This is a genomic window from Streptosporangium sp. CA-115845 (assembly GCF_050943795.1).
Classification (GTDB): Bacteria; Actinomycetota; Actinomycetes; order Streptosporangiales; family Streptosporangiaceae; genus Streptosporangium.
Genome location: NZ_CP191988.1, coordinates 1 through 55,431, shown reverse-complemented (window position 1 = coordinate 55,431; position 55,431 = coordinate 1). Strand labels below are relative to the sequence as shown.

Sequence of the window (55,431 nt, the reverse complement as noted above, 5' to 3'; positions counted from 1 at the left end):
GGCAGCGCACGGCATGCGCGAAGTGCGCCTCGTCCCCCTCCACGAGGGCACGGCAGCGCAGCGCGATCGCGTCGGGTGACGGCTGACGGACGTGCCGCGCCCAGGCCAGGTATCGGGCGAGTGGCTCCTTCGCCCGCTCCGGCCGACCGGCACGAACGGCCGCCTCGACCTGGTCGGCGGCGGAGAGGACGGCGATGCCCGTCAGCGAGATGGCCTCCAACTGCCGGAGGGCGGCGTCCGGTCGGCCCAGGCCGAGTTCGAGCAGGCCGAGTGCCCAGCGTCCGATGGCCGCGGCAAGGGCCTGTCCTTGGCCGTCGGCCCTCGCGACGCCCTCCTCCGCGGTCGCTCGACACCTCTCCACATCCCCTTGGTGGGCGAGCACCCATCCGAGAGAGCACATGAGGTGACTGACCCGGTGCTCATGGCCCAGGTCCACCGCCAGTCGCAACCCCGCGTCCAGAGCCGCCCTGGCCTCGCCGTATCGGCAGAGCCACCCCTGTGCGAGGCCATGATCCTGGAACGCGAAGGCGAGCCAGCCGATCATTCCGCTCTTCTGGCACTCCGCCAAGATCTGTCCAGTGATCTCCTCGTAGTGGACGGCACGGCCCAGCGGAAGGCACAGAGAGGCGGTGAAGGTCAGCCCGGGTACCCCCAGTCCGGCGAGCGCGTGTCCGTCGACCGCCTCGCCCATGAGCCTGGTCCCCTCTTCGATGTCACCGCTCAGCAGGCGGGTCAGCCCGAGCGCCCCGCTGACCAGTGGCGAGCCGGTCTCGGGAAGCGCCCGGAGGCTCGCGGCCGCCTCCTCGGCCAGCCGTGCGTCACCGGCGAACCAGGCGCAACGGACGGTCTCCACCAGTAGCCAGGTGGCCCACGCCGAGGAGCGAGCCGCCACCCGAGGAACGCCGTCCAGGATGATCCGGCCCGCTGCGAGCGGTGTGCCCAGCTCGAATTCGCGATGGGCACGCACCTGGATCAGCGCGGTGATCACGTCAGGGTCGTCCACATCGGACGTGACGCTGTCGGCGAGCGCGGCGGCGCGGCCCATCAGCCCGGCGTCACTCGCCGCCAACGAGGCGGCGGCCAGCCGTCCGGATCGTCGTACCGGATCGGCGGTCAGCTCGGCGGCTCGCTCGTAGGCGGCCGCGCTCGCGGCGTAGCCGCTGCGGGTACGTGCCCGTTCCGCCGCTTCCCCCAGCTCCCGTGCGACTCCCTCGTCAGATCCGAGCACGGCGGCGGCCAGGTGCCACGCCCGCCGGTCGGCCGCATCCACGGCGGCCGAGCCGGTGAGGGCGTCGGCGAGGGCCCGATGTACGGCAAGGCGCCGGGTGACCGGCGCGCTCTGGTAGGCGGCCGCCCTGATCAGGGGATGACGGAAGCCGATGGTCGTCCCCCTTATCTCGATCAGGCGACTCCGCTCGGCTGACTCAAGGCCCTGCAGGGAGGCACCCGCGGCCGCCACCGTCTCAAGCTCGCCGGAGCCGTCCGCCGCCGCGATCAGCAACGCGGTCCGCGCCGGCTCGGGAAGCGCGGCTATCTGTTTTTGGAACGCCTCCCGAACTCGATCGGCGACGGGCATCGCACCCACCGGCGACAGTCGTCCCGCCCGCTGTTCCGCGGTGAGCGCGGCAGGCAGTTCGACAAGCGCCAGGGGGTTGCCGTCCGATTCCTCGATGAGGCGTTCTCGCACCTGCGGTGGCAGGTCGGCGGGGAGCAGGGCGGCGGCGGCCGCACTGTCCAACCCACCCAGCCGGAGCTCGGGCAGCCCCGCGGCATGGAAACCCGCACGGGCGGCGAAGATCATAACGACACCTTCGGCCTCAAGGCGGCGGGCGGCGAACACCAGCGCGTCGATGGACGCCCGGTCGAACCACTGCGCGTCGTCGATGAGGCAGAGCAGCGCGCCATCCCCTGCGAGTTCGGCGAGAAGACTCAGCGTGGCCAGCCCGACCAGGAAGCGGTTTTCCGGCGCGATGTCGCCCAGGCCCAGGGCCCCGTTGAGTGCGGCGGCCTGCGCATCGGGCAGTGCGTGGATCCGGTCGAGCCCGGTGCGAAGGAGCAGATGAAGCGCGGCGAAGGGCAACTCGGCCTCGGATTCGATGCCGACACCGCGCAGCACTCGCATGCCTTCCGCTCGCGTGGCGGCATGGCGCAGCAGCGCCGACTTACCGATCCCCGCCTGCCCCCGAATGACAAGGGTCCCGCTCTGGCCGGCCCTGGCCTCCGCCAGGAGCCGTTCGATGTCCGTTTGTTCGCTGGATCGCCCGTACAACACGGTCAGGAACCTACCGTCACGATGACTGATTCGGGGTGGCGCGGACCTGCGTAACTTCGTGATCACACGCACGTCAGCACCACGAAGGGATCTTCGAAATGGTCACCACCGCCAGCACCGTCAGGACCGCCGACGCCAAGCTGCTTCGCTTCGCCCTCAGGCTGGACGCGATGGGCACGGGCGCCAACGGAGCCGCCTACGTCCTCGTCGCGGCGATCTTCGGCGAGCTGTTCGGCCTCCCCGCCGCCTTCCTCTACCCGATCGGCGCGTTCCTGGTCGCTTTCGCGGCCGCCGTGTACTTCCTCGCCTCGCGGCCGACGGTGAGCAAGGCCGCCGTGGGCGTCGTAATGGCCGTCAACATCGCCTGGGTGGCCGCGAGCGCGGAACTGCTCATCGCCGGCTGGTTCCCGCTGACCGGCCTGGGCACCGCGCTGGTGATCGCACAGGCGGTGGTGGTCGCCGGCTTCACCGGCCTGCAGTTCGCCGGTCTTCGCAAGACCGCGTGAACCCGCCGCGATCCAACGGAAGCCGGCTGATCCTTGACAGGATCCGGGCGCGCAGCGGCTTGAGCACATTCGCAAAATCATTGGACAACGCGTATACCCATGGCGATCGTTGGGGGTATGCGACAGGAGGAGATCTGGGACGTCGACGCCGCCCGACGCTATGACACGCCGGGCACCGGCATGTTCGCGCCCGAGGTCCTGGGGCCGACCGTGGACCGCCTCGCCGAACTCACAGGCGACGGACAGGCGCTTGAGTTCGCCATCGGAACCGGCCGGGTGGCCGTCCCGCTCACCGAGCGAGGGGTGCCCGTCACCGGCATCGAGCTGTCACTTCCGATGATCGACCAGCTGCGCACGAAAGTGGACGAAGCGACGATCCCAGTAATCGTCGGCGACATGGCGACTGCCGTCGCCCCGGGGAGATACACGCTCGTCTACCTCGTCTACAACACGATTTCGAACCTGCTCACCCAACCCGAGCAGGTCGCGTGCTTCCGCAATGCCGCCCGCCACCTCATACCCGGCGGCCGCTTCGTGATCGAGCTCTGGGTGCCTGAGCTGCGCAAGCTCCCACCGGGTCAGCAGGCCACGGTATGGCATTCCGAGCCCGGCTACATCGGCTTGGACACCTACGACGTACTGCGCCAGCACGTCGTGTCGCACCACTTCACGTTCGATGAGAGCAGGCAGGCTCAGCTGTCCCGCAGCCCGCACCGCTACATCTGGCCGGCCGAGCTCGACCTGATGGCTCAGTTGGCCGGGTTCGAGCTGGAGAGCAGGCATGCGGACTGGGCCGGGGCCGACTTCACCGCCGAGTCGCGTTCCCACGTGTCCGTCTACCGCATCCCACCTGATCACTAGCCTCGTCCGAGTACGAAACGGAGAGAACATGAGTCAGCCCAAAGCCGAAGCGTTCGCTGGCTCTCTCCACCCCGAGCCGTTCGATCGCGGCTGTTCCGACTGCCCGGCTGCGCAAAAAATCTTGATGTGAACCTGTAGTAGAGGGCCCTGCCTGTTCGTCATCCATGACCACCGCCGATTTCGCGACAGGAGAAGCCCGATGAAGTACCTGATGCTGGTGTGCACCGACCCGGGCTACTCGCCCGGCCAGGACGACAGCGCCCCGGATGTGGAGCACTGGGTCAAGGAGATGGACGACAAGGGGATCCGGCTGATGGGCAACCGCACCCGGCCGGCGAGCGACGCGACCACGGTTCGCGTCCGCAACGGTGAGGTGCTGCTGACCGACGGCCCGTACGCGGAGGCCAAGGACCAGATAGCCGGCTTCGACATCCTCGACTGCGCCGACCTCGACGAGGCCGGCCGCAGGCAGGAGGCGACCGACGGCTACCGCGTGGCGCTCGACCTCGCACCCACCGACGCCGAGCGTCGTTTCCTGCGCGACCGGCTGCGGCTTCGCTGACGGCATGCTCGGCTCCCCGCATCGCCCGCCGGGGAATCGAGTCCGGTCAGAGGCCGGACCGCCACCGCCGGGTCGTCGAGCCTGGGAGTACGACCAGGCCACGGGAACCGGAGCGCCGTCCTCGTTCGTCACTACCCATGTCGACTACACCCATCAAAGGGAGCCTCATGCGCAGCGCGCTCTTCGGGAACCTGGACTCCCAGCAGGTTCCCGCCAACTTCGCCCTGCAGAACTCCAAGATGCTTCGCGTCCGGCTACCGCAGGAGGTGCTCGCCAGGCAGGGCTCGATGGTCGCCTTCCAGGGCCAGATGGAGTTCGACTACGAGGGATCGGGCGGGGTCGGGAAACTGTTCAAGAGGATGGTGACCGGCGAGGGCGCCCCGCTGATGCGCGTCAGGGGGCAGGGCCTGCTGTTCCTGGCCGACAACGCCGACGACATCCACCTGTTCTATCTGGAGAACGAAGCTCTCACCGTCAACGGCCGCAACCTGCTGGCCTTCGATCCCCAGCTCACCTGGGACATCCAGCGCGTGCAGGGCGCGGGGATCGCCGCGGGCGGCCTGTTCAACATGACGATCAAGGGCACCGGCTGGGTCGCGGTCACCGCGCACGGCACGCCGGTGCTCCTCGACACCTCCCAGATGCCGACCTTCGCCGACGGTCAGTCGGCGGTCTGCTGGAGTGCCGGCCTACACGTGGGCGTCAACCGAACCATGAAAGTCGGCGCGCTGATCGGCCGTGGCAGTGGCGAGGCCATGCAACTCGCCTTCCAGGGCCAGGGTTTCGTCCTCGTCCAGGCCAGCGAGGGCCCGCCGGTGGTGCAGGCACAGTAGGCCCGGCATTTCTTGATGTTCGGGAGCGACCTCTCCCACCGTGGGCCCCTGAGCGTCGTGGAGTGTTCGTTACTCCCGGTCAGGCCGTGGTGATGCAGAACAGGTGGCCTTTTTCGGCTCGATGGCCGCAGACAGATCCGTACGGAGCGCGTACGGCACAAAGACGCCCAGCACGACGACGGCGAGCCCCGTGGCCAGGACGAACACCACCCGTACCCCCCACAGCTCCGCCGCGATTCCGGCCAGCGCCGCGCTGGCGGGAATCACGCCCCAGCTGAGCACCCGAGACGCGGCGTAGATACGCCCCAGCAACTCCGGCGGCGACAGGTTCTGCCGGATCGTGGCCACCAGGATGCGCCAGATGCTCGACCCGGCCCCAGCGATCACTGCCCCTGCGACCACAGTCCACACCGGCCCGTCCAGCGCCACAGGCGCCACCAGCAGAACGGTTCCGGCGGCGTCGGCGATCAGCAGCCTGGTCACCCCGAACCGGCGCCGCAACGGCTCCACCACCGCCGCCGCGAGCAACCCGCCCACGGCCATCGCCGTCAGCACCAGGCCGTACTGGGCCGCGGTGAGATCAAGCGGGCCGGGGCTGACGGCGTACACGACGAGCAGGGCCGTCGCGACTGCCCAGGGGATGTTCATCACGGCGGTGAAGAGGGTCAGCGTTCGCACCACCGGCTGCCGCCACAGGTACCGGAAGCCGGCGACCACGCCGCCGCCCCCCGAGGTTCGGGCCTCGGCGGGCGCCCGGCGCAGGGCCATCATGGCGATGCCCGCGACGGCCAGCACGTAGAGGGCCGCGCTCGTACCGGTGGCCAGGGCGAGGGTGAGGCCTGCCAGCAGGCCCGCGAGCGGTGGGCCGGCGAGTTGGTTGGTGACGTTGATGGTCGCCTCGATGCGTGCGTTGGCTCTGTTGCGACCGGCGGGCTCGACGACCATGGGGATGGTCGAGGTCAGCGCGGTGTCGACCAGCGTCTCGGCCACGCCGAGCAGCACCGCCCCGGCGAGGAGCAGCGGCAGCGACAGGGTGCCGGTGAGGTGACTGATGGTGAGGCCGGACAGCACCAGCGCGCGGACCAGGTTGACGCCGCTCAGCAGCATCCGGCGGTCGACCCGGTCGACGATCCAGCCGGCGTGCAGGCCGAAGACCGGCCATGCCAGGGTGAGCGCCGCCGTCACGGCCGCCACTCCGCCGGGTGAGGCGCCGGCGGCGATGGCGAGCAGTGGCAGGACGAACAGCGCCATGCCGTCGCCGAGGTTCGCGGCACCGGTGCCGAACCACAGCGCGTTGAACGGCCGACCTAGCGACAGGGGGAGGAGGCGCATTCGTTTCTTACCTTTCAAATACGTTTGATCGGTCATAGCGTGGCCCGCGCTGCCTGACCTGTCAACGTGGTTTGATCGGTGAGATACTCGATGCCGTGACTGCCATCGAACTGGTTGGGAACGCGCTGTGCCTGGACTTCGCCAACACGGTCAACGCTCGTCCGGTGGCTCGGCGAGACTGGCTGGGTACCCCCGAGGAGGCTGTGACCTGGGCCGCGGCGACGGGGCATCCGATCGAGGAACCGGACGGGCTCGCAGCGACCCTGCCGGATGCCCGCGAGCTGCGTGAGGCGGTGTTCCGGGTGTTTCAGCCGCTTGCGCAGGGGGGCCTGGCGCCGCAGCCGGATCTTGATGTCGTCGTCGCGCTGCACGGTGACGGCATTGCCCATGGCCGGCTGGAGGAGGCCGGCGGGAACTTCCGGCTCTCGTGGGGTGGGCCGCGTACGGTGCGAATCCTGCTCTGGGAGGTCGCGGCTTCGGCGGTCGAACTGCTCACCCACGGGCCACTGGATCGGCTCGGTGAGTGTCCGTCGTGCTGCTGGTTGTTCCTGGACGTCAGCAAGAATCGTCGCCGCCGGTGGTGCAGCATGACCACCTGCGGCAGCCGCGACAAGTCTCGGCGCTACTACGCGGGGCGCTCCTCCTGAGGGCCTCGGTCGGACGGGGCTCGAAACGTCGTTCAGAAACCGTCTTCAGTTCACTCTGGTTGAAATGGCTGACGCCGGCCGCGGCTCTACCGGCGACGTGATCTGCGCGATCAGCGGGCTGTACCCGGCGGCGTGTCCGGCCCCGGCGAGGAGCAGCAGCGGTATGGATCCGACCGGGTGCCACTGATCACGGCAGCGGAGCACCAGCAGGGCCGCCCCGGCCGGGAAAACGACCAAGCGCCCGATCATGTCTTGAGCGACCGTGGTTCCGTTTCGTCACGCGCCCCGTTTCCACTCGATACGGGCTCACCAGGGGAGCTGGATCGCGTTCTTCACGTGGTCCAGCGGACTCTCCCCGGAGGAGGTCTCCGCTGAGTGGTCGCGGTTGCTCTCCACAAGCGCCTGGTTGAGTTCCACCCACGGTCGCATGCGCTCCTCATAGGCGGCGAACGCGGCCTCGTGACCCGACCGGGCCAGTTCGGCGGCCAGGACGTACGCGCCGACCAGTGCCAGGCTCGTACCCTGGCCCGACAGGGGTGAGGCGCAGTAGCCGGCGTCGCCGAGCAGCGTCACCCGACCGGCCGACCAGCGCTCCACCCGGACCTGGGCCATGGAGTCGAAATAGAAGTCGGGCGCGTCCCACATCGCCTTGAGCAGCCGGGGCACCTCCCAGCGCGCGTCCGTGTAACGCTCGGCGACCAGCCGCTTCTGCGCCTCGACATCACGGTGGTCGTACGTGACGGGCTCCTCGGCGTGGAAGCCGAGGTTGACGCGGAGTTCGGTGTTGTCGCGCACCGGGTAGATCGCGCCGCCCGTGTTCCCGTCGTTGAACCAGGTCTGCCAGTTCTCCAGGCCGAGGTAGTTCTCCATGGAGAAGATCGACAGGTACGTCCCGAGGTGGTGAACGAACTCCCGCTCGGGACCGAACGCCAGGCGGCGGACATTGGAGTGCAGGCCGTCCGCGCCGACCACGAGGTCGAAGGAGCGTGCGTCCGCCCGCTCGAAGGTGACCCGCACGCCACGCTCGTCCTGGGTGAGCGAGGTGATCGAGTCGCCGAACAGGTACTCGACGTCGTCCTTCGTTCTGTCGTGGATCAGGAGGCTCAGGTCCTCGCGGAGCAACTCGACGTCGTCGCTGTCGAGGCGGCCGCTGGACAGCGCCATCTCTGTGGAGCGCCACAGCTCGTTGCCGTCGCCGTCGAGCATGGACATGCCGTTCATGCGGGTACGGCAGCGCCGTACATCGGAGAGGATCCCCATGCGCTCGGCGACGGTGAGCGCGGTGCCGCGCACGTCGATCGCCTGGCCGCCGGGGCGGAGTGCGGGAGCGCTCTCGACCACGGTGACGGTGAAGCCGTGTCGGCTCAGGAAGTAGGCCAGGGCGGGACCGGCGACGCTCGCGCCGGAGATCAGTACAGAAGTCATGGTTCCTTGGTATCCCCGGCAGTGCCCAAACGCCCAACTGTGCTAGAACAGATGCAGTCCCGGCCGTCATATCTGTTCTAGGACAAACTATCGTGGAAGCTCCCTACCAGCGCATCGCCGCCGACCTCCGGCGTCGCATCCAGGCGGGTGAGCTCGCCCCCGGCGACAAGACGCCGTCCACCCGCGCGATCGCGCGCGACTTCGGAGTCGCCCTGGCCACGGCGGTGCGGGCGCTCGCCGTCCTCAAGGAGGAAGGACTGGTGGAGGGCAGGCCCCGGTCGGGAACGGTGGTGGCGGCCACTCTGAGCAGGCCGCGGCGACATCCCGATGCGGTGGAGTTGACACGGGAGCGGATCGTGCGCGAGGGGATCGCGATCGCCGACGCGGAAGGGCTCGGCACCGTGACCGTTCGCGCCGTGGCCGCGCGTCTCGGCGTCTCGGCCGCGGCGATCTACCGGCATGTGCGCGGCCGTGACGACCTGGTACGGACCATGGCGGACCTCGCTTACGGCGCGGAACGCTACCCGGACACGACGCTCGACCGGCGGGACCGGCTGGAGATGGTCACCCGCACGTTGTGGCGGATCTACCGGCGACATCCCTGGTTGCCCCACCTCACCCCGCTGGGGCGTCCGCTGCCACTGCCCGGCATCGTCAGGCACGGCGAGCAACTGTTGCTCGCGCTCGACGGGCTCGATCTCGATCCGGCGACCGTGATGACCATCGAGATCCTGCTCTACGCATACGCGCAGGGGCTCGCCGTGCATGTCGAGCGGGAAACTCAGGCGATGTCGGCCACGGGCTTGTCCAACGAGCAGTGGCTCGATACCCAGGGCGGCACGATGAACGCCGTGGTCGCCGCCGGACGGGCGCCGTTTCTCGCCAAGCTGATCGGTGAACTCGGCGCGGACGGTTACGACTTCGACCTCGACAGGCTCTTCGAGTTCGGGCTCCAGACGCTCCTCGACGGCCTCGGTATCGGAAAGATCTCGCGAGGCGGGAGGCTTCCGTCTCCGCTCTCCGGTTCCCCGGAGACGGCCTGATGACCACCGAAGACATCGGTGCGTTCCTCAAGGCAGGTAGATGACGCCGGCCACGATCACCTGCGCCCGTATGATCCGGTCAGCCGAAGCATGACGGACCCCGGCCAGGTGAGGTGGGCAACGTGCGGGTGAGGTTGCGAAAGCTGTATGCGGGCGAGCGAGAGTTCGTATGGACGGGCCGGATCCACCACGTGGCCGGTGAGCGTGACTGTCACAGGTGTATTCGCTTGCGGGTTTGGGGTGCCGGGAAGAACAGCCGTGTGCTCCAGGCGGATCTGTTGTCAAAGGCGGTCTTGCCGTGGGGCTGTGCGACTGATTGCGCCTATCCGACCCTCAAGGACGTGCGGAGGGTCATCGACTACGCCCTGACACATGGCTGGGATCCTGACCTCGTGGGCGGGGCCTTCTTCCTGAGCGAGAGCGAGCACGCTTCTGAGTTCGAACTGGCTGACTTTCTCCTCACCGATCGCCTTCGGGACGATGGGGCACCAGATCCAACCGTGCGAGTGCTCCGGGCCTTCGATGAACGCGGAACCGCCGGGGTCGGATCGTTGAAGCCCTCGTCCGATGGCCGGACCGCTCCGGCGCCATAGCCCTACCACCACGGGTCCGCGCTCGGGCGGCTACCTGGTGCTCCGACCTCTGAACAGTGCGGAGTGAGCACCCGGAGAAGAGGGCACCGACCGCACAGTCCGGGCCGCCCGGTAACACGGAACATTCGGAAAGACCCGTCTAGGACCAGACAGGCTCTCCGCGGTGCGTCGTCGTCGACAGCACCTGGCAGCCCATGCGGTGGACGGCATCGAACAGGGTGACGCGTGCCCGCCCTTCGTCCTCAGCCGGGAAGGCGACCCGGATCTGGTGACCGTAGGCCGTCTCGTAGGTCAGCGACCAGCCGAGGTCCGTGGCTGCGAAATGGTCTTGTCGACAGTCGTCTCCATCATCGGTCGCGCCCCGATCGGCCGTAGGCGCGAGCGCATCGCGGAGAATCCGCAACCGCTCAAGGTAGGGCAACTCGCCTTCGGACAGCTTGATGTAGACGTGTTCGCGCTCGCGAAACGGCTCGAACCACGGCGATGCCTCGACCGCGTCGGGCAATATCGTCGTGGTGATCCGTCCGCTCAACCAGCCGTGGAGGAACTCCACCGCGCCGACGTCATGTGCGTCGTAGCAGACGTTGCGCGAGTTCCAGACCACGACCCTCCAGCCGTCCGGCTCTCCGTCGGTCAGCCAGCAGAGCGAGTCACCGTTGTCGGTGCCGGCCCACTCCAGCAGCCCACCGGGTTCCGGATAGAACGGGTACGGGCATTCGTCGGGATATCTCTCACGGAAGGACCGCTCTCTGTCCAGCAGCCACTGTGCGTGCTGGACCAGCAGGCCGTGAGCGCCGAACGGAGTCAGCGGCGTGATGAAGTCAACGAACTGGCCGTACCCATATTGCTCGATGAGCGTCTTGAAGTCAGCGGGCAGCTCCAGCCCGAGGACGGCCTCGACCTCACTCCAGTCGCCGTGCGCATCGACCGGTTCCGCAGGCCGCGCCACAAGGCGGATCAATTCCTCCATCGCCGTCATGGCTCGTCAGTGTAGTGAGCCGACGATCAGGCTTCTCGCCCCTGCCGACCGAGGATCCACTTGCCGCGAGTTCGGACCGCGGCGGATACCTCGCCGGTGCTGCGTTCCTCACCGGAGGTCGAGTAACGGTCCGACGATCATGCCCGTAGGTCTTGCTCGGTCAACTGCTTGGCTAGGTGCCCGACAGAAAACCGGTGCAGTATCCCCAAGGCGGCGGGATACGATTTGGCGCTCGTACGGAGCCGCTGTACGTTCGCCCGGACGTAGGCGGCCCGGCCCATCGGAGTGAAAATCGTGACGCGGCGAGTTCGACAGGCGGTTCCGCTGGACGCTGCGCCCCTTGGCATGATCCAGGCCGCGTCATGGCAGGCGGCCTTCCACGGACTCATGCCCGGGGAGTACCTGGCGAACCTGGATACCGAGGCCTTCCAGAAAACGTGGGCGGACATCCTCGCCGAATCTCAGTGGCCCTCGTCAGGCGCGCTGGTGGCCGAGGAGACCGACAGGGTCGTGGGCTACTCACGCTTCTATCCCACCGATGACGCCGATGACGACCCGACGGCCGTAGGCATGATCGGATCGATCTACACGCTGCCCGAGGTCTGGGGCACGGGGGTCGGCAAGGCGCTGATGGCGGAAGTCGTCGACAATTTGGCCCGAGCCGGCTATGCCGAGGCCACCCTGTGGGTGCTCGAAGGCAATGACAGGGCCCAGGACTTTTATCGAGGGCAGGGCTGGAGTAAGGACGGTGGCATGGTCGAGGACCGAAGTGACGGGTTCCTCATCACCAAGGTCCGCTACCGTCGTCCGCTGTCAATCTGATCGACCTCGGACCTCTTTGACCGCACGAAGAAGCCATCGGGCCGCAACGGGCACGTGAGATCGAGAAGGCCGAACAACGATCAAGGCCCATTTGATCTCCTGCGCTGAGCGCGGCGAAGCGGGGCTGACCCTGGTAGTGAGCTCTGCCGCCGATGCGTTTGGCCTTGGTCACCTGCCTGACCTTTCGCGCCCGGCACTGCTCGGCCTGGCCGTCGCGACTGTGCCGCCGGGCGGGCGAGCCGACCGCAGGCGAACGGGGTCACGACCACACCCTCGTGGAAACGTCGACGGTTCGGCCGCCAGGGGCTGACCGTCGGGTGTCGCGGGTTGCGGGCGGGCGTACCAGGCGCGGGCGCGGTGTCAGTCGTCGATCGTCTGGTAGAGCATGGTCCAGAAGTCGCGGACAACCTGCGGCGCTCATGCTCCGGCTCCACTTCCCCGCCCTGTCCCCGGCGACCGGCAGGATCGCCGACCGCCAGGGTGCGGGAGTCGGTGTGGACTGCCTGGCCGGCTCGGTCTCGTCAGCCCGCGGCCTTCCCGCCGCAGAACACCTCCTTGAGGAGCTTGTCCAGCGCCTTCGGGAACACCTGCGCCGGGTCGATTGCGGCGTCCCCGGTGGTGATCGAGGCGGCCATGGTCTTCTTGCCGTCGGGCGTGCTGTAGATCAGCGCCCCGTAGCCATTGTTGCTGCCGTTGTGGTTGAAGACGGTGCCGACGCAGCCCGGGCCCAGGTCCTGCACATACAGCCCGAGGCCGTAGCCGCCGAAGAGGCCGCTGCTCTTGGGGTGCGGCTTGCGCATCTCGGCCAGCAGCGGGGCCGGCAGGAGCTTGCCGCCCTGCAGCGCGGAGAAGAACGTCTGGAGATCCTCGGTGGTCGAGATCATCTCACCGGCGGCGGAGATCCAGGAGGGGTTCTGGCGGGTGACGTCGATCGTCTTCCACTGGCCGGCGTCCTCATACCGGTAGTAGGCGTGGGCGTGTGGCCTGGGCATCTCCGGCGAGGTGCCCGGCACCACGGTGCGCCGCATCTTGAGCGGCCCCAGGATCCGCCGCTTCATCTCCGTGGCGTAGGAGTGGCCGGTGACCTTCTCGATCAGCAGCTTGGCCAGCACGTAGTTGGTGTTGGCGTAGCTCCAGTTCGTCCCCGGCGCGAACTTCGCCGGCTTGGACAACGCCAGCCGTACCAACTCCTCGTCCTGGTAGGTGTGGAACCGCTTGTCCACCCACTCCTGGCCCGCCCAGGGGATCCCCGGCACGATCGTCCCGTCGTCGTAGTACTCGCCGGTGAAGTTGAACAACCCGCTGGTGTGCTGCAGCAGCATCCGCACCGTGATCCGCCGGTCCAGCTTGAACGTGGGCAGGTAGTCGGCCACCGGGGCGTCCAGCCCGATCTCTCCGTCGGCCACCAGTTGCAGCACCAGGGTCGCGGTGAAGGTCTTGGTAGTGCTGCCGATCCGGAAGTGACCGTTGGTCGGCGGTTTGGCGCTCTGGCCCAGCTTGCGCACCCCGGCGCTGCCGACCCACTCGCCCCGCTGATCGTTCACGCGCATCTGCACCCCGGCGTAACCGGCGTCGACGAACTCCTGGATGGCCTCCTGCAGCTCCGGGCGGTCCTGCCCGGCAGCGGCCTTCGGCACGGCCACACCTGCGGTGGCCACCGCAGGTGTGGCCGTGCCGGCCAGCAGCGTGGCCGCCAGCGCCGTGACCGCCATTCGCCGGGAGGCCCGCGGCATCCAGGCCCTGGTGTTCTCGGTGATGTGGGGGGATTCACCCATGGCCGCTCCTCATTTCGCGATAGTACGTATTTGGCTCAGCTCGAAAGCTACGTTGCATTCGAAATTCAGTCAATCAACAGAAACGTATTTTCCAAGGTATATGACGTTAAATTGATGCAATGACGCTGGCCTCGAATGCAATTCCGAGTTGCAATGAGTGGTGGCGAAGGCAATACTGGCGGCATGCCAGGAGGACGATTGACCCAGCAGGAGCGCGAGCGCATCGCGGCCGGACTCGCCGACGGGCTCTCCTACGCCGAGATCGCCAGGCGGCTCGACCGGCCGACCTCGACGATCACCCGGGAGATCGGACGCAACGGCGGACCCGGCGGCTACCGGCCCCAGCAGGCGCACCAGGCGACGATCCAGCGGGCTCGGCGCGGCACGCCGGCACCCCCGCGCGCGGGCGGACCGCCGGGCGGCACGATGGAAGAGGAGCTCGTTGAGGTGGCGGTCAGGACGGGGCTGCCGAGGATGAGCGCGCGCGTGCACTTCGACCTGTTGCTGTCCGAGGACGGCAGGCGCACCGCGGCCGAGCTGACCCACAGGCTGAAGATCAGCCCGGCCTCCGTCTCCGTCGCCGTGAACTTCCTGGTCGAGCAGGGGTTCGTCCGGCGCGAGCGCGATCCACAGCGGCGTCGCGACATCTACGTGGTCGACGACGACGCCTGGTACCACTCGATCGTGACCGGCAGGCGGCAGACGCTCGATACGGTGCGGGCCACGATGGCGGCGGCCGAGACCTACGGGCTCGACAGCCCCGTGGGGCAACGGCTGGCCAAAACAGCGGCGTTCCTGGAACGGGTCAGCCTGGACATGATCGAGTCGGCCGACCGCTGGCGCGCCCTCCTGACGTGATGAGTCTCAGCCGAACCACCTGAGGAGCCGACTGACCGGTTCCTGCCGATCGTCACCGCCCGACGCCGCTTCCCATACCCCACAAGCCCGGCGGTCGCGCGGGATCGGCCCCCAGGCCGCACGCGCAGCGCGATAACGGCTGGTTGCCATGCGACACCACGCGGAGATCATCAGCAACCCACCGGACTCCGTCCAAGAACAAGATGGTGATTGTGGCTTTTGGGCTTACCTTGGCTGAACCACTGGGCGTGTCGACGAGACCCGGGGAGCATGTTTCTCCTCCTGGTCGGAGGGGACGCTGCGACCCGGCCTCGGCGTCGCCGCGGCCGGGACGTCCACACCTCGCTCACCGGTGAGCGGAACTGGCCGCCTCAGCGGTCGAGAAGTGGTGGAACGGGGCTCTGGCACGGAGAGTTGCCCGCCTGAGCAGCCACTGCTCGACCGCCGCGCTCATCTTCCCGCCCACCTCCAGCGCCGCCGCCTTGGCGGCGACCGGGTTGGTGCCCGAGGCAATCACTGTGCGGACGGGCTTCTTGACGGCCACATCCAGGGGCGTTGTCACCCGGATAGTCACTCGGCGAGGCGGTGGCGGCAGCCTGGAGACGCGTCCGAGGTCGGAAACGTGCGGGATCTCAGCTGTCTAGCGTTGCTTGAGGCGGAGTGCTGCTTTGCGGACCTCGACCTGGAGGGACTGCTCGCGCTCCAGCCACTCCGGGTTCTCCGCTTTCAGCGCATCGATCTCAGCGGTGGTGAGCGGTCCGGTGATCCCGCCTCTGATCAGGCCGGCAATGGAGACCCTGAGCTTCGCGGCGATGACCTGCTTGGTGTGCGGGCCGTTGCGGCGCAGGTCAGCGAGCCAGGCGGGTGGCGTCGCCTGCAACTCGTTCAGCTCGTCCCTGGAGACGACACTCGCCTGGAACTCGGCGGGAGTGGCCGAGAGGGGGACACCCAGCTTCTTGGCCGCGGTCGCGGGCTTCATTGTCTGGATGGTCTTCGGTTTGGGCGAGGTCATGGCGTCAAGAGTAGTCAGCCGGAACAGGTTCCCTTGACATCGGTACCCTGAGGAAGTGACTGATGGAGAGACCGGCAGGACGTTTCGACTGGCGTACGTGCCCGGGGTGACACCCGCGAAATGGGTCAACATCTGGACCGAGAGAATGCCCGGCGTGCCGATCACCTTGGTCGCGGTTCCCGCCGCCGAGGTGGTGGGACTCCTGCGGAATGGCGGCGCCGACGCCGGATTCGTCAGGCTGCCGGTCGACCGGGACGGGCTCAGCGTGATTCCTCTCTACGTGGAGACCACGGTGGTCGTGGTGCCCAAGGACCACGTGGTGGCCGCCGCCGACGAGGTGGCCATCGCCGACCTTAACGACGACGAGGTGTTCCACCCTCTGGACGACACCATCGAGTGGACGGTCCGGCCCGGGCTGCCCGCGTTCACCCGCCCTGCCACAACGGCGGACGCGGTCGAGCTGGTAGCGGCCGGCGCCGGGATTCTCCTGGTTCCGCTGTCGCTGGCACGCCTCCACCACCGCGGGGATCTCACTTACCGGCCGGTGCCGGACGCGCCGCAGTCTCAGGTTGCGCTGACCTGGCCCACGGACGCGACCACTGACCTGGTGGAAGATTTCATCGGCATCGTCCGCGGCCGGACGGTGAACAGCTCGCGGGGCCGTACCCCCGCCTCCGCTGCGGAGAAACCGGCACAGCGGCAGGCACAAAAACCCGCACAGAACGGCTCCGGTCGCCGGGCCGTGCCGGTCGGCCGCAAAAAGAAAGGCCACCGGCCTCGGTGACCTGCGGACGGATGCGCCGATCATCGTTGATAACGACATGAATTGCGCGTTCCCCTCTCAGCAGAAGGCTCCCTGGACCGAGTTCGGCGGCTCGGCCACGATGAGGGCATGACGGAGAACGGACCAGCGCGGCCGCCGACCGCGGGTGGAGGAGCAGGTTTACCCCCGAACTGGGCGGCGATGAGCGCTCTGGCAGGTGCGGTAGCCGCCGTGGTCGCGCTGGTCGCCTACCTGATACCGCCGACCCCGCCTCCGCAGCCCCCGTCCGACGCGGTAGTCACCACCCCTGCTCCGCGGCCGTCGTCACCGGATCCGGTCACCACCCGGCCCGCACCGCCGGCCCCACGCCCGTCGCCCGAGTCCAGCGAGCCCCAGCCGCCGGCGCCAAGCCCCACGCGAGTGGTCCCGGTTGTCTCCCCGCCGGTGTCAGCGGTCCGGCCCGGGGGCTGCGACGAGACGGAGACGGCGCTGACCGCATACCGCCGGAACGCCGGGACCACCCGCAGCGGCCAGGCAGCCGCGGCTCGCCAGACCTACCTCGACCTGATGGGCGCGGTCCTCGACGCGCAAGGAGCGGTGGGGGCGACGATCAGTCGACTGGCCGCCGAATTCCAGGAACTGAACTTCCGGCTGACCGGCATGACCGGCGGCGATCCCAACCAGGTGATCACGGACATCAACACGGACCTCGCCGAGCTCAGGAGGCTGTGCGGATCCGGCTGACCCGACGACACGTCACAGCCGGACTGGCGCGCGGCGGCCGCGGAGCAGCCGGGGGCCAGTGGTCCGCGCTTGAGCGCCGTTCCCGCGTGTTCATCGCCTCCGTCGGCGCACACCCGACATCGCGGCCCTGGCCGCGGCAGGCGGCGCACTTCCAGGTTTCCCGTGACTCCCCGTTGTTCCCCCTTGCTTACCGCCCCATCGGGCACGCAACGGGCACGGCCGGCACGCTCACTGCCAGAGCATCGGCCTAATCAGCTCGTCCAGAGAATGATCTTTCCGAGAAGGATCGCGCCGAACCAAAAAGCAAACATCATGGTTACTGCCGTACGTGCCTGCTTACGCTCCTGATCAGTCCGACCTGGCCGCCGTGCTCTTGCGATCAGCGTGATGGCCACCGCTACAAGAGCAAAGGTCATCGAGATCTCGACAGAGGTCATGACGTGAAGGTACTACGGCCAAAATCCCCTCTCCAGCCCGATCTGAGGTTGTCCCGTGACTCGTGGCGGTCCCCGCCTCGCGGCCTACCTACTGGTAGGCGACCACCACATCACTCCGATGTATGGAGACGGGAACCGTGAACAACACCTAACGGCACAGAATCCCAGCCCGAACTGCTACCACGAGAACATCGCCTGACCGTCGGACCGCTGATCAAGTTCCACGAACGTCGGGGCGTCCTCCCCGCCCAGGGTGCTCAGTGATGATCTCCAGTAACACGTCAGCGCCTACGACGGCTGTGTGATCGTTTCCTACTGCTGATCGAACACCGCCCCCTTTGTCCAGGTCATTATGAGTACTCCTGAGCAAGGTGGCGAAGGCTTCCGCGACAGTTTCAGGCTGGTGCCACCTCGGTCCTGGGATCGCAGCCCAATCCACGGCCTGAGGGTTTATGGGGGCAGCGTAACCGGCTCCTTGAGTGATAAAGGGAGAGCCGTCGCCGCCCGCTTGGGAACTGCAGATTTATGCCAGGCTCGTGTTCCGGATGTGACCCGGATAAGGCAGGCTCATCGACATGAAGAAGATGATCACAGGGCTGGTGGCCTGCGCCACTCTGCTGGTAGCCGCTCCCGTGGAGGCTGCGCCCAAGGGCCCTGTCCAGGCGCTGAAGGCCGTCCTGACACCCGGACATGGCGTGCACTTCACCGAGACTGCGACCCTCCTGGAAGGCGCCGTCGAGAGGGCAGAACGTCGGCGAAGGGGCATCTTCTCATTCGATAAGAAGGGCGGCGTCAAGTCCCTCGACGTCACCACCACCGGCGGTGAAAACGGACGCGAACGCGCCATCGGCTTCAATCACGTCATCGGCGGCACCGGTTACCAGTCCGGCGGCCTCATCGGGAAATGGTTGCGAAACGGCAAGACCTGGTGGAAGGACGTCCAACAATTACACCTCCACCACACCCAGCTGCTTGGCGACGACGAGCAGCTCATCAATCCGACCGAACCCGCGGCCCTGGCCGCCCTGCTGAAGAACGGGCAGGTGAGCGAGAACACCGTCACCGGCGCGATCACCTTCAAGGAGCTCGAGAAGGTCTCCCTCTGGTTGGACCACTCGGCTCACAGCAGCTGGGAGGACGACACGAAGCTCTACTACACCCTCACGCTGACCTCGGCGGGCCTGGTCAGCAGGGTGCAGAGTACGTACACGGCCACTGGGGGCCCTGACGAACTGGTGGGCAAGACCCTCCACGTTGACACCCACTACAGCCAGTGGGGCGAAAAGGTGTCAATCAAGGCACCGGACCGCCGTAAGACGACCACCGAGCTGTGCATCGGCGGGGATTTCTGCAATTGGCGCCTTCCGGGCTGACGACGCGCGCGCGAGCCGTGATGGCGTACGGTTCCCGGCCGTTGGCCGGCCACGTCCAAAGATCACGCAGGATGACCGGCGCGATAATCACCCGACCGACAGATCTGGGCTCTGTAGGTTGTTCTGGCCAAGACTCTCGCGATCCTTGGAGACTAGCGCCTTCTTTGAAGGTGGCGTGATCGGAGCCAATGCTCAGGAGATCGCTTTCCGCCACCCCGACCGAACCGGGAAACGCGCCCGCACCGTCATTACTGAGTCCGAAAGCTCGGCGTGACGCGCGATCACGCCTCTGACCTGCGGCGATAGATAGCCTTCGGGTAACGTCCAGCTTTCATCCTCAGTAGGAACAAAGCCCTGGACCTTCGATCGCCCCCGACCATGTATGGCGACCGGCCACGACGTGGCGATCGTGAGGGCTGTATCCGTGCGGCGGCCTGACAACCCCCAACGGAGCATTCGGTCAGTACGGCGCGGCAGGCGTGCGGCGCCCGGCCCGCAGTCCCGCGCCGTCCGGGACCGGCCCTCAGGCCGCATGCCCGGACGGCGGGCGGGCGGAGGGCCGGGGATGCGGCGGCGCGCCGCGGCGCCGCCTTGACGACCTCGTCCGTGGGGCACTGGCGAAGGGATCGGGCACGCAACGGGCACGGGAGCAAAAACAGGCCGAATGAAGATCAAAGCCCAGGTGACGGCAACGTGCCTGACCTGTGCTTCCTCGTGTCCGTGAGAGTGGTGGAGCCTAGGAGATTCGAACTCCTGACATCCTGCTTGCAAAGCAACCCGGGTGGGGGTGGGGCCATGGGCGATACCCGCCCCCACCTGCGCATACAGTCCACAGTGATCCACCGTTGTCCGGCCTCGTCCGTGGTCGTTGTCACCCAGTTGGTCACCCAGAGGTCCGGCCTTCGGCAAGGCTCAGACGCTGAAACCGTTGGTGCCCATCAGGCGTCGCTGTACCGTCGTCGTATTACGCGGGATCATGGCCACTCAACACGGATGAGGTACACCTCACGTTGCTCGTCCAGGACTACGTACGTCGCGAGCCCTCGCTCGCCGAACGCGTGAGTGAGCATGTTGGCCTTGGGGTTGGCCGGGTTGTACGGCTGACCGCTCCACGGCGCAACTTCCAGCAGGGTGAGCAGTTCGGCGAGTGGACGTAGCGCTTCCACGGGGATCGCCGCGATCTGCTCTTCGGCGAGAGGGTCGAGTGTGATCTGGTACACCTACAGGTCGACCCCACGAGCGCTGAGAACCTCACGCCACGGCCTTCCCGGGGAGACCTGTTCACCGGCAAGGACCTGCTCGGCTTTGGCATGCATTCGGCGACGTCCCTCTGGATCCCGCACCGAGTCACACGCGGAGATCCACCAGCGGTGAACGAAGGCGTTCAGCGCGCCGAGATCCAAACTCACTCGAACCTCATCGAGCACTGCCTTAAGCCCCGAATCGAACGCCTCACGGTCCTGCGGCACGACCAGGGCGGCGCGGATGGCCCGAAGGTTCTTCTCAGGCGTCGATGAACTGGGGGGCACGAACTCCTGCGGCTGCGCGGTCATGCTGGAATCTCCTCTCCCTGCTCACAAAGCCTACAGACTCCCGTCGGAAGAGCTCAGGAATCCAGTCACATGGGCACTCGAAACATAAGATCGACGTGTGCGTCGATCAGGTAAGCCGAGCGCTGGGCTCGGTGCGTGGCCCGGAGTCCCTCGTACACCGGGACCGACCTCCGGGCCATATGCCCGGTCGCCGAATGGGTGCAGGGTCGCGAGGTCGCGCGGAGCGCTGCTTGACCATCGCCGTCATGCGCGGTGAGTCACATCTGGTAGTACGCCACCGAAAGCTCATCGTGTGGGCTGTTAGTGTTGCCCGGCGTGGCACTACGGTGACGCCATGATCTCCAAACCGCCCGGGTGGCCGTTACTCACGGCATTCTCGCTTATGGCGCTCGTGTGTCTGTGGTGGGCCAGCGCACCCTACCTGTACGTCGAGTTGTTCCTTTTCGCTTTCTTCGCGGGCGGCGTGCTCTTCCTACTGTGGATCATACGGATCATCGTCGCGGCGACAACGGACTCCAACGCGGTGTCCGTGCATATACGGCGATGGTTCATGCCTTGGATGATTCTCGGCGGCGTCGTCCTCTCGGTCATCGTCGATGCACCGTTCTACGCACGATTCGCGTTGTCGCAGCCCGCCTTGACAGCCTTCGCCGAGACCGTCGCCAAGAGCGGCCAGGTCTCGCACGAGTGCCGGCACGTTGGTCTCTATCGCGTCTGCTGGGCAGAGTCGATCCCTGGCGGCGGTGCTCGATTCTCGGTCGATGACTGGCTGATCCGCACGTCGGCAGGCTTCGTGTGGAGCCCTGCAGGGCAGATGCCTGGGGACGATGTAGAGAACCTCGACCCGCTTGTCGGCCCCTGGTATAGATGGTCAGGGTGGGATAAATGGTGAGCGATATAGCAGTTTAGGGCCTGTCCCGGTCATGTGACTCCTCAGTCAGTGCTGCGCCCAGGGAAAGGACAAAGCGCGTCCTGAGAAGGACAGCAACCCCAGGAAGCGGCGTCACCGCTGCGCGGTGGGAAAGTGCTGCAAGCAGACGGCCTTCGAGTGGACCATCCACGATGCTTATATGACGCTCCGGGCCATGCTGAGCAACGCCGTGCGGGAAGAGAACCTCCCCCGCAACGTCGCGACCAACGTGAAGATGTCGGTCCCTCGCAAGCGCAAGGTCAAGGCGTGGAGCGTCGACGAGGCGCGGGCCTTCCTGGAGTCGGCCCGCACTCGACAGGACCCGATGTACCCGGCTTACGTCCTGGTCCTGGTGCTCGGCCTGCGCCTGGGCAAGGCCCCGGGATTCCGGTAAGAGGCCATCGACCTCGACGAGGCAGAGATGACGATCAGTTGGCAGTTCCTATGAGTCGCCGGCAAGCTTCACCACCGGCAGACCTAGACAGACGCTTCGGACGCCATGGTGCCGTTCTCGGGAATCGTGACGACAACGCTCCGTCGAAGATCCACGCGCTTTGCCGAACTCCTCGGCGAGGCGCGCACTGTTCTGTACGCTCATTTGGCGCACCCGACACCTAAGCCCGGCCTCCCTGGGCTCGCCTCCCAAATTCCTCCCACAGCCAGAGGCTGCAGCCCTGAGGCAGGCAGGGGAATAGGAAACCAAGACAGCCAGGCTTACGATGGCCTCTCCACCTCAGGGCACACGGACGGCACTCATCCAGTTCGATGAGCAGCCCTGATACGTAGCCGTTGCTGTATTTTGCTGCTGTACAAGATCAAAAAGGCCACTCCCTGATCATGGGAGATGGCCTCTGAAGTGTGGTGGAGCCTAGGAGATTCGAACTCCTGACATCCTGCTTGCAAAGCAGGCGCTCTGCCAACTGAGCTAAGGCCCCGAGATTCAAGCGGGTACCTGCGAGGGGACCTGCTTCAGTCGTACACGGTAGCAACAGGAGCCGCTCCGGCGCCAATTGAATCGGCGGGGCGTCGGCATGTCGTACCAAGCGAAACAAGAGGTCTCAGGGCACGGGCCGACGATGAACCGATCAGCACGGGCTTGGGCCGGGCGAGCGGGCCTAGATCACCGGGGTGGGGTGGCGGGTACATCATGGGGGCGGGTCGTGCTCGCCGTGCCGGTTCAGGGGGTGGTACGGGTGCGGCGGGCGAATTCCTTCTGGCCGGTCAGTGCGGCGCTGAGCCGTTCAGGGCAAGTGCGTTGAAGGAAGTATTTGGCGCCTGTTTTGGTCTCCTGGGTGGTGAGGGGGCGGTAGCGCATGGCGATCCAGCGGCCGAGGACGGTGTCATGGTCGATGTACCAGCCGGGGAAGGTCTGGCGCAGTACGGCGAGCGGGTTTTGCTGTGGTGTCGGGGGCTGTTGCGAGGTGTCGGTTTCGGGGTTGGTCATGGTGGGGGGTTCCTATCTGGAGGACGCGGGCGAGCCGGGTGGGCGGCCCGCCCGCGTCGCGCACCGCGTTTCGCTTTCACGCGGTACGTCTTGGACCGCACGGCGGCCCCGGACCGGGGAAGGGATGGGGCCGCCATGCCCGCTCATCAGAAGCAGGTGGTTGTTCGCCTCGGACTGGGCGCGAAGTGGCGCCGGTAGCCGAGCCGGGACACATCGGTACGGACGGGCCTGGACGGACGTATCGATCTCAGGCGGCAATACGCCCGCCTGGGCGACGGCACCGGTATGGCAGGCACGACGGGCGGGGCCTGCTCGGGACGGCGCTGGACGGAAATCGGCGGGATCTCCTCGGCCAAGGTCGGCATCTCAACAGAGGCCCGCTTACCGGGCCGCCGATCAGGCATCGACGGGATCGTCCTGGCCGGGGCCACGGGGACGGGCGGCTCGAAGCAGGGCAGCGAACGGTCCTCGGTCCGGCGGGCCCGCAGGCGAATGTCCAGCAGGTCGCGGGAGGGCGGGGCGTACTCATGGTCGGCGGGCCGGTCGGGACAGCCGTGCGCGTAGGGGGCGTGCCCGCAGGCGGCGCAGCCCATCGGCATCGGCGCCATTTCGGCGAAACAGCCGCAACCACCGACCGCCTGTCTGTCGAGGACGAGAGCACTAAGGTTGCTCACGGGTCAGGACCACCTTCCTGATCAAGGGACCCGTACGGCGTTGCGAGCGCCTGCGGGTCCCGTTTTTTGTACTTGGCCAGAGGCTACGCGATAGAGTATAGCCATGTATAGCAATGCATGGCTTCCCATAGATTTCAGCAGGTCACCATAGCCATACGGTGAAGTCATGAGCAGCGTCTCGCCGTTCGATCCAGAAGAGGACAGCCCGGAATATGTGTATGTCCGGCTGGCCAATCACATCCAGGCGTTGATCGATGCCGGTGACCTACGGCCGGGTCAGCGGCTCCCGGCAGAGCGTGACCTTGCTTCCGAATACGGAGTGGCGTATCTGACGGTGCGGCGCGCGATGCGGGAGCTGCGCGGGCGTGGCCTGATCAGGACCGTCGTCGGAAGAGGGACGTACATCGACCCGCAGGCAGAACCCTCGCGTCCGGACGACGTTCCGTCCGCCGACTGATCAGCACAGCGGTGATCGCAGGGGAAAGAGACGATTCGCTGAGCCTGCATCGTCCACTTGCCGACGAAAGCCGCGTGTCAACAGCGGTGCTGGAAGCCCTCCTGAGGTTCTCCGACCGCTGAGGGGTTCGCGGGCCGAGGTCGGCGTCGGGACGTCCGTCCGGCCGTCAGATGAGTGGGAACCGACCAAAGACCGAGCCCTCTGTGACTTTCTTGAACAGGCTGAGTTCCACAAGTCCCGCCGTAGTGGTGGCGGCGACAACCGCCACCAACCTTCCGGGTCTCGTCGCCGTACGCGACAGCAAGGCCCGTCCGGCCCCACACTGGCCTTCTCCTCCGCTTCCTGGAACGACTTCCTGACAGGCATCCACAACGGAGAGATCTAACCGAACGCAAGGGCTGCACGGCCGAGGTCGCCCGGGGGTCGCCCGGTCGTGCGGCAAGCGCGGGCCTCACATGGAAACGTTCGCGCAATCTCCTGGAGGACGGGAGTCAGCTCACACTCAACCGGATTGAGCTCACCTGTAACCCATATACCGGCGGCATGACATCGGCCCCTCGGAGCTGCGGCCCGTCAATGGGCCGCGGTGGCCAGGGGGGACTCGGCGGGCGTGCCGCCAAGGAGGAGTCCGGGGAGATCCGCGATGGAGCCGAGGATGTGGGTGGCTCCCCCGTTGAGGAGGCGTTCCCTGCTGTGCACGCCGGTCAGGACGCCGCCGACCACCGCCGCGCCGGCACGGCGGCCGCAGAGCATCTCGCTCTCGGAGTCCCCGACGACGGCGACCTGGCGTACGTCCTCGATACCGAGTCGCATGACCGCGGCGAGCACCAGGTCGGGCATCGGACGGCCACGGCCGGTGTCCTCGGGGCACAGGGCCAGATCGAGCCTGTCGGACCAGCTCAGGGCAGCCAGCACGCGGCCGAGCGTGACACGGCTGAAGCCGGTGGTGAGGCAGATCTTGACGTCGGCACCGTGGAGCTCGTCGAGCGCCTCGACGATTCCGGGCAGCGGAACCAGGCCCGCGCGTCCGATGGCGCCCTCGTAGGAGCGCTCGAAGGTCAGATTGGCCGCCTGGGCCTGGGCCTCGTTGTCCGGGAAGATCCCCCGGAAGACATCGATCTTGGAGCATCCCCGGGACCGGTGCACGTGCACCATGGCACGAGCGTACGCACCGGTCCCGGGCACGATGCCCTGCGTGGCGATCGCCTCGGCGAACGCCCGCTCGACCATGGCGACGTCACCGATCGTGGTGCCTGGCAGATCCAGGCAGACAAGCCTGATGGGCTTTACTCCATCTTGGGCAAGGACCATGAAAGCACCCGAATCGGTAGCCGCGTCTGTCAGTTCTCGCTGCCGGTGGCCTCGGTCCACAGGTCGAGCTCGGCGCGGTCGGCCTGCACCTTGCGCCAGACCAGCAGCCCCCCGAGGGCGACAAGCGCCAGAACGAGCAACTTCTTCACGGTGTGACCCCACTTCTTGAGAAGTCTCACCTGCCGGGGTGAGACAACGCCCGGTTCGAACGGTTCCCTGCAGCCTAGCAAGGGATCGGGCCATGCCCCGGTCCGCATGACAAGCGTCACAGCCGATCTACGCTAACCGGGTAATTGTCACTATCATCCCGCACGACTCGCGATCCGATGATCACAATCTGCCATGAATCCTGTTGCGAAACCGCCCGCGTTCTTACCATAACCCCCGGAGCGGGCCGCTCCATCCGCCCGAAAGTTCCGGTCACCGGCCGCCAGGAAGGGTTCTGCCCGGACATCGCGGTGACCAGCGTGTCCGCTCGCTCCGGCGCGATTACCGGGGGGTGCGAATGTCGCAAACCCTCTCGCTATGGATCGGTCAGGCGCCCTGAACAAGATCGGCGTAGTCAGGGTGGCGGTCCATCCATTCCCTGACAAACCAGCAGAGAGGCACGACCTTGGCCTCTTCGGCGCGGGCCGCGTCCAACGCGGTGCGGACGAGTGCGGATCCCACCCCGTTGCCCTCGTACTCCGGCTCGACCTTGGTGTGGGGATAGACGATGACCCCGTCACGCCGGACGAGCTCCAGCCGCCCCGCGCCCCTGCCGTCCACCGTCGCCACGAAGGAATCGCCACCGGGGGAGAGCTTGACATCCACCTGCATGGAGGTTCTCCTTTGCCAGACCGCCGCCAGACCGCCGTACGGCGGTTCCCTGTTCAGCCGATTCCGCGAGACGTTCATTCCCATGTGTGCGGATCTTCGGCGGACGCGATGGCCGGCCGGTTTCTACGCACCGAAACACGAAACCGGCAAACCGTACCAAAAGGCGCCCGGCTGAAGGATGATGAGAGCAGGTACCGGCACCGCCGATGCCTCATGGCGATCAGCCGACACACCTGCGCCGTCACGACAGACGTTGACTGACCCTCATGCCCCACCCAGAAGGTGATCACAATGGTAGGTGAGGCCGGCCACGGCTCACTGCGCGTTCTCTTCACCGATCTGCCGGTCGGCCTACGCTGCGAGGGAGAGATCGACCTCTGTACGCGGCACGTCCTGGTGCAGGCCCTCGCCATGGCGGCGGAGCGCACCCGCGGCGATCTGTATGCCGATCTCCAGGGTGTCGACTTCGTCGACGTGGGCGGTCTGCGGGTGCTGGCGGAGATCGCGTTCGGGATGGCGGGCGACCGCAGGCTGGTCGTCAGGGGTCTCCGGCCGCACGCGTGGCGGATCGCCGAGCTCTGCGGCTGGGCGGAGGTGCTCGACAGCAGGTCCGGAAAACGTATCCGTCAGCGGGATAACAACTGATCACTTCTCGGCTGTAGCGTAAAAGTGCTCTAGAGAAATTCGGAAGATCTCAAGCTGAGCACCGGCCGGCTCCAGACTTGAGGTAACCGCGACCCGGCGGCGGCATCCGGCCGCCTTCCCTCCCCCTCGACCGTCCACAGAGGTGTACCCGTGAGCGCTGCCGTCCGCGTGACCGATGTGTCCGACCCCTCGGTAGAGGAGATGGTCCTGCTGAGCCTGGCCGGCGAGCTCGACTACACCAATGCCGAGCGGTTCCGTCACGACCTTCACCAGGCCATCGGCCAGGACCAGGGTGACCTTGTCATAGACCTGACCGATCTGACCTTCTGCGACTCCACGGGAATCCAGCAATTCCTGAACACCCGCAAGATCGTCCAGGACCGCGGAGGCAGCATCATCCTGGCAAATCCGCACCCCCGCCTGGAGCGAATCCTCCACCTGACCGGACTCGCCCAGGCCTTCGGCATCCAGCCCACCGTCGCCGACGCCGTCAAGGCACTGCGACCACAGCAGCCCGCCCCGGATATTCACGGCGGATGACCGTCGTAAGTTGGCAACGATCGGGCAGGTGTCTAGCATCGTGTAACTCATCTGCAACGCCCTGATTCTGGAGCAAGTCGGCTCGCCCCCCGGTGACTGCCAGACAAGGCGACGTCAAGGGGGTGTCGTGATCGGCGACCACGGCCGGCACTGGCCGATCGACGAGGATCTCAGCGCGTTGCGGGAGCGTCTCCACCATCACGCCACCCAGGCCGGCATACGGGGCGAACGCCTGAACGACCTCCTCCTCGCCACCAACGAGGCGGTCATCAACGTCCTGGAGCACGGCGGCGGCAAGGGCACCGTGGACGTCTGGCAGGACGAGAGCCACCTGACCATCGACGTCACCGACACCGTGGGGCTCCTGGCCACCGAGCACATCCCGGCGAAACGCCCCGCGGGCACCGTTCGGGGTTTCGGCCTGTGGCTGATGACCCAGCTGTGCGACGAGTTCACCATCGAGCAGATCTCCGGAGGCTCCCGGGTCCGCCTGCGGATGGACCTGCGCTCCCCATCGGCACGGATCGGGGCACTCAGCCAGGAAGACCCCGGTCAGGAAGAGGTCCGGGCCGCGTTCTGAGCCCCGATCGTCATGGGCCCCAGGTCCCGTGACGCCAGGGTCCACCGGTCGTCAAGGTCCGGCCGATCACCACCGTGCCTTTCCCGTCTCTCCGGAAACCGGAGGGGGCCGCTCGTACGCAATCCTTGACCACCCGCTGGCAGAAGGGCGATGCTCCGTCCCGATGTCCGCGATACGCTCGTTTAGCCAGGTCAGCGCACTACCTTGCGGTTTTCCCTGACCGTTCTCCGCGGAACCGTGGCGGCCGCCGACGGCATGTGAGGACGTGCCGCGGCATCGCCCCGGGCCGGGTTCACGGTAGGCCCGACCCACGGAAAACCGTCCTGGCTCCCCTCTCGTGTTCGAGCTCGAAAGGGATGGTCCTCATGAGGGTTGTCGTCGACCTGGCGCGCTGCCAGGGGTATGCGCAGTGCGCCTTCCTGGCCCCGGACGCGTTCCGGATGCAGGGTGAGGAGGCACTCGCGTTCCACTCCAGCCCCGACGACGCGCAGCGGGACCAGGTCCTGCGTGCGGCCGCCGCCTGCCCGGTCCAGGCTATCCTCGTCGAGACACCTGGACCGTCATGAGCAGTGAGCAGAGCCTGAAGGCGTTCAGGCGTGACGGCCGCATCGTGATCGTCGGCGCCTCCCTCGCGGGGCTGAGAGCCGCGGAGGCGCTGCGCGACGAGGGCTTCACCGGATCGCTGACCCTCATCGGGGACGAGGCGTGCGAGCCCTACGACCGGCCTCCGCTCTCCAAACAGGTCCTGACCGGCTGGGTACCCGCGGACGGCACCGCGCTACCCCGGCGCCGCGAGATCGGCGCGGAGTGGCTGCTCGGCGTGGCCGCCTCGGGGCTGGACCTCGCCGGCAAGCGGGTGCGGCTCGCGGACGGGCGGGAGGTTCCCTACGACAGGTTGCTGATCACCACCGGTGTACGTGCCAGGTCCTGGCCCGACGAGGCCGAGGCCGCACTGGACGGCGTGTTCGTGGTCCGCACCCGCGACGACTCCGGTCGCCTGCGGGAGCGGCTGGACGCCGGGCCCGGCCGGGTACTCGTCATCGGGGCCGGATTCGCCGGTTCCGAGATCGCCTCCGTCTGCCGCGAGCGCGGTATACCGGTGACCGTCGCCGAGGTCGCCGAGGCCCCGCTGGTGGGAGCACTCGGCAACATGATCGGCTCGATCGCCGCGGACCTCCAGCGTGCTCACGGCGTCGACCTGCGCTGCGGTGTCAGGGTCACCCGGCTGGAGGGCGACGGGCGGGTGCGCCGCGCTCACTTCTCCGATGGAGCGGCGATCGACGCCGACGTGGTGGTGGTCGCGCTCGGCGGTGTGCGCAACACCGAGTGGCTGCGGGACTCGGGGCTGGCCGCCGGCCGCTGGGGGGTGGCCTGCGACTCGGGGTGCCGGGCGTTCGACATCAACGGTCTGGTCACCGATGACGTCTTCGTCGCCGGGGACGTGGCACGCTGCCCGCACCCGGTCTACGAGTACCGGTTCGTGTCGCTGGAGCACTGGGCCAACGCGGTGGAGCAGGCCCAGGTCGCGGCGCACAACATGGTCAGCCCGCCGACCGACCGCTGGCCGCACCTGTCCATGCCGACGTTCTGGTCCATGCAGTTCGGCGTCAACATCAAGTCCGTCGGTGTTCCGATCATGGCGGACGAGATCACCGTCACCCAGGGGGCGGTGGAGGAGCGCCGGTTTGTCGCGGCCTACGGGTACCGCGGCAGGGTCATCGCGGCCGTCAGCTTCGACAACGCCAAATGGCTCGACCACTACCGGCAGCTGATCGAGACGGCGGCCCCATTCCCGCCCTCCTGCCCCACCCCCGACCAGCCCGCCGACATGAAGCCGGTCCCGGCCCGCTTCCCGGATCCCCTCATCATCACCCACGGAGCCACGGTCATGGTCACCGGCCACGAGCCGAGCGAGCGGCGCGTGGCGTTCGCACGGCCGGGCCGTTGAAGCCGGGCAAACCTTAGGAGAAGCGGTCATGACAGTCGCTCAGGCGCCCAGCACTCTCCAGCGGATCCTCGACTACTCCAGCCGGGCCGACCCGTACCCGCTCTACGCGGAGCTGCGCAGGAGGCCGGTGGCCCGGCAGGAGGACGGCGACTACGTTGTCAGCACCTACCGGGAGATCAGCACGTTGCTGCACGACCCGCACCTCAGCTCCGACGCGCACAGCCTCGAAAACCCGGGGCCCGCCCTCGCCGAGCGCGGGGACCCACCGGCGTTCATCGGCCTCGACCCGCCGCAGCACGACCGGCTGCGCCGCATGGCGATGCGGCACTTCGGCCCCCCGCACTCACCCACGCTGATAGACGACATGCGACCCGACCTGACCGCCATCGTCACCGGCCTGATCGAGAACCTGGCGGGCAGGGACCAGATCGACATCGTGGACGACTTCGCCTATCCCTTCCCGGTCACCGTGATCTGCCACCTGCTCGGCGTGCCCCGCGAGGACGAGCCGCGATTCCACCGGTGGGTCGAGGCGATCGTCGCGCTGCTCGACTTCGACCCCGCGACGGACCCTCAGGAACGCCTGCGGGAGGGTGTGCAGGCTCGCAAGGACCTCAGGCACTATCTCGCCGAGCTCCTGGAGAGCCGCCGCGGCCGGCCACCGGGCGACGACCTGCTGTCCCGGCTGGCGAGCGACGAGGGCCCCGACGGGCGCATGACGGACGAGGAGATCGTCAGCACCGCCAACCTGCTGCTCATCGCGGGTCACGAGACGACGGTCAACCTGATCACCAACGGCGTGCTGACCCTGCTGCGCCACCCCGATGTGCTGGAGCGCCTGCGCCGTGAGCCCGAGATGATCATCCGGACGGTCGAGGAACTGCTGCGCTACGAACCTCCGGTGCACATCATCCCCTGGCGGGCCGCCTACAGCGACCTCACCGTCGCGGACGTCACCATCCCGAAGGGCTCGCAGATCACGCTCATGCTCGCCTCCGGCAACCGCGACCCCGCGTACTTCCGCGACCCCGACCGGTTCGATCCCGACCGGCAGGACAACCGGCACCTCGGTTTCGGCAGTGGCATCCACCTGTGCTTCGGTGCCCCCCTGGCCCGGCTGGAGACGCAGATCGCGCTGAACGGACTGGTACGCCACCTGGAGAATCCCCGGCTCGTCGCCGACCCGCCCCCGTACCGGCAGAGCGCGGTCCTGCGCGGCCCGCGCCACCTCCTCGTCAGGCAGGGGTGACGCGTGGACACCGGCTCCACATCCTGATCCGTACCGGCACCCCGGATGAGGCGTGCGGTACGGGGGCGCCGTCCGGGACGGCGAGGTTCCCGGGCCAGGTCGTCGTCGCCCGTGGTGTGCTGATCTTCCCGGTTGAGACCCGCGCATGCGGTACGCGACCGAAGGACTCACGGCGGGTGGGTTCCTCCGCCCCGGCATCCGCCGCTTATCGTGGCCATGGCGCCCCACGCCATACCCGCAGGCGGGAACACTCGCCTCGACTCTCGACAGAGGCCAAATCATGATCTTCATCGTCGTCAAGTTCACCGTCCGTCCCGAGCGGGCCGAGGAGTGGCTCTCGCTCGTCGACGACTTCACCCAGGCCACCCGCGGCGAGCCCGGGAACGTCTTCTTCGAATGGTCCAGGAGCGTCGAGGTGCCCGGCCAGTTCGTCCTGCTGGAGGCGTTCGCCTCGCCCGCGGCGGGCGAGGAGCACGTGAACTCGGAGCACTTCAGGACCGCCATGGCCTTGATGCCCGAGCTGATCACGAAGACGCCGGAGATCATCAACGTCGAGGTACCCGGCGAGGGCTGGTCGCAGATGGCGGAACTGTCACCGGCCCGGAGCTGACCAGAGGTGATCATCGATCGTTGACGGCCTCCAGTCGCCGAGACAGGTGCGGGTGGTCTGCCCGGCCGCCTGTTCGGGGGTCAGTTGGGGCCTGTTCTCGGGAACGGGCCTCGCGGCTCCCGGGCCGACATTGCGGTACTCGCCGAACCTGGCGTCCTGCCAGGGGTAACCGGCACTCATGTTCACGTACGGCGCGGCGACGTCGATCCCGGGGCCGATCCAGGTCTCACGCACGGTCAGCATCGGGACGGCGGTCGGGTCGCTGCTCGGGCGCCAGGGGCGTGCGAGGCCGTAGGCGCCGTCGGGGGACTCGCTGGTGACGCGGCGACCGGTCGCCAGGTAACCGTGCGGGTTCGCGGCGGCGGTGCTCGGGGCGAACACGAACCCGTAGGGCCGAAACGGCACGTCGCGCACCAGAGTGCGCAGTTCACACCGGTCGAAGACCGCGGTGGTCGGGACGAGCGCGAGGCCGAGGGCGGCGGTCCCGGACGGCATCCGACGTCGGCCGAACAACGGACTCTGGGACGACATGGTCACACAGGTGAACAGCTTCCGCGTACAAGACCATCCGCACGTTAGAGAGGCTTGACAACGATGCCAACAGCGGAAGTTCGGGGCTATCCGCCCTATCTACAATCAAAATGAGCTGATTTCCCGTAAGATCCCGATCTTGTCATGACCGCAAAGATCGGGGGATCGGGGATGTTGACCCGTAGGGACACGTTCAAGCTGCTCACGGGCACCGCGGTGGCCGGATTCGCCGCCACGCAGGCTCGACCGGGATTCGCCGCCACCACGTCGGGCCGGGTGACCGCCCCCGTCTGGACGGTCACCGGGAAGAGCGCCTCGGGGCTGGCGGCCTTCGACAGCACCCTGAAAGGTTTCATGCAGGCACGTGCCATCCCGCACGCGTCCCTGGCCGTGGTGCGCAAGGGCAAGCTGATGCTGGCCCGTGGCTACAACTGGACCGCGGACACCACGTTCCAGGCGGGCCCCACCTCGCTGTTCCGCGTCGCCAGCCTCAGCAAGCCGGTCACCGCGGCCGCGGTGACGAAGCTCGTCCAGGACGGGAAGCTGAGCCTGTCCGCCCGGGTGGCGCCGCTGCTCGGCCTGAGCACCGCCGCCGACCCCCGGCTCGGCGCCGTCACGGTGCTCCACCTGCTGCAGCACCTGGGCGGCTGGGACAGCACGATCTCCCCGGACCCGATGTTCCAGGACCGCACCATCGGGAGGCTGCCCGGGGCGACTCTGCCCGTGAGCCAGGCCAACATCATCGAGTGGGTGAGCGGTCGCAAGCTCGACCACGCCCCCGGAACGAGGTACGCCTACTCGAACTACGGCTACCTGCTGCTTGAGAAGATCATCGAAAAGGTCAGCGGCCTGTCGTACGCCGGCTACGTACAGCAGCAGGTCCTCGGCACCGTCAAGATCAAGCGGATGGCGCTCGGCAGATCCGCGAAGAGCCAGCGGCGGTCGACGGAGGCTCCGTACTTCTCCGGGAAGACCGGGGTGACGGTGCTCGACGCCTCCGGCACCGTCGTGGACGCTCCTTACGGGAGCTTCAACATCGAGAACATGGCCGCGCACGGCGGCTGGCTCTCCTCCGCCGTCGACCTGGTGAAGTTCAGCACGATCTTCGACGGTGCGGGACCGCTCACCGCGGCGTCCATCACCAGGACGTTCGCCAAGCCGTCCATCGGGATCAACGCGGACGGCTGGTACTACGGTCTGGGCTGGCAGGTGCGCCCGGTCACCGGCGGCGGCATGAACACCTGGCACACCGGGTCGCTGCCCGGCACCTCGACCCTCATGGTCCGCAGGTACGACGGGCTGAGCTGGGTGGTGCTGTTCGACCAGCGCGACGACCCCTCGGGCCTCGGCTACGGCGACATCGACTCCCTGCTGCACAAGGCCGCGAACGCGGTCACCACCTGGCCGACCACCAACCTGTTCTCCACCTACGGCCTCTGAGCCCTGGGTCGCCTCCCCAGGCGAGCCCGTATCCCAGGGAGGCGACCCGAACCGGCTCCACGACAACCGCATGCCGTTCTGTGGATCTTTCCGTCTATCGCGGTCGCCGGCCCGCCCGGCCGGTACGCCTAGTCCGGCAGACGCCTGCTCCGTCCGCGCCGCCGGGAGAACCGCCACCCGGTGAAGGTGAGGCCGACGCCCGTCACGGCCACCCCCGCGTAGATCCAGATCAGGATCGGCCGGCCGCCGGAGGCGTCCGGTGCGGGAGTGGCGACGGCCGTCGAGGGCGGGGTCGCCGGGGGCGACGCCGTACCCAGAGCGGTGACGAGTTCCGCGGTGAGCGGCTCCCCGCTCGGCAGGCCGTCCCCAGCACGCAACGCGGCATCACCCGGGCCGACCAGCAGGTTACCGGCGCAGAGCGAGGTGTTCAGTGCCACCCCCGGATCAGCCGTGAGCAGGCCCGACTGGCCGGTGGCGGCGAACACCAGGTACCGCGACCCGGTGACGAAGTTGTATCCGCACGCGGCACTGTCGGCGTTGGTGGCCACCTCGAACCCGGCGCTCGCCTTCCCCTTGTAGATCTGGTCGGCCCGGAAGGTGTAGACGACCGGCGGTGGCGGACCGAACAGGTCTCCTTCGACCCGGCGGGCGGCCACCACCGTCCCGGTGAAGACGGCCGCCGCCCCCTTCACCTGCTCGGCCGGTTCGAGGAGAGCGCAGGAGCAGGCACATGCCGTACCGGGAGCGATCACGAGGATCCCGGCCAGCAGAAGCAGAACGACGAGCAGCCGATGTCTCATGCCCTCATGACGTACCCCTCCCCGCGATGGTTCGATACCGGTGCCGCCGGACCACCGCTGGAGGATCCCGAAGGTCGAACCTCGGAAGCCGGGGATGACGGCCGTTCATCTCCGGAGCCTGGACGATCTCCAGGAGGCTCTTGCCGCACCGCTCACCGGCCGGTACACGTCACCCACAGCCTCCTCGTACCGGCTACGGCTGCGTCAGCGCCTCGGTGGGCGACAGGCGGGAGGCGCGGATCGCCGGGTACAGACCGGCCAGCACGCCGATGACCAGCGTGGCGCCCAGCCCACCGAGCACCGCCCACGCCGGGATCACCACGGGCCACGACACCGAGGTGACGTACCCCGCGGTGACCGCCACGCCCAGCAGCGCGCCCGCGATCCCGCCCAGCGCCGACAGCAGCAGCGACTCGGCGAGGAACTGGGTGCGGATCTGCCCCTTGGTCGCCCCCAGGGAGCGGCGCAGGCCGATCTCGCCGCGCCGTTCCAGCACCGAGATGACCATGGTGTTGGCCACCCCGACCCCGCCGACCAGCAGCGCCACCCCGCCCACGCCGAGCAGCAGCCCGGTGAAGGCCGCGTCGGCGGCCTGCTTGGCGGCCAGCGCGTCGGAGGGACGCGACACGTCGACCTCGTTGGGGGCCTCCGGGTTGGCGGTGGCGCCGAGCACCTGAGCCACCGCCTCCACCTGCGCGTCCCGCGAGCGGGTGTAGACGACGGTCGGGCGGCCGTCGAAGCCCAGCCTGGACTCGGCCACCGGCCAGCCGACCAGCGCCGCGGTGTCCAGTTCGGGCGCCAGCGGCGCCGGGGCCAGGATGCCGACAACGGTGAACCACACTCCGCCGACCATTACCTGGGTGTCGGGCCCCGCGTGGCCGATCCCGAGGCGTTGCGCGGTGACCGCGCCCAGCACCGTCGCCGGATAGGAGGCGGTGGCGGCGTTGAGCCAGGTACCGCTACGGACCTCGGCCCCGACGGTGGCGGGCAGCCCGGTCCGCACGGCGTAGGTCGCGATCCCGTTCGTCTCCGCCTTGGGGATCTTTCCGGTGCGGTAGACGTCGGCGTCGGCCACCCGCCCGATGGCCGAGACCGACTCCACCGGAGCGATCCTGCCCACCATCGCCTCGGCTTCGACCGGCAGCCTGGCCTGCTCGCCGGTCATCGTCGTGCCGGGCGAGACGGTCAGCAGGTTGGTGCCCAGCTCGGACAGGGTGCGGTCCAGATCGGCACGCGAGGAGGAGGAGATGCCGACCACGGCGACCATCGCGGAGATGCCGATGGCGATCCCCAGCGCGGACAGGAACGCCCGCATCGGCCGGGTGCGCAGGCCCACCACGCCCACCTTGAGCACATCGCGCGGCCACATCCTGGCCGGTCGCAGCACCGGTCGCAGCATCTCGGCGGTCATCGACCCACCTCCGAGACCGCGGCCTCGGGCCGCGCGCTGTCGAAGGTCACGCGGCCGTCGCGCATCCGCACCCGGCGGGGCAGTGACTCGGCGATCTCCCTGTCGTGCGTGATGATCACCACGGTGGTGCCTCCCGCGTGCAGGCCGCGCATCAACTCCATCACCCCGGCCCCCGAGGCGGAGTCGAGGTTGCCGGTCGGCTCGTCGGCCAGCAGGAGCGGGGGGTCTCCCGCCACCGCCCGCGCCACCGCGACGCGCTGGCGCTCGCCACCAGACAGCTCGTGCGGCTCATGGTCCATCCGGTGGCCCAGCCCGACCCGTTCCAGCGCCGCCGCCGCCCTGCGCCGCCGCTCGCTCTGCCGCAGGCCGGAGTAGAGCAGCCCGTCGGCCACGTTGTCCAGCGCCGTGACGCGCGCGGCGAGGTGGAACTGCTGGAAGACGAAGCCGATCCGGGTGGCCCGCAGCGCCGACAGCCTGGCGTCCCCGAGCCTGCCCACCTCGTAGCCGTCGATGCGCACGCTGCCCGTGGTGGGTCGGTCCAGGGTGCCGAGCACGTTGAGCATGGTGGACTTGCCCGAGCCCGAGGGGCCCACAATGGCGACGAGCTCGCCGGCGCCGATGTCCAGTGAGATACCGGCCAGCGCGGTGACGCCGCCGGGGTAGACCTTCGTCACGTCGCTCAGTGAGATCACTTCGGCATCCCCACGACGGCTCCCTCGGTGATCCCGTCACCGGAGATCTCCACCCGGCCGGCCGCGAACAGGCCGGTCCTGACCGGGACGTAGGAGGACGTCGAGCCGTTGACCACCTCAACGCCGAAGCCGCCCTCCCGCAGCGCCAGCAGCGCGGCGACCGGGACGGTCAGCACGTCCTTACGCCTGCCCGCGGTGAAGGTGACATCGACCGAGGCCATGGCATAGGCGGCGGCCGCCTTCTGCGCCTTCCCGCCGCGCAGCTCGACGACCACCTCCACGCCGGTCGTGGGGCTCTGGCCCTGGCCGCCCGGCTTGATCACGGTGGACACCTCCTTGACGCGGCCGCCGATGACGGTGTCATCGGGGAGCGTGACGGTGACCTTGCCGCCCTTCTTGGCCAGTCGCTGCTCGGAGGCGCCCAGCTCGACGGTGACGGCCTTGGCCGTGCCGGAGTAGGTCAGCACCTTGCGTCCCGGGCCCGTCGGGTCGCCCTCTCCCGCCTGGAGGCTGTCGACCCGGATCGCGCCAGGGGCGAACATCACCCGGCCCAGTTCGACCTCGCCGCTCTCCTCCAGACCCCGGTCCTCCTGCCACCGCCTGACGGCCTCGGCGGTGGAGTAGGTGTACTCGTCGTCGACCGTGAAGCCGGTGTAGCCCAGCGCCTTCAGGTTCCTCTCCAGCTGCTTGACGTCGTGGCCCTCGTCGCCGACCCGCATCGTCCGGTAGGCGGGCAACGTGCCGTACATCAGCACCACCGGCCTGTCGTCCACCCGGTACAGCGCTCTGCCCCGGGTGACACGGTCGCCGGTGCCCGGCAGGTGGGTGAGGGTGCCGGGCAGCCGGTTGACGGCGGTGCTGGTGGTGCCGTAGCCGAGCGCGCCGTCGGCGGTGTGCGTGTCGGTGAGCGTCTGCCTGCTCACCGGGACGGTCTTGGGCGGCAGCCGGGTGGCGGGGGCGCCGGCCGCGGTGCCGTCGCCCATGCCCAGCACGCCGGCGGCGGCCGCGCCGCCCACGGCCATGGCGACGATCGCCAGGACGATCTTTCCCCCGCGGCGCGCGCGGCGTCGTGGGCGGGTCTCCTCTGCGGTCACTGCGGGCCGCCGGCCGTCATGATGTCCTGGCACTTCTGCTGGGCGGCGGGGAAGTCGGGGTCCTCACCGATCTCGGGGGTGATCATGATGCCGCGCTGGCCCGGCTTGGGATCGGGGAAGCTCTCCAGGCCGTTCTCGCGCATGCAGGCCGCGTAGGCGCGGCCTCGCTCCTCCGCCTTGGGGTCGGCGGCCCCGGACTTGTCGCCCTGCGGGTTGAACTCCTGACATGCCTGCATGGCCTTGTCCACCGTGGCCCTGTCGACGCCGCTGTTCTTGTCGAACTTGAGCTGGATGCGGCCACCCTCCGGGTCCTCCATGGGCACGCCGTTCTCCCGCATGCACTGGGCGAACCTCACGCCCTTCTCCTCCTGGCTCAGGGTCGGGGCGGCGCTGCCGCCCGTCTGCTTGGCCCCGCCGCCGGCCGAGGCCACCGTGCCGGTTTCGGGCGCGGCACCGCATCCGGTCATGGTCAGGGCCAGTAGCAGTGCCGCCAGCGCGTGGTACGTCCGCAGTCGCATGGTGTCGTCTCCTCAAGGCGCGGCCGGAGCGTTTCCGGCCCTTCGGGAGGTGATGCAACCGGGTGCGGTGTTTCCCCGGCGTTTCCAGGAACGATCACTAACGTGGAGGAAACACCGGGGCGGCCACCATGGGGGCATGCGAGTTCTGGTGGTGGAGGACGAGCCGTTGCTCGCCGAGGCGATCGCGGAGTGGCTGCGCGAGGAGACCCACGCGGTCGACGTCGCCCTCGACGGAGCGGCGGCGCTGGAGCGGGCGGGCATCAACGACTACGACGTGGTCGTGCTGGATCGGGACCTGCCGGCCGTACACGGCGACGAGGTCTGCCGGGAACTGGTCGAGGCGGGGACCGGCGCGCGGGTGCTGATGCTGACCGCGGCCGCCGAGATCACCGACCGGGTCGAGGGCCTGTCGCTGGGCGCCGACGACTATCTCAGCAAGCCGTTCGCCTTCCCCGAACTGGCCGCCCGCGTGCTGGCGCTCGGGCGCCGGTGCCGCCCCGCCACGCCGCCGGTGCTGCGCCGCGCGGGCATCACCCTGGACCCCGCACGCCGCGAGGTGTTCCGCGACAGCCGCTACGTGCCGCTGGCCAAGAAGGAGTTCGCCGTGCTGGCCGAGCTGCTGCGCGCCGACGGCGCGGTGGTTCCCGCCGAGCAGCTGCTGGAGAAGGCGTGGGACGAGTACGCCGACCCGTTCACCGGTGCCGTCAGGCTCACCATCCTCAAGCTGCGCCGCAAACTCGCCGACCCCCCGCTCATCGAGACCGTCACCGGAGTGGGGTATCGCATCCCGTGAGGTCCCGGACACTGCTGCCGCGCCGCATCACGCTGCGGGCCCGGCTGACCCTGATCTACGGCGGGCTGTTCCTGGTGGCCGGGATCGTGCTGCTCGGTACCACCTACACACTCTTCAGCCAGCAGCTCACCTCCAGGACGAAGGTCATCACCATCGGACGCTCGGCGCCTGCCTCCGACGTCATGTACGGCCCGCCGTCGGCCACCCTGCTCGACGCGGAGCAGTGGATGAAGCAGCAGAAGAGCACCCTGCACGAGGCCGCCACCACCTCGATGCTCACCCTGGGCGGCATCGCGCTGGTGGTCGTCGGCGGTGCCGCGGCGGGTTTCGGCTGGCTGGTCACCGGCCGGGTCCTGGCACCCCTGCACCAGGTGACCGAGACCGCCAGGCGGATCGCCGCGGCCCCCGCCGCCGACCGGGGGCTGCACGAGCGGATCGCCCTGCGCGGGCCCGACGACGAGGTCAAGGATCTGGCCGACACCTTCGACGTCATGGTCGAGCGGCTGGACCGCTCCTTCGACGGGCAGCGGCGCTTCGTCGCCAACGCCTCCCACGAACTGCGCACCCCGCTCACCCTGGGCCGGGCGCTGGTCGAACTGGCCATGCACCGCAAGTCGGCCTCCGAGGACGTCAAGCAGCTTGGCGAGAACCTGCTGGAGATCAACACCAGGCACGAGCGGCTCATCGTCGGGCTGCTGCTACTGGCCGGATCGGAGAACGAGATCACCGAGCGGCTTCCCGTCGATCTGGCCGACGTGCTCAGCCATGTCGTGGCGCAGTGCGCGCCCGAGGCCGGACAGGCCGGGATCGAGATCACCGAGCACGCGGGGGAGGCACTCACGCTGGGGGACGCCCTGCTGCTTGAGCGGATGGTGCACAACCTGGTGGAGAACGGAGTGCGGCACAACGCCAAGGAGGGCGGTTGGGTGCGGGCGACCAGCCGTGTCAGGGCCGACGGCAGGGCCGAGGTCGAGGTGAGCAACAGCGGGCCGACGGTGCCGCCGTACGAGCTTCCCGCGCTGTTCGAGCCGTTCCGGCGACTGGGCGCCGAGCGCATGGTCACCGCCAAGGGGGCGGGGCTGGGCCTGTCCATCGTGCGCTCGGTGGCCCGCGCGCACGGGGGTGAGGTCGCCGCCCGCCCGCGGGCCGGCGGCGGCCTGGTGGTGACCGTCACCCTGCCGGGTGGTGGCGGGCCCGGCTGATTCCCCAGGTGCCTTGACGTCCTCCCCGGGCTGAAGGCCGAAGCACTGGCCCGCATTCCGGTAGCGGGAGCGTCACCGGGCGGGCGCCGTTTCCTCGGGTGCCGGGATCCGGGCCGGCGTGCGACTCACCGGCCACCCCTCGGCGCGCGCGAGTTCCGCGTATCGGGCGGCGTCGCGCACCGCGGCGCCGCCCGGATCGTTGTTGAAGTACACGTGGACGTCGCAGCGCTCATCCCATTCCCGGCCCAGGCGCCGCAGCCAGGAACGGAGCGCGCCGTCGCCGTACCCGGGCCAGGGGTGTGCTCGGCCCTCGTGGAAGCGCAGGTAGGCCCAGTCGGTGGTCCGCCACAGGGGTGTCTGCGGGCGGCCGAGCCGGTCGGCCCAGCACAGGGCCGCCCCGTGGGCCGACAGCACCTCGCGGACGGAATCGCTCCACCATGACACGTGCCGGAACTCGACGGTGACCCGCACCTGGGCGGGAAAGCAGCGAAGACATGCGGCGAGCCTGCCGGGATCGGCCGGCAACGTCGGCGGAAGCTGCAGGAGGATCGGCCCGAGCTTGGCTCCCAACCCCTCGGCCGCCGCCAGCAGGCGCTCGACGGGCTCCTCGGGATCCTTCAGCCGCCTGACATGGGTGAGGAAACGGCTCGCCTTGATCGCCATGACGAACGTGTCCGGGGTGCGGTCCCGCCACTTCTCGAACGTCTCGCGCGCCGGCAGCCGGTAGAAGGTGTTGTTGTTCTCGGTCGTCTCGAAGCACTCGGCATACCGCTCCAGCCACAGCCGCTGGGGCAGGCCGGGCGGGTAGAGCCCCCCGCGCCAGTCGGCATACTGCCAGCCAGACGTCCCCACCAGCATCATGACAGCTCAGCCCCGTCGATTCCGGCCCTCCACCAGCAGAACCTGCCCGCCACCGCGGCCCCCACACGGGCCGCCGCCCACCTTCCCCGCCGGCGGTCCCTGTGCGGACCGCTCGCTCCCGCGGAGGGATTTCCACCCTCGATACAGATTTGACCCGAGGAAGACAGGGCCATATCAGCCTTGGCCTTCTTTTACGAGTTCAGCCGAGCGGCACGGAAAATCGCCATGGTCGGCCGGTGGAAGCGTGGTCCCTCAGGCCGTGGTCCGGCGCGCGATGAGCGTTTCGACACCGTCGAGCAGGAGGTCGAGGCCGAAGGTGAAGTCGTCGTCGTCGACCCATTCGGCGGCGTCTCCGAAGGCATTGGAGTGGATCGCGGCGAACAGTTCGGGATAACCCTCCGGGTCGACGACCTCGGCGAGGACCCTGCTGTACCCCGCCATCCCCGCGACCCCGGCGTCACCGACGATTTCCCGCCCGCTGCTCATCCCATGCACGAACGTGGCCTCGCTGATGGCGTACCCGCCGAGGGCGCTCGCGATGTTGATCCGCTCGCCTGCGTCCAGCCCCGTGTCGGCGAGTGCGGCCAACGCCCGGTCCAACCAGCGTAGGCTCCGCGGGCCCATGGGCGGGGTGAGGCGGGCGATGAGCAGCATCCACGGCCTGGCGAGGAAGGAGTCACGGTTGGCGCGGGTCCATGTCGCAAGGTAGTCCCGCCACGACAGCCCGCCGAGCTCGGGGGGGTCTGGGACCGCGGCGTCGGCCATGGCCGTCAGCAACTCCTCCTTGCTGCCGACATAGCGATACAGGGACATCGTCGCCACTCCCACGCGGGAGGCGACGCTGCTCATCCGGACGCCCGGCAACCCCTCGGTGTCGGCGATCTCGATCGCGGCGGCGATGATCCTGGCCGCGTCGAGGCTCGGTCGCGGCCCGTGGCGTGACACGGACTCACGCCCCCACATCCGCGCCACGACGGGGGGCAGCACACGCTCCTCTGCCATGACGCCTCCGTTCCTCCCCGCCCGGTTGCCCGCCGCGAGCCGAACTCAATGATCCGTTTCGATGGTTGCCCAGGTGTGGAATCACGCACCCTGTACAACATATGCTGTACCTCATACCCCGTATCTTCGGCAACCAGATGCCGGGAGCCGCGTCGGGCGGCAGGTGGTATCGCCGTGGCGTGCGAATGATCTGTCGTTTTCTCGGCTGGTGGCGCCCCTGACGGGCGACACCATTCATCCGCGTACTGACGGAGGAGGCGGGCAAGGACTGGATGGGCACCGGACTCGTGTTCACCACCACGTCGGGCCGACCGATCGAGCCGCGCAACCTCGCCCGCTCCTTCGCCCGGATCGTGGCGGCGAACACGCTGCGACCGATCCGTGTTCACGACGCGCACCGCCGCGTCGCTGCTCAAGAAACTCGGGGTCGCGCCACATGACGCGATGGAGATCCTCGGGCACAGCCGTATCTCGGTCACGATGGAGATCCACACGCACGGGGACGGCGAGAGCCGCCAGGACGCCCTCAAGAAGGTCAACGGACTGTTCGAGTGAGGCCGTTGCAGTACCCGTTGCAGTAAAAAACCCCGGAGCTTGATCGCTTCGGGGTGTTTATCGAGGTGGGGCTACCAGGACTTGAACCTGGGACCTCTTCCTTATCAGGGAAGCGCTCTAACCGTCTGAGCTATAGCCCCTCAGCACACACGAACGGCCCCGCACCCGCTTCGCGGAGGCGAACCCGTCCGTTCGAACTGGGAAAAGCTTACCCTGTTCCGGCACCTGCTTGCGCCATGTCCCCGACCGCGGCAGGGCGGGGACATGGCTCAAGATCGGTTACTCGGCCTCGCTGAAAGTGACCTCCACGCCTCCGACCAGGTCGGAGGCGACGTTGTAGATCACCGCGCCGAGGGTGGAGAGTGCGGTGATCAGCACGACGTTCACCGCGCCGATCAGGGCGGTGTAGCCCAGGATGCGGACCGGCTCGAACCAGGAGGCGACGTCGACGCCACTGGTGGCCTTGCCGTCGGCGGTCGTCAGCTGGTTGACCGTCTGGATGATGTTGTCGAACACCCCCAGCCCCGACAGCACCATGTAGAGCACCGCGACCGCGATGAACAGCACCACGAAGCAGACCAGTGACACCACGAAGCTGAACTTCATGGCCGACCACGGCTCGACCCTGCGCAGCACCAGGTGCGCCTTACGGGGCGACCTGGGGGCGGGGATGTCCGAGGGCTTCCTGCCAGGCGCGTCCAGCGGCGGTTGGGGCGACGACAGGCTTCCGGGCGACCAGGGCTGCTGCCCCGCCGGTGGGCGGTTCTGCTGCCCCGCCGCCGGCGGAGGCGATGAGGATGGCTGTAACGGCGGCGCGGATGGAGGTGGAGATCCTGGACGGATCCGCACCGTGGTCTCGGCCTGCTTGCCGTCCTCTGTGGTCGTCACTTTTTTCCTGCCCTTGGGGTCGTCGGCTACCGATTCATCGGTTTCCGGCGCGGGCGCGCTACCGTTAACCGGTGACGAGGCCGCCTCGACGCCTTTCGTTTCAGCGGCCTTGTCTACTTTCTCCGTCACCTGGTCGCGTGTCGACGAGGAGGCGGGGCGCGAGCCCGGCTCGCCTTGAGAACTCACGGGTTATCTCCTTCCCCGTTCCCCTCGGTCTCCACCGACACTTCGGCGTTTTCCTCGGTCTCCAACGACTCCGCGTTGCGGGCCAGAGCCACGACGCTGTCCCCCTCTGCGAGATTCATCAGTCGAACCCCCATCGTCTGGCGGCCCGACTGCTTGATCTCCCCGGCGCTCGTCCGGATAACCCCTCCGGCGGACGTGATCGCGAAAACCTCGTCCTCGGGCCTGACCATGACCGCGCCAACCAGCTTGCCACGGGTGCTGACAATCTTGGCGGTCAGCACGCCCTTTCCACCTCTGCCCTGGAGCGGGTACTGATCCACGGGGGTGCGCTTGGCGTATCCGCCCTCGGTGGCGATGAGCACGTTGTCGCCGTCGGCGATCCGGTTCATCGCCAGGAGCTCGTCGCCCTCAAGGAAGCGCATGCCGATCACACCGCTGGTCGCCCTGCCCATCGGGCGCATGGCCTCGTCGGAGGCCGTGAAGCGGATGGACTGGGCACCGCGGGAGACGAGCAGGAGGTCGTCCTCCTCCGACACGAGCCTGGCAGCGATCACCTCGTCATCTTCGCGCAGGTTGATCGCGATGAGGCCACCCGTGCGCGGCGAGTCGTACTCGGACAGGCGTGTCTTCTTCACCAGGCCGCTGCGGGTGGCCAGCACGAGGTAGGGGGCGACGTCGTAGTCACGCAGGTCCAGGACCTCCATGACGACCTCGTCCGGCTGCATGGCCAGCAGGTTCGCCAGGTGCTGCCCGCGCGCGTCGCGGCCGGAGTCGGGGAGCTCGTACGCCTTGACCCGGTAGACGCGGCCCTTGTTCGTGAAGAACAGCAGCCAGTGGTGTGTCGTGGTGACGAAGAAGTGGTCGACGATGTCGTCCTGGCGCAGCTGCGCACCCCGCACACCCTTGCCGCCGCGCTTCTGCGCCCGGTAAAGATCTGTGTTGGTTCGCTTGGCGTAGCCGCCGCGGGTGATCGTGACGACCATGTCCTCCTCGGCGAGGAGGTCCTCGATGGACATGTCGCCCTCGTAGGCGATGATCTCGGTCCTGCGCTCGTCGCCGTACCGCGCGGTGAGCTCGGAGAGCTCGTCCTGGACGATCGTGCGCTGCCGTTCGGGCGAGGCGAGGATCGCCTGGTACTCGTTGATCTGCGTCATCAACGCGTCGTACTCGTCGGTGATCTGCTGGCGCTCCAGAGCGGCCAGCTTGCGCAGCTGCATGTCGAGGATGGCCTGCGCCTGGATCTCGTCGATCTCCAGGAGCGTCATCAGGCCCCCCTGGGCGGCGGACGCCGAGGGCGACCGCCGGATCAGCGCGATGACCTCGTCCATCCGGTCGAGTGCCTTGAGCAGCGCGCGCAGGATGTGCGCCCGCTCCTCGGCCTTGCGCAGCAGGTAGCGGGTCCGGCGGACCACGACCTCGATCTGGTGGGCCACGTAGTGGCGGACGAACTGGTCGAGCCTGAGCGTGCGCGGCACGCCGTCGACCAGGGCCAGCATGTTGGCGCCGAAGGTGGTCTGCAACTGGGTGTGCTTGTAGAGGTTGTTCAGCACGACCTTGGCGACCGCGTCGCGCTTGAGCACGATCACCAGGCGCTGGCCGACACGCGAGGAGCTCTCGTCGCGGACGTCGGCGATGCCGGTGATCCGGCCGTCCTTCACCGACTCGGCGATGGTCAGCGCGAGGTTGTCCGGGTTGACCTGGTAGGGCAGCTCGGTGACGACCAGGCACTGGCGGCCCTTGGCGTCCTCCTCGACCTCGACGATCGCCCGCATGGTGATCGAACCGCGGCCGGTCCGGTACGCGTCGTCGATGCCACGCCGGCCGACGATCAGCGCGCCGGTGGGGAAGTCGGGGCCCTTGACCCGGGCGATCAGCGCTTCGAGGAGTTCCTCGTCCGTCGCCTCCGGGTTCTGCAGGGCCCAGACGATGCCCGAGGCCACCTCCCGCAGGTTGTGCGGCGGGATGTTGGTGGCCATGCCGACCGCGATGCCCGCCGCCCCGTTGACCAGCAGGTTGGGGAAGCGCGAGGGCAGGACCGTCGGCTCCTGGGAGCGCCCGTCGTAGTTGGGGATGAGATCGACGGTGTCCTTGTCGATGTCGCGCAGCATCTCCATGGCGATGGGCGCGAGCTTGCACTCGGTGTAGCGCATCGCCGCGGGCGGGTCGTTGCCCGGTGAGCCGAAGTTGCCCTGCCCGTCGACCAGCGTGTAGCGCAGTGCCCAGTGCTGGGCCATCCGCACCACGGTGGCGTAGATCGACGCGTCGCCGTGCGGGTGGTAGGTGCCCATGACGTCACCGACGACGCGGGAGCACTTGAAATAACCGCGGTCGGGCCGGTAGCCGCCGTCGTACATGGCGTACAGCACCCGGCGGTGCACCGGCTTCATGCCGTCGCGGACGTCCGGCAGCGCGCGCGAGACGATGACCGACATCGCGTAGTCCATGTAGCTGCGCTGCATCTCGGACTGGATGTCGACCGGCTCGACGCGGTCTACCGGAGGGCCGGGCGGAGTGTTGACTTCCGTCACAGGTCAAGATCCTTTTCTGGTACGGCTACCGCTACACGTCGAGGAAACGGACATCTCGGGCGTTCCTGATGATGAAGGAACGGCGCGCCTCGACGTCCTCACCCATGAGCACGCTGAACAGCTCGTCGGCCTGGGCCGCGTCGTCGAGGGTGACCTGCAGGAGCAGGCGGGTGTCGGGGTTCATGGTCGTATCCCAGAGCTGACCGGCGTTCATCTCGCCCAGCCCCTTGAAGCGCTGCACGTTGTCACGGGGCCGGGGGTCGGGCTTGCCCGCGTCGATGCCGGCCTGGATGACCACGTCGCGTTCCCGGTCGGAGTAGGCGTAGGAGGCGTCGTCGCCCTTGCGGTCCCATTTGATCTTGTAGAGCGGCGGCTGGGAGAGGTAGACGTGCCCCGCCTCGATCAGCGGCCGCATGAAGCGGAACAGCAGGGTCAGCAACAGGGTCGTGATGTGCTGGCCGTCGACGTCGGCGTCCGCCATCAGGATGAGCTTGTGGTAGCGGAGCTTGGTGATGTCGAACTCGTCGTGCACCCCGGTGCCCATGGCCGTGATCAGCGCCTGGACCTCCTGGTTCTGCAGGACCTTGTCGATCCGGGCCTTCTCCACGTTGAGGATCTTGCCGCGGATCGGCAGGATCGCCTGGAACTTGGAGTCGCGCCCGCCCTTGGCCGAGCCGCCCGCCGAGTCACCCTCGACGATGTACAGCTCGCACTTCTCCGGATCGCTCCACTGGCAGTCGGCCAGCTTGCCCGGCAGACCGGAGCCCGACTCCAGCAGCGACTTGCGCCGGGTCAGGTCACGGGCCTGGCGGGCCGCGAGGCGGGCGCGGGAGGCCTGCAGGGACTTCGTGATGATGTCCTTGGCCTCACCGGGGTTGCGCTCGAACCAGTCGCGCAGGTGGTCGTTGCAGGCCTTCTGGACGAACGACTTGGCCTCGGTGTTGCCCAGCTTGGTCTTGGTCTGGCCCTCGAACTGCGGGTCGGCCAGCTTCACCGAGATGATCGCGGTGAGGCCCTCGCGAATGTCCTCACCCGCGAGGTTGTCGTCCTTGCCCTCCTTGAGGAACTTCTGCTCGCGCGCGTAGCGGTTGACGATGGACGTCAGTGCCGCACGGAAGCCCTCCTCGTGGGTGCCGCCCTCCGCGGTGTTGATCGTGTTGGCGAAGGTGTAGACCGACTCGCTGTACGAGTTGTTCCACTGCATCGCGATCTCGACCGCGATGCCGTCTCCGTGCGCCTCGAAGTCGATCACCGATACGTGGGCGGGTTCCTTCTTGGAGTTGAGGTGCTTGACGAAGTCGGACAGACCGCCCTCGTAGTGGTAGGTGACCTCTTTGGGGTCATCCTCGATGAACTCGGGGCGCTCGTCCCTGATGGAGATCGTCAGGCCCTTGTTGAGGAAGGCCATCTCCTGGAAGCGGCGCGCGAGAGTCTCGAAGTGCCAGGTCGTGGTCTCGAAGATGGTCCCGTCGGCCCAGAAGGTGATCGAGGTGCCGGTCTCGTCGGTCTCCTCGCCCTTGATCAGGGAGGTGGTGGGCCGGGTGCCGACGTAGGTCTGCCGCCAGTGGTGGCCGTCGGTGCGGATCTCCACCTCGAGCCTGCTGGACAGCGCGTTGACGACGGAGACGCCCACGCCGTGCAGTCCTCCGGAGACCGCGTACGACTTGTCGTCGAACTTGCCGCCCGCGTGCAGCACGGTCAGCACGACCTCGACCGCGGGACGGTTCTCGCCGGGAACGTTGCCGACCGGGATGCCACGGCCGTTGTCGACGACCCGCACGCCGTTGTCGGCGAGCAGGGTGATCTCGATCCGGTCGGCGTGCCCGGCCAGGGCCTCGTCGACGGAGTTGTCGACGACCTCGTAGACGAGGTGGTGGAGACCGCGCTCACCGGTGGAGCCGATGTACATGCCGGGGCGCTTACGGACCGCCTCAAGTCCTTCGAGAACAGTGATTGAGCTAGCGTCGTAGGACAAGTGCGAAATCCTCCTGCCGCGGACACGCGGCAGGGAGACAAACGTGTAGCCCCGCCGTGCCCGTCACCGTCGTGAATGCCCCGATGCGTCCACCCAGGGGAGCCGGCACACACGCCGGGGGTGACACGCAAACGGACGTGTCCGGAATTCGATTTCATTCTAGCGGCTCAGAGCACATCATGTGGCATTGACGGCCCCTGGAATGGCCTGTCGCGTGACGATCATCGTCTTGAACATCCCCCTACGGGGGCGGGGTTCGTCGCGTCAGAAAGGCTGCTGATCCGTTTCTGAGCGCCGAGTCAGCCGTAGGTGTCGCCCGGGCCGCGGCTTCCGGTGACGCGCAGACCGCCGCTGGAGCGGGGGCCGTTCTGCGGTCCACGGACCTTGACCCGTTGTACCGTTCCGTCCCCTAGCTCCTCATTCAGCCTTCTTACAAGGGTCCTTGCCAGCAGCCGCACCTGGGTGGCCCAGGCGGTGGAGTCCGCGACGACCACGACCTCGCCCTCCGCGAAGGTCTCCGGCCTGGTGTGGGCCGCCATGTCCGGGCCGACGATCTCGTGCCAGCGGCCGAAGACCCCGCCGATCGCGGCAGGCTGCTGCCAGCCCCGATCGGCGAGCAGGTCGGCGATGGCCCTGCCGAAGAGCTGGGGGTCACCCGCGTCCCTGCGCGGCCCGGACGCCCTGCGGCGCGGCTCCCTGCGGGGGAGCTGACCTCGCCTGGCGGCGTCCGACTTGGCCTGGGCCAGCTTCTCCCTGGCCATCGCCGCCCCCTTGGCGGCCGCGCTCCTCGCCGAGCCGGGAGCCGTGGCGTCCGCCCCGCCACCGCCCGATCCAGGCTCTGCGTCATCGGGCACGGGCCACGCCTCCCTCTGTCACGTCGAACCGGCCTCCGGCCAGTTCCTTCGGCACGTCGTCGGGAACCGCGGCGGTGATCAGCACCTGCTCGGCGGGGGCGACCATCTCGGCCAGGCGGCGCCGGCGCCTGCTGTCCAGCTCGGCGAAGACGTCGTCCAGGATCAGGACCGGGTCGCCGCCGTCGGCCCTGAGCAGGTCGTAGGCGGCCAGCCTGAGCGCCAGCGCGTACGACCACGACTCACCGTGGCTGGCGTAGCCGCGCGCGGGCAGCTCCCCCAGCCCAAGGAACAGGTCGTCGCGGTGCGGGCCGACGAGGGTGACGCCACGTTCGAGCTCGGCGGCGCGAACCTCCAGCAGGCCGGCCCGCAGCCGCTCCGCGAGCTCGGCGCGGTCGGTGCCGGCATCCGCAGGCAGGGTGCCGCGGTACTCCAGCCCCGCGGGGGCGGAGTCGGGCGCGAGAGAGGCGTACGAGGCGGCGACCAGAGGGCGCAGCGTCTCGACCAGCTCCAGCCTGGCCGCGAGCAGCTCGGCGCCGTGCGTGGCCAGGTGGGCGTCCCAGACCTCAAGGGTGCTCAGCGGGTCCCCCGCCCCGGCCTCGGCGAACGCCGCGTCGCTCTCGGCCCGCCGAGTGCTCCGGCCGCGCCCCCGCCGGGCCTGCGCGGCCGTGCGCAGCAGGGCGCCGCGCTGCTTGAGCACCCTGTCGTAGTCGGCGCGCACCCCCGCGAACCTGGGCGCCCTGGCCACCAGGAGATCGTCGAGGAACCGGCGCCGCTCGGCGGGGTCGCCCTTGACCATGGAGAGGTCCTCAGGAGCGAACAGGACGGTGCGCAGCAGGCCGACGACATCGCGTGTGCGAGAGACGGGCGAGCGGTTCAGCCTGGCCCTGTTGGCCCTGCCCGGGTTGATCTCCAGCTCGATCAGCGCGCGCCGGTCGTCGCGGACCACCACCGAGCGCACGACCGCCCGCGCCGCGCCCTGCCGGACCAGCGGCCCGTCACCGGCGACCCGGTGGCTGGCCTGCGTCGCCACGTAGCCCAGCGCCTCGACCAGGTTGGTCTTTCCCGTGCCGTTGGGCCCGACGAAGGCCGTGACCCCCGGCTCCATGCCGAGATCGACGGTTTCGTAGGACCGGAAGTCGGTCAGGGAGAGATGGGCGACATGCACCCCAGGAAGATTAGTCGGCCCCGCCCGTCACCGTGGCCTCCGGCGCCCGCACGGCTCGCGCCCCGTGGAGAACGGTATGGCGCGAGCCCTGCGACGGAGGTCGCGAACGTGCGGCCGCGGCCGCCGGAGCGGCCCTGCCGAGCCGGGAGCGGTGGTGGGTCCGCGCCCTGGACGGGAACGCCGCGCTAGCCGGCCGCCTCGACCGGGGGGGTGACGTCGGCGCCGGGGGAGTCGGCGCCCTTGGCCGCCGAGCCCGCCCTGGAGGTGACCGCGTGGCCGCCGAACTGGTTGCGCAGGGCCGCGACGACCTTCATGGCCGGCGAGTCGTCCTGGCGGGAGGCGAACCTGGCGTACAGGGCGGCGGTGATGACCGGCAGCGGGACCGCGAGGTCGACGGCCGCCTGAACCGTCCAGCGGCCCTCGCCGGAGTCCTGCGCGTAGCCCTCGAGCTGTTCCAGAGCGGGGTCCTCCTCAAGTGCGCGGACCATCAGGTCGAGCAGCCAGGAGCGGATGACGGTGCCCTGCCGCCAGCTCTTGAAGGCGCCGGGCACGTCGGTCACGATGTCGGAGGCCTCCAGCAGCTCCCAGCCCTCGGCGAAGGCCTGCATCATGCCGTACTCGATGCCGTTGTGGACCATCTTGGCGAAGTGACCGGCACCGATCCTGCCCGCGTGGACGAAACCGTCCTCGCCCTCGGGCTTGAGGGTCTCGAAGATCGGCATCGCCCGCTCGACGTCGGCCCTGTCGCCGCCGACCATGAGCGCGTAGCCGTTCTCCAGCCCCCAGACTCCACCGCTCACGCCGCAGTCGACGAACCCGATGCCCTTCGCGGTGAGCGCGGCGCCGTGCCTCTGGTCGTCGACGTAGTGCGAGTTGCCTCCGTCGATGAGGAGGTCGCCGGGGGCCAGCACCTCGCCGAGCGCCTCGATCGTCGCCCGGGTCGGTTCCCCCGAGGGCACCATGATCCACACCGCTCGCGGCGTCTGGAGCCGCTCCGCGAGCTCCTCCAGGCTGGAGACGTCGCTGACCGCGGAATCGCGGTCGTAACCGACGACCTCGTGGCCGCCGCGGCGCAGGCGCTCAGCCATCCTGCCGCCCATCTTGCCCAGCCCGACCATGCCGATCTGCATACGAGTACCCCCTTCAGGGTTCCATCGTTCACCTACGCCAGACGTGCCCGCGCAAGCCTTACCAGCTCGGGGTTCCCGCCTACCGGATCACCCGTGGGACCGTGGAGGACGTCCTCCAGGCCGATGCGCGTGGCCAGCCCTGACTGCCCCGCGAAGTCCAGGAGAATCCAGGTCGGCTCCTCCTCCCCGTGGAGCAGCCGCGGTCCCGGTACGCCGAGCTCGGCGAGGCGGTCCAGGATCGCACGCGCCCGGCGGACGGCCGTGTCCGCGGGGTCGCCGAGGATCTCGACGAGCACCCGGGCGCACTGCAGTCCGCTCGCGGCGAGCGCGTCGGCGTCGTCTGTCGACCAGACCCCGGCCTCCACGTCCACCCCTAGCCGCCGCAGATCATGCCACAGGTCCCGGAAGCCGGGTTCCGAGAGATTCACGGACGCGAAGTCCGGCAGGTCGCCGGGGGCGAGCGCGGCCCAGCCGCGGACGGCCGCGCGCCGCGCCTCCACATCCCCGCCGGTTATCCACAACCCCGTGCTCACCCCCACGGGGAGCCCGGGGCACGCCTCGCGCACCGCGCGCACCGCCGCCCCGATGTGGACGGCGCTGAGCGACTCGCTGCCGCCCTCGTCGCGCGGATGCATGTGCACAGCGTCCGCACCCGCCTCACGGGCCTCACGGGCCGCCTCAGCGAGCTCCAGGGGGGCCAGAGGGAGAGCCGGGTGGTCGCCGGGCCTCCTGGCACCGTTCAGGCACGCCTTGAGCCACAGCGCGCCCGAGCGGGGCGCCCCCGTCATCAGCTGGAGAGCCGGATGGGCATGATCAGGTAGCGGTAGTCGGGAACCTCTCCGTCGTCCACAGGCTTGCCGCCGGTGAGGATGGCCGGCTTGGTGGACGTGGTCATCTGCAGGCGGGCCACGTCGGAGTCGATCGCGCCAAGGCCCTCCAGCAGGAACTGGTGGTTGAAGGCGATGTTGATGTCCTCGCCCTCGAACTCGACGGGGAGCACCTCGACGGCCTGCGCCTCGTCGCCGCTGCCCGCCTCCAGGACGACCTCGTCGCCGCGGAAGGCGAGCCGTACCGGCGTGTTGCGCTCGGCGACCAGGGCCACGCGCTTGACGGCCTCGACGAAGGCCGCCGTCGGCAGCTGCGCGCAGGCGGAGAACTCGGTGGGCAGCAGCGAGCGGTACTTGGGGAACTCGGGGTCGAGCAGCCTGGTGGTGGTGCGGCGCCCCGCGCTGGAGAAGCCGATCATGCCCTCACCGGTGCCCCCCGCGGAGCTCATCGCGATCTCGACCTCGGCGCCGGTGCCCCCCAGGGCCTTGGCCGTGTCCGCGAGGGTCCTGCCCGGGATCATCGCGATCGCCGAGAAGTCGGGCTGGTCCGGCTGCCACTTCAGCTCCCGCACGGCGAGGCGGTAACGGTCGGTCGCCGCGAGGGTGACCGTGTCCCCCTCGATCTCCACGCGCACGCCGGTGAGCATCGGCAGGGTGTCGTCCTTGCCCGCGGCCACGGCGACCTGGCCGACGGCGGAGGCGAACACGTCGCTGCCCACCCGGCCGGCGGCCGGTGGCATGGTCGGCAGCGAGGGATAGTCCTCCACCGGCATGGTCAGGAGGGTGAACCGGGCGCTGCCACAGGTGACGACCGCCTTGGCGCCCTCCACGACGAAGTCCACAGGCTGCGCGGGGAGCGCCCTGGTGATCTCGGCGAGCAGCCTGCCCGAGACGAGCACCACGCCCGCCTCTCCCGTCTGCAGTTCGAGGGTCACCTCGGCGGAGACCTCGTAGTCGAAGCCCGAGAGCTTGAGTTGCCCGTTCTCAGTGACCTCAAGACGCATGCCGGCCAGCACCGGCACGGAGGGACGCGCCGGCAGGCTGCGCGCCGTCCATGCGACCGCCTCAGCGAGCACGTCTCGGTCGACCCGGAACATCACGTGGATCTGCCTCCTGTGTATCGAGCGCCGTCCGCTCGGTGCCTGGGGTTCAAGTGTTCACTGTCTGAAGCCTGCGCTCTCCCGGAACCCCTCTTATGGCTCTTGGGTTTCCTAGTAGAGATACAAGTGGCCATCGTATTAGGGGGTGTGGATACTGTGGAAAGCCATCGTTTCCGCAGGTCAAGTGCGGTTTTTTCATCCACCGGGGTTGTGGGCGCCCGCTGTGGACAACTCTTGGGGCTGGGGAGAACCGCGGAGTACCCACAGGCCGTCCCCAGATTCGGCGCGCTCTGTCCACCGGTTATCCACGAGGTTTCCCCAGGTTATCCACCGGGTATGAGGTCGGTTTGTCCTTGTGGAAAACTCTCTTCACAGGGCGTCCCCAGGTTGTCCACGGGTTACCCACAGGTTGTCCCCAACTTCTCCCCAGAGTTGTCCACAGCCCCCGAACAGGGTTCGGACCGGCTCGTCTGCTGATGATCATGGGTGGACGTCCCGGAGCCTTCCCCGCCCTCGCGAATCGTTGATCCACAAGGTTTTCCACAGCCTGTGCATCACGGGGTGAAAAACCTCAGCCATTGCGGGACTGCTGCTTGATCCTGGTGGTGAGTTCGTTGACCTGGTTGTAGATCGAGCGGCGCTCGGCCATCAGGGAGCGGATCTTCCGGTCGGCGTGCATGACCGTGGTGTGGTCACGGCCGCCGAACTGCTGGCCGATCTTCGGGAGCGACATGTCGGTCAGCTCTCTGCACAGGTACATGGCGATCTGGCGGGCGGTGACCAGGACGCGCGAGCGCGACCCGCCGCACAGGTCGTCGATCGACAGACCGAAGTAGGCGGCGGTGGAGGCCATGATCGTGGCGACCGTTATCTCGGACCCGGCGTCCTCGGTGATCAGGTCCTTGAGCACGACCTCGGTGAGCTGCAGATCGACCGACTGCCGGTTGAGGCTGGCGAACGCGGTCACCCTTATCAGGGCACCCTCCAGCTCGCGGATGTTGGTGGAGATGCGGCTGGCGATGTACTCCAGCACCTCGGGCGGCGCGGCCAGGCCCTCCTGGATCGCCTTCTTGCGCAGAATCGCGATGCGCGTCTCCAGCTCGGGCGGCTGGACGTCGGTGATCAGGCCCCACTCGAACCGGTTGCGGAGCCGGTCCTCCAGCGTGACCAGCTGTTTCGGCGCCCGGTCACTGGAGATGACGATCTGTTTGTTGGAGTTGTGCAGGGTGTTGAAGGTGTGGAAGAACTCCTCCTGCGTCTGCTCCTTGCCCTCCAGGAACTGGATGTCGTCCACCAGCAGGATGTCCACGGCCCGGTAGCGGCCCCGGAAGTTGTCGGCCTTGTGGTCGCGGATGGAGTTGATGAAGTCGTTGGTGAACTCCTCGGAACTCACGTACCGCACCCGCGCGCCGTCGTACAGGCTCTGGGCGTAGTGGCCGATCGCGTGCAGCAGGTGGGTCTTGCCCAGACCCGAGTCGCCGTAGATGAACAGCGGGTTGTACGCCTTGGCGGGCGCCTCGGCCACCGCGACCGCGGCCGCGTGGGCGAAACGGTTGCTGGAGCCGATGACGAAGGTCTCGAAGGTGTATTTCGGGTTCAGCCGGGCGGGCTCGCCCGGCGTCCGGCTCCCGCGGCTGTCCCACCTGTTCTGTACGCCGCCCGCACCGGGCACCGCGGGCGCGCCGCGGTCGAAGGAGTCGGGCTCGGGACGCGGTGAGGGCGCGGTGTAGCCACCGCGGTTGTATCCGGGGCTCGGTTCCCCCGGTCCGGGAGCCTGCGACGGCTCCGAGGAGCGGTACGGCTGGGGGGGTTCCTCGCCCTGCTGGTACGGATAGGAGAACGGCTGGGCCTGTGGATATTCGGTGGACGGCTGGGCGGCCGGGTTACCCCCCTGGTAGGGGGGATGGGGCACCGAACCCCCGTGGTGCTGGGGATTGGCCGGTTGTGCATAACCCTGCTGGGCTCCGCCGGCCTGTGCATAACCCTGCGGTTGCGCCTGGGGATAAGGGTCCTGGCGGGAGGCGAGTCCAGGCTCGGGGCCCGCCGCGCTGGGGTCGACCATGACCGCCACCCGCATCGGGCGGCCGAACTCCTGGGAGAGCGCGTGACTGATAAGCGGACGAAGCTTGTTCTCCAGAACATCTCTGGCGAAATCCGTGGGTGCGGCGAGTACCACCGTGTCGTTCATGAGGCCGAAGGGCCGGGTCATGTTGAGCCAGACCCGCTGCTGAGACGGGACGTTCTCGTTCAGGGAGTTCTCCAGCGCCCTCGCCCAGACCGCGCTGAGGTCCGTTCCGTCCAT

At 68.4% G+C, this 55,431-nt stretch carries 57 protein-coding genes and 2 tRNA genes (1 of these 59 only partly in view); 25 read left to right on the top strand and 34 right to left on the bottom strand.

Annotated elements, in window-relative coordinates; translation table 11 throughout:
* Window positions 1-2,272, bottom strand: partial view of an AAA family ATPase gene (locus tag ACQP0P_RS01995; protein WP_433370088.1) — the 5' portion only. The gene continues 416 nt to the left of window position 1, outside the view; only the first 2,272 of its 2,688 coding nucleotides appear in the window; its start codon is at window positions 2,270-2,272; its stop codon lies off the left edge, out of view.
* A gap of 98 nt (window positions 2,273-2,370) precedes the next feature.
* Here ACQP0P_RS01995 and ACQP0P_RS01990 point away from each other — a divergent pair, with 98 nt between their 5' ends.
* From ACQP0P_RS01990 to ACQP0P_RS01975, 4 genes are all read left to right on the top strand, one after another.
* A complete protein-coding gene (locus tag ACQP0P_RS01990) occupies window positions 2,371-2,778 on the top strand; it encodes a hypothetical protein (RefSeq protein ID WP_433370086.1) in 408 nt (135 codons plus the stop codon).
* A 117-nt stretch (window positions 2,779-2,895) separates the two neighbouring features.
* Window positions 2,896-3,639: a class I SAM-dependent methyltransferase gene (locus ACQP0P_RS01985; protein WP_433370083.1), complete on the top strand. Its 744-nt coding sequence runs from the start codon at window positions 2,896-2,898 to the stop codon at window positions 3,637-3,639.
* A 199-nt stretch (window positions 3,640-3,838) separates the two neighbouring features.
* Entirely contained in the window at window positions 3,839-4,201 is a 363-nt protein-coding gene (locus ACQP0P_RS01980) for a YciI family protein (RefSeq protein ID WP_433370080.1), read from the top strand.
* A 167-nt stretch (window positions 4,202-4,368) separates the two neighbouring features.
* On the top strand, window positions 4,369-5,034 hold the full coding sequence (locus ACQP0P_RS01975) for an AIM24 family protein (protein ID WP_433370078.1): 666 nt from the start codon (window positions 4,369-4,371) through the stop codon (window positions 5,032-5,034).
* Window positions 5,035-5,103: 69 nt separating this feature from the next.
* Here ACQP0P_RS01975 and ACQP0P_RS01970 read toward each other — a convergent pair whose 3' ends face one another.
* Window positions 5,104-6,366, bottom strand: coding sequence for an MFS transporter (locus tag ACQP0P_RS01970; RefSeq protein ID WP_433370075.1), 1,263 nt, complete (start codon window positions 6,364-6,366; stop codon window positions 5,104-5,106).
* Between the two features lie 95 nt (window positions 6,367-6,461).
* Between ACQP0P_RS01970 and ACQP0P_RS01965 the strand changes: the two genes are divergently transcribed.
* Window positions 6,462-7,013 (top strand): CGNR zinc finger domain-containing protein, encoded by a 552-nt coding sequence (locus ACQP0P_RS01965; RefSeq protein ID WP_433370072.1) that lies wholly within the window; start codon window positions 6,462-6,464, stop codon window positions 7,011-7,013.
* Between the two features lie 306 nt (window positions 7,014-7,319).
* Here ACQP0P_RS01965 and ACQP0P_RS01960 read toward each other — a convergent pair whose 3' ends face one another.
* Window positions 7,320-8,438, bottom strand: a complete 1,119-nt coding sequence (locus tag ACQP0P_RS01960) for an FAD-dependent monooxygenase (protein ID WP_433370069.1) — start codon at window positions 8,436-8,438, stop codon at window positions 7,320-7,322.
* A gap of 92 nt (window positions 8,439-8,530) precedes the next feature.
* Between ACQP0P_RS01960 and ACQP0P_RS01955 the strand changes: the two genes are divergently transcribed.
* A complete protein-coding gene (locus ACQP0P_RS01955) occupies window positions 8,531-9,481 on the top strand; it encodes a GntR family transcriptional regulator (protein WP_433370066.1) in 951 nt (316 codons plus the stop codon).
* A gap of 732 nt (window positions 9,482-10,213) precedes the next feature.
* Here ACQP0P_RS01955 and ACQP0P_RS01950 read toward each other — a convergent pair.
* Window positions 10,214-11,053 carry an SMI1/KNR4 family protein gene (locus tag ACQP0P_RS01950; protein ID WP_433370063.1) on the bottom strand — a complete coding sequence of 280 codons (840 nt, stop codon included), beginning with the start codon at window positions 11,051-11,053 and terminating at the stop codon, window positions 10,214-10,216.
* Between the two features lie 294 nt (window positions 11,054-11,347).
* On the opposite strand from ACQP0P_RS01950, the gene ACQP0P_RS01945 reads away from it, so the two are divergent.
* A complete protein-coding gene (locus ACQP0P_RS01945; protein WP_433370060.1) occupies window positions 11,348-11,875 on the top strand; it encodes an N-acetyltransferase family protein in 528 nt (175 codons plus the stop codon).
* 521 nt (window positions 11,876-12,396) lie between these two features.
* On the opposite strand, the gene ACQP0P_RS01940 is transcribed toward ACQP0P_RS01945, so the two are convergent.
* Window positions 12,397-13,650, bottom strand: a complete 1,254-nt coding sequence (locus ACQP0P_RS01940; RefSeq protein WP_433370057.1) for a serine hydrolase domain-containing protein — start codon at window positions 13,648-13,650, stop codon at window positions 12,397-12,399.
* A gap of 198 nt (window positions 13,651-13,848) precedes the next feature.
* Between ACQP0P_RS01940 and ACQP0P_RS01935 the strand changes: the two genes are divergently transcribed.
* Complete coding sequence (locus ACQP0P_RS01935) at window positions 13,849-14,508, top strand: helix-turn-helix domain-containing protein (protein WP_433370054.1); 660 nt, start codon at window positions 13,849-13,851, stop codon at window positions 14,506-14,508.
* Window positions 14,509-14,854: 346 nt separating this feature from the next.
* On the opposite strand, the gene ACQP0P_RS01930 is transcribed toward ACQP0P_RS01935, so the two are convergent.
* On the bottom strand, window positions 14,855-15,070 hold the full coding sequence (locus tag ACQP0P_RS01930) for a hypothetical protein (RefSeq protein WP_433370051.1): 216 nt from the start codon (window positions 15,068-15,070) through the stop codon (window positions 14,855-14,857).
* A 78-nt stretch (window positions 15,071-15,148) separates the two neighbouring features.
* The gene (locus ACQP0P_RS01925) at window positions 15,149-15,520 is read right to left on the bottom strand and encodes a DUF5997 family protein (protein WP_433370048.1); all 372 of its coding nucleotides are present in this window, start codon (window positions 15,518-15,520) and stop codon (window positions 15,149-15,151) included.
* A 55-nt stretch (window positions 15,521-15,575) separates the two neighbouring features.
* Between ACQP0P_RS01925 and ACQP0P_RS01920 the strand changes: the two genes are divergently transcribed.
* The gene (locus ACQP0P_RS01920) at window positions 15,576-16,304 is read left to right on the top strand and encodes a LysR substrate-binding domain-containing protein (protein ID WP_433370045.1); all 729 of its coding nucleotides are present in this window, start codon (window positions 15,576-15,578) and stop codon (window positions 16,302-16,304) included.
* Between the two features lie 180 nt (window positions 16,305-16,484).
* Entirely contained in the window at window positions 16,485-17,027 is a 543-nt protein-coding gene (locus ACQP0P_RS01915) for a hypothetical protein (protein ID WP_433370042.1), read from the top strand.
* Between the two features lie 251 nt (window positions 17,028-17,278).
* Here the strand turns inward: ACQP0P_RS01915 and ACQP0P_RS01910 are convergent, their stop codons facing one another.
* A complete protein-coding gene (locus ACQP0P_RS01910; protein ID WP_433370039.1) occupies window positions 17,279-17,464 on the bottom strand; it encodes a hypothetical protein in 186 nt (61 codons plus the stop codon).
* Window positions 17,465-18,039: 575 nt separating this feature from the next.
* Here ACQP0P_RS01910 and ACQP0P_RS01905 point away from each other — a divergent pair.
* Entirely contained in the window at window positions 18,040-18,837 is a 798-nt protein-coding gene (locus ACQP0P_RS01905; protein WP_433370036.1) for a hypothetical protein, read from the top strand.
* A gap of 974 nt (window positions 18,838-19,811) precedes the next feature.
* Here the strand turns inward: ACQP0P_RS01905 and ACQP0P_RS01900 are convergent.
* Both ACQP0P_RS01900 and ACQP0P_RS01895 read right to left on the bottom strand, forming a co-directional pair.
* Complete coding sequence (locus ACQP0P_RS01900) at window positions 19,812-20,057, bottom strand: hypothetical protein (RefSeq protein ID WP_355509885.1); 246 nt, start codon at window positions 20,055-20,057, stop codon at window positions 19,812-19,814.
* Window positions 20,058-20,390: a DUF6247 family protein gene (locus tag ACQP0P_RS01895; RefSeq protein WP_433370033.1), complete on the bottom strand. Its 333-nt coding sequence runs from the start codon at window positions 20,388-20,390 to the stop codon at window positions 20,058-20,060.
* 334 nt (window positions 20,391-20,724) lie between these two features.
* Between ACQP0P_RS01895 and ACQP0P_RS01890 the strand changes: the two genes are divergently transcribed.
* Together ACQP0P_RS01890 and ACQP0P_RS01885 are read left to right on the top strand one after the other, a co-directional pair.
* Window positions 20,725-21,282: a hypothetical protein gene (locus ACQP0P_RS01890; RefSeq protein ID WP_433370030.1), complete on the top strand. Its 558-nt coding sequence runs from the start codon at window positions 20,725-20,727 to the stop codon at window positions 21,280-21,282.
* Between the two features lie 178 nt (window positions 21,283-21,460).
* Window positions 21,461-21,694: a hypothetical protein gene (locus ACQP0P_RS01885; RefSeq protein ID WP_433370027.1), complete on the top strand. Its 234-nt coding sequence runs from the start codon at window positions 21,461-21,463 to the stop codon at window positions 21,692-21,694.
* 465 nt (window positions 21,695-22,159) lie between these two features.
* Here ACQP0P_RS01885 and ACQP0P_RS01880 read toward each other — a convergent pair.
* The 3 genes from ACQP0P_RS01880 to ACQP0P_RS01870 all read right to left on the bottom strand — a co-directional run bounded on the left by ACQP0P_RS01880 (window position 22,160) and on the right by ACQP0P_RS01870 (window position 23,418).
* Window positions 22,160-22,235 (bottom strand) — tRNA-Ala (locus tag ACQP0P_RS01880).
* A gap of 242 nt (window positions 22,236-22,477) precedes the next feature.
* Window positions 22,478-22,744 carry a hypothetical protein gene (locus tag ACQP0P_RS01875; protein WP_433370024.1) on the bottom strand — a complete coding sequence of 89 codons (267 nt, stop codon included), beginning with the start codon at window positions 22,742-22,744 and terminating at the stop codon, window positions 22,478-22,480.
* A gap of 146 nt (window positions 22,745-22,890) precedes the next feature.
* Window positions 22,891-23,418: a hypothetical protein gene (locus tag ACQP0P_RS01870; protein WP_433370022.1), complete on the bottom strand. Its 528-nt coding sequence runs from the start codon at window positions 23,416-23,418 to the stop codon at window positions 22,891-22,893.
* Between the two features lie 166 nt (window positions 23,419-23,584).
* Here ACQP0P_RS01870 and ACQP0P_RS01865 point away from each other — a divergent pair, with 166 nt between their 5' ends.
* Window positions 23,585-23,875, top strand: coding sequence for a winged helix-turn-helix domain-containing protein (locus ACQP0P_RS01865; protein ID WP_433370019.1), 291 nt, complete (start codon window positions 23,585-23,587; stop codon window positions 23,873-23,875).
* Between the two features lie 573 nt (window positions 23,876-24,448).
* Here the strand turns inward: ACQP0P_RS01865 and ACQP0P_RS01860 are convergent.
* From ACQP0P_RS01860 to ACQP0P_RS01850, 3 genes are all read right to left on the bottom strand, one after another.
* Entirely contained in the window at window positions 24,449-25,186 is a 738-nt protein-coding gene (locus tag ACQP0P_RS01860; protein WP_433370016.1) for an HAD family hydrolase, read from the bottom strand.
* A gap of 29 nt (window positions 25,187-25,215) precedes the next feature.
* The gene (locus tag ACQP0P_RS01855) at window positions 25,216-25,335 is read right to left on the bottom strand and encodes a DLW-39 family protein (protein ID WP_211264163.1); all 120 of its coding nucleotides are present in this window, start codon (window positions 25,333-25,335) and stop codon (window positions 25,216-25,218) included.
* Window positions 25,336-25,720: 385 nt separating this feature from the next.
* A complete protein-coding gene (locus ACQP0P_RS01850) occupies window positions 25,721-26,005 on the bottom strand; it encodes a GNAT family N-acetyltransferase (protein ID WP_433370013.1) in 285 nt (94 codons plus the stop codon).
* Window positions 26,006-26,296: 291 nt separating this feature from the next.
* On the opposite strand from ACQP0P_RS01850, the gene ACQP0P_RS01845 reads away from it, so the two are divergent.
* From ACQP0P_RS01845 to ACQP0P_RS01815, 7 genes are all read left to right on the top strand, one after another.
* Complete coding sequence (locus tag ACQP0P_RS01845) at window positions 26,297-26,650, top strand: STAS domain-containing protein (protein WP_433370010.1); 354 nt, start codon at window positions 26,297-26,299, stop codon at window positions 26,648-26,650.
* A gap of 150 nt (window positions 26,651-26,800) precedes the next feature.
* Window positions 26,801-27,190 (top strand): STAS domain-containing protein, encoded by a 390-nt coding sequence (locus tag ACQP0P_RS01840; protein ID WP_433370007.1) that lies wholly within the window; start codon window positions 26,801-26,803, stop codon window positions 27,188-27,190.
* A gap of 127 nt (window positions 27,191-27,317) precedes the next feature.
* Window positions 27,318-27,770, top strand: a complete 453-nt coding sequence (locus ACQP0P_RS01835) for an ATP-binding protein (protein ID WP_433370004.1) — start codon at window positions 27,318-27,320, stop codon at window positions 27,768-27,770.
* 365 nt (window positions 27,771-28,135) lie between these two features.
* Window positions 28,136-28,336 carry a ferredoxin gene (locus ACQP0P_RS01830; protein ID WP_350913799.1) on the top strand — a complete coding sequence of 67 codons (201 nt, stop codon included), beginning with the start codon at window positions 28,136-28,138 and terminating at the stop codon, window positions 28,334-28,336.
* On the top strand, window positions 28,333-29,718 hold the full coding sequence (locus ACQP0P_RS01825) for an NAD(P)/FAD-dependent oxidoreductase (RefSeq protein WP_433370000.1): 1,386 nt from the start codon (window positions 28,333-28,335) through the stop codon (window positions 29,716-29,718). The genes ACQP0P_RS01830 and ACQP0P_RS01825 overlap by 4 nt, the downstream gene beginning before the upstream one ends.
* A gap of 28 nt (window positions 29,719-29,746) precedes the next feature.
* Window positions 29,747-30,967 carry a cytochrome P450 gene (locus tag ACQP0P_RS01820; protein ID WP_433369997.1) on the top strand — a complete coding sequence of 407 codons (1,221 nt, stop codon included), beginning with the start codon at window positions 29,747-29,749 and terminating at the stop codon, window positions 30,965-30,967.
* A gap of 280 nt (window positions 30,968-31,247) precedes the next feature.
* Window positions 31,248-31,577 (top strand): putative quinol monooxygenase, encoded by a 330-nt coding sequence (locus ACQP0P_RS01815; protein ID WP_433369995.1) that lies wholly within the window; start codon window positions 31,248-31,250, stop codon window positions 31,575-31,577.
* Here ACQP0P_RS01815 and ACQP0P_RS01810 read toward each other — a convergent pair.
* On the bottom strand, window positions 31,560-32,108 hold the full coding sequence (locus ACQP0P_RS01810; RefSeq protein ID WP_433369992.1) for a hypothetical protein: 549 nt from the start codon (window positions 32,106-32,108) through the stop codon (window positions 31,560-31,562). The genes ACQP0P_RS01815 and ACQP0P_RS01810 overlap by 18 nt on opposite strands.
* Window positions 32,109-32,279: 171 nt before the next feature.
* On the opposite strand from ACQP0P_RS01810, the gene ACQP0P_RS01805 reads away from it, so the two are divergent.
* Window positions 32,280-33,548 (top strand): serine hydrolase domain-containing protein, encoded by a 1,269-nt coding sequence (locus tag ACQP0P_RS01805; RefSeq protein ID WP_433369989.1) that lies wholly within the window; start codon window positions 32,280-32,282, stop codon window positions 33,546-33,548.
* Between the two features lie 128 nt (window positions 33,549-33,676).
* Here the strand turns inward: ACQP0P_RS01805 and ACQP0P_RS01800 are convergent, their stop codons facing one another.
* The 5 genes from ACQP0P_RS01800 to ACQP0P_RS01780 all read right to left on the bottom strand — a co-directional run bounded on the left by ACQP0P_RS01800 (window position 33,677) and on the right by ACQP0P_RS01780 (window position 38,063).
* The gene (locus ACQP0P_RS01800) at window positions 33,677-34,348 is read right to left on the bottom strand and encodes a hypothetical protein (RefSeq protein ID WP_433369986.1); all 672 of its coding nucleotides are present in this window, start codon (window positions 34,346-34,348) and stop codon (window positions 33,677-33,679) included.
* Window positions 34,349-34,541: 193 nt separating this feature from the next.
* The gene (locus tag ACQP0P_RS01795) at window positions 34,542-35,759 is read right to left on the bottom strand and encodes an ABC transporter permease (protein WP_433369983.1); all 1,218 of its coding nucleotides are present in this window, start codon (window positions 35,757-35,759) and stop codon (window positions 34,542-34,544) included.
* Entirely contained in the window at window positions 35,756-36,451 is a 696-nt protein-coding gene (locus ACQP0P_RS01790; RefSeq protein WP_433369980.1) for an ABC transporter ATP-binding protein, read from the bottom strand. The genes ACQP0P_RS01795 and ACQP0P_RS01790 overlap by 4 nt, the downstream gene beginning before the upstream one ends.
* Window positions 36,448-37,545, bottom strand: coding sequence for a peptidoglycan-binding protein (locus ACQP0P_RS01785; protein ID WP_433369977.1), 1,098 nt, complete (start codon window positions 37,543-37,545; stop codon window positions 36,448-36,450). Before ACQP0P_RS01785 ends, ACQP0P_RS01790 begins: the two co-directional genes overlap by 4 nt.
* Window positions 37,542-38,063, bottom strand: coding sequence for a hypothetical protein (locus ACQP0P_RS01780; protein ID WP_433369974.1), 522 nt, complete (start codon window positions 38,061-38,063; stop codon window positions 37,542-37,544). Before ACQP0P_RS01780 ends, ACQP0P_RS01785 begins: the two co-directional genes overlap by 4 nt.
* Before the next feature lie 136 nt (window positions 38,064-38,199).
* Between ACQP0P_RS01780 and ACQP0P_RS01775 the strand changes: the two genes are divergently transcribed.
* Window positions 38,200-38,856: a response regulator transcription factor gene (locus tag ACQP0P_RS01775; protein WP_433369972.1), complete on the top strand. Its 657-nt coding sequence runs from the start codon at window positions 38,200-38,202 to the stop codon at window positions 38,854-38,856.
* A complete protein-coding gene (locus ACQP0P_RS01770) occupies window positions 38,853-40,058 on the top strand; it encodes a sensor histidine kinase (RefSeq protein WP_433369969.1) in 1,206 nt (401 codons plus the stop codon). The genes ACQP0P_RS01775 and ACQP0P_RS01770 overlap by 4 nt, the downstream gene beginning before the upstream one ends.
* 72 nt (window positions 40,059-40,130) lie before the next feature.
* Here the strand turns inward: ACQP0P_RS01770 and ACQP0P_RS01765 are convergent, their stop codons facing one another.
* Window positions 40,131-40,916, bottom strand: a complete 786-nt coding sequence (locus tag ACQP0P_RS01765; protein WP_433382473.1) for a DUF72 domain-containing protein — start codon at window positions 40,914-40,916, stop codon at window positions 40,131-40,133.
* Between the two features lie 255 nt (window positions 40,917-41,171).
* The gene (locus tag ACQP0P_RS01760) at window positions 41,172-41,921 is read right to left on the bottom strand and encodes a TetR/AcrR family transcriptional regulator C-terminal domain-containing protein (RefSeq protein ID WP_433369966.1); all 750 of its coding nucleotides are present in this window, start codon (window positions 41,919-41,921) and stop codon (window positions 41,172-41,174) included.
* 381 nt (window positions 41,922-42,302) lie between these two features.
* Here ACQP0P_RS01760 and ACQP0P_RS01755 point away from each other — a divergent pair, with 381 nt between their 5' ends.
* Window positions 42,303-42,476: a hypothetical protein gene (locus ACQP0P_RS01755; protein ID WP_433369963.1), complete on the top strand. Its 174-nt coding sequence runs from the start codon at window positions 42,303-42,305 to the stop codon at window positions 42,474-42,476.
* A 66-nt stretch (window positions 42,477-42,542) separates the two neighbouring features.
* On the opposite strand, the gene ACQP0P_RS01750 is transcribed toward ACQP0P_RS01755, so the two are convergent.
* From ACQP0P_RS01750 to dnaA, 10 genes are all read right to left on the bottom strand, one after another.
* Window positions 42,543-42,616: transfer RNA gene (locus ACQP0P_RS01750), tRNA-Ile, on the bottom strand.
* Window positions 42,617-42,755: 139 nt separating this feature from the next.
* Entirely contained in the window at window positions 42,756-43,364 is a 609-nt protein-coding gene (locus tag ACQP0P_RS01745; protein ID WP_433369960.1) for a DUF3566 domain-containing protein, read from the bottom strand.
* Window positions 43,365-43,546: 182 nt separating this feature from the next.
* On the bottom strand, window positions 43,547-46,078 hold the full coding sequence (gene gyrA, locus ACQP0P_RS01740; protein WP_433369958.1) for a DNA gyrase subunit A: 2,532 nt from the start codon (window positions 46,076-46,078) through the stop codon (window positions 43,547-43,549).
* Between the two features lie 31 nt (window positions 46,079-46,109).
* Window positions 46,110-48,032, bottom strand: a complete 1,923-nt coding sequence (gene gyrB, locus ACQP0P_RS01735; protein ID WP_433382470.1) for a DNA topoisomerase (ATP-hydrolyzing) subunit B — start codon at window positions 48,030-48,032, stop codon at window positions 46,110-46,112.
* 320 nt (window positions 48,033-48,352) lie between these two features.
* Window positions 48,353-48,907, bottom strand: coding sequence for a DUF721 domain-containing protein (locus tag ACQP0P_RS01730; RefSeq protein ID WP_433369955.1), 555 nt, complete (start codon window positions 48,905-48,907; stop codon window positions 48,353-48,355).
* Window positions 48,897-50,072 carry a DNA replication/repair protein RecF gene (recF, locus tag ACQP0P_RS01725; RefSeq protein ID WP_433369952.1) on the bottom strand — a complete coding sequence of 392 codons (1,176 nt, stop codon included), beginning with the start codon at window positions 50,070-50,072 and terminating at the stop codon, window positions 48,897-48,899. The genes ACQP0P_RS01730 and recF overlap by 11 nt, the downstream gene beginning before the upstream one ends.
* 185 nt (window positions 50,073-50,257) lie before the next feature.
* Window positions 50,258-51,202, bottom strand: a complete 945-nt coding sequence (gnd, locus tag ACQP0P_RS01720; protein WP_433369948.1) for a phosphogluconate dehydrogenase (NAD(+)-dependent, decarboxylating) — start codon at window positions 51,200-51,202, stop codon at window positions 50,258-50,260.
* 32 nt (window positions 51,203-51,234) lie between these two features.
* Window positions 51,235-51,990: a 3-keto-5-aminohexanoate cleavage protein gene (locus tag ACQP0P_RS01715; RefSeq protein ID WP_433369946.1), complete on the bottom strand. Its 756-nt coding sequence runs from the start codon at window positions 51,988-51,990 to the stop codon at window positions 51,235-51,237.
* Entirely contained in the window at window positions 51,990-53,129 is a 1,140-nt protein-coding gene (gene dnaN, locus ACQP0P_RS01710; RefSeq protein WP_433369943.1) for a DNA polymerase III subunit beta, read from the bottom strand. Before dnaN ends, ACQP0P_RS01715 begins: the two co-directional genes overlap by 1 nt.
* A gap of 571 nt (window positions 53,130-53,700) precedes the next feature.
* On the bottom strand, window positions 53,701-55,431 hold the full coding sequence (gene dnaA, locus ACQP0P_RS01705) for a chromosomal replication initiator protein DnaA (RefSeq protein ID WP_433369940.1): 1,731 nt from the start codon (window positions 55,429-55,431) through the stop codon (window positions 53,701-53,703).

What these genes read in the sequence shown, in the direction of transcription:
- ACQP0P_RS01990 (WP_433370086.1), top strand. Translation starts at nt 2,371, where the DNA reads ATGGTCACCACCGCCAGCACCGTCAGGACCGCCGACGCCAAGCTGCTT.
- ACQP0P_RS01985 (WP_433370083.1), top strand. Translation starts at nt 2,896, where the DNA reads ATGCGACAGGAGGAGATCTGGGACGTCGACGCCGCCCGACGCTATGAC.
- ACQP0P_RS01980 (WP_433370080.1), top strand. Translation starts at nt 3,839, where the DNA reads ATGAAGTACCTGATGCTGGTGTGCACCGACCCGGGCTACTCGCCCGGC.
- ACQP0P_RS01975 (WP_433370078.1), top strand. Translation starts at nt 4,369, where the DNA reads ATGCGCAGCGCGCTCTTCGGGAACCTGGACTCCCAGCAGGTTCCCGCC.
- ACQP0P_RS01970 (WP_433370075.1), bottom strand. Translation starts at nt 6,366, where the DNA reads ATGCGCCTCCTCCCCCTGTCGCTAGGTCGGCCGTTCAACGCGCTGTGG.
- ACQP0P_RS01960 (WP_433370069.1), bottom strand. Translation starts at nt 8,438, where the DNA reads ATGACTTCTGTACTGATCTCCGGCGCGAGCGTCGCCGGTCCCGCCCTG.
- ACQP0P_RS01950 (WP_433370063.1), bottom strand. Translation starts at nt 11,053, where the DNA reads ATGACGGCGATGGAGGAATTGATCCGCCTTGTGGCGCGGCCTGCGGAA.
- ACQP0P_RS01940 (WP_433370057.1), bottom strand. Translation starts at nt 13,650, where the DNA reads ATGGGTGAATCCCCCCACATCACCGAGAACACCAGGGCCTGGATGCCG.
- ACQP0P_RS01925 (WP_433370048.1), bottom strand. Translation starts at nt 15,520, where the DNA reads ATGACCTCGCCCAAACCGAAGACCATCCAGACAATGAAGCCCGCGACC.
- ACQP0P_RS01915 (WP_433370042.1), top strand. Translation starts at nt 16,485, where the DNA reads ATGAGCGCTCTGGCAGGTGCGGTAGCCGCCGTGGTCGCGCTGGTCGCC.
- ACQP0P_RS01910 (WP_433370039.1), bottom strand. Translation starts at nt 17,464, where the DNA reads ATGACCTCTGTCGAGATCTCGATGACCTTTGCTCTTGTAGCGGTGGCC.
- ACQP0P_RS01905 (WP_433370036.1), top strand. Translation starts at nt 18,040, where the DNA reads ATGAAGAAGATGATCACAGGGCTGGTGGCCTGCGCCACTCTGCTGGTA.
- ACQP0P_RS01895 (WP_433370033.1), bottom strand. Translation starts at nt 20,390, where the DNA reads ATGACCGCGCAGCCGCAGGAGTTCGTGCCCCCCAGTTCATCGACGCCT.
- ACQP0P_RS01890 (WP_433370030.1), top strand. Translation starts at nt 20,725, where the DNA reads ATGATCTCCAAACCGCCCGGGTGGCCGTTACTCACGGCATTCTCGCTT.
- ACQP0P_RS01885 (WP_433370027.1), top strand. Translation starts at nt 21,461, where the DNA reads ATGACGCTCCGGGCCATGCTGAGCAACGCCGTGCGGGAAGAGAACCTC.
- ACQP0P_RS01875 (WP_433370024.1), bottom strand. Translation starts at nt 22,744, where the DNA reads ATGACCAACCCCGAAACCGACACCTCGCAACAGCCCCCGACACCACAG.
- ACQP0P_RS01865 (WP_433370019.1), top strand. Translation starts at nt 23,585, where the DNA reads ATGAGCAGCGTCTCGCCGTTCGATCCAGAAGAGGACAGCCCGGAATAT.
- ACQP0P_RS01860 (WP_433370016.1), bottom strand. Translation starts at nt 25,186, where the DNA reads ATGGTCCTTGCCCAAGATGGAGTAAAGCCCATCAGGCTTGTCTGCCTG.
- ACQP0P_RS01850 (WP_433370013.1), bottom strand. Translation starts at nt 26,005, where the DNA reads ATGCAGGTGGATGTCAAGCTCTCCCCCGGTGGCGATTCCTTCGTGGCG.
- ACQP0P_RS01845 (WP_433370010.1), top strand. Translation starts at nt 26,297, where the DNA reads ATGGTAGGTGAGGCCGGCCACGGCTCACTGCGCGTTCTCTTCACCGAT.
- ACQP0P_RS01830 (WP_350913799.1), top strand. Translation starts at nt 28,136, where the DNA reads ATGAGGGTTGTCGTCGACCTGGCGCGCTGCCAGGGGTATGCGCAGTGC.
- ACQP0P_RS01825 (WP_433370000.1), top strand. Translation starts at nt 28,333, where the DNA reads ATGAGCAGTGAGCAGAGCCTGAAGGCGTTCAGGCGTGACGGCCGCATC.
- ACQP0P_RS01820 (WP_433369997.1), top strand. Translation starts at nt 29,747, where the DNA reads ATGACAGTCGCTCAGGCGCCCAGCACTCTCCAGCGGATCCTCGACTAC.
- ACQP0P_RS01815 (WP_433369995.1), top strand. Translation starts at nt 31,248, where the DNA reads ATGATCTTCATCGTCGTCAAGTTCACCGTCCGTCCCGAGCGGGCCGAG.
- ACQP0P_RS01810 (WP_433369992.1), bottom strand. Translation starts at nt 32,108, where the DNA reads ATGTCGTCCCAGAGTCCGTTGTTCGGCCGACGTCGGATGCCGTCCGGG.
- ACQP0P_RS01805 (WP_433369989.1), top strand. Translation starts at nt 32,280, where the DNA reads ATGTTGACCCGTAGGGACACGTTCAAGCTGCTCACGGGCACCGCGGTG.
- ACQP0P_RS01800 (WP_433369986.1), bottom strand. Translation starts at nt 34,348, where the DNA reads ATGAGACATCGGCTGCTCGTCGTTCTGCTTCTGCTGGCCGGGATCCTC.
- ACQP0P_RS01795 (WP_433369983.1), bottom strand. Translation starts at nt 35,759, where the DNA reads ATGACCGCCGAGATGCTGCGACCGGTGCTGCGACCGGCCAGGATGTGG.
- ACQP0P_RS01780 (WP_433369974.1), bottom strand. Translation starts at nt 38,063, where the DNA reads ATGCGACTGCGGACGTACCACGCGCTGGCGGCACTGCTACTGGCCCTG.
- ACQP0P_RS01775 (WP_433369972.1), top strand. Translation starts at nt 38,200, where the DNA reads ATGCGAGTTCTGGTGGTGGAGGACGAGCCGTTGCTCGCCGAGGCGATC.
- ACQP0P_RS01765 (WP_433382473.1), bottom strand. Translation starts at nt 40,916, where the DNA reads ATGCTGGTGGGGACGTCTGGCTGGCAGTATGCCGACTGGCGCGGGGGG.
- ACQP0P_RS01760 (WP_433369966.1), bottom strand. Translation starts at nt 41,921, where the DNA reads ATGGCAGAGGAGCGTGTGCTGCCCCCCGTCGTGGCGCGGATGTGGGGG.
- gnd (WP_433369948.1), bottom strand. Translation starts at nt 51,202, where the DNA reads ATGCAGATCGGCATGGTCGGGCTGGGCAAGATGGGCGGCAGGATGGCT.
- ACQP0P_RS01715 (WP_433369946.1), bottom strand. Translation starts at nt 51,990, where the DNA reads ATGACGGGGGCGCCCCGCTCGGGCGCGCTGTGGCTCAAGGCGTGCCTG.
- dnaA (WP_433369940.1), bottom strand. Translation starts at nt 55,431, where the DNA reads ATGGACGGAACGGACCTCAGCGCGGTCTGGGCGAGGGCGCTGGAGAAC.